At 73.9% G+C, this 55024-nt stretch carries 56 protein-coding genes (1 of these 56 cut by a window edge); 19 read left to right on the forward strand and 37 right to left on the reverse strand.

The annotated features are described in order from the left end of the window. The first annotated feature begins 44 nt into the window (after window positions 1–44). The 3 genes from ACLIBK_RS09195 to ACLIBK_RS09205 all read left to right on the forward strand — a co-directional run bounded on the left by ACLIBK_RS09195 (window position 45) and on the right by ACLIBK_RS09205 (window position 2201). Window positions 45–989 (forward strand): nucleoside hydrolase, encoded by a 945-nt coding sequence (locus ACLIBK_RS09195; protein ID WP_415386950.1) that lies wholly within the window; start codon window positions 45–47, stop codon window positions 987–989. A gap of 31 nt (window positions 990–1020) precedes the next feature. Then, window positions 1021–1908: a dihydrodipicolinate synthase family protein gene (locus ACLIBK_RS09200; RefSeq protein WP_415386951.1), complete on the forward strand. Its 888-nt coding sequence runs from the start codon at window positions 1021–1023 to the stop codon at window positions 1906–1908. A gap of 92 nt (window positions 1909–2000) precedes the next feature. Beyond that, window positions 2001–2201, forward strand: coding sequence for a hypothetical protein (locus tag ACLIBK_RS09205; RefSeq protein ID WP_415386952.1), 201 nt, complete (start codon window positions 2001–2003; stop codon window positions 2199–2201). 162 nt (window positions 2202–2363) lie between these two features. Here ACLIBK_RS09205 and ACLIBK_RS09210 read toward each other — a convergent pair whose 3' ends face one another. Genes ACLIBK_RS09210 through ACLIBK_RS09220 form a run of 3 tightly spaced genes read right to left on the reverse strand, consistent with a single transcriptional unit; the run spans window position 2364 to window position 5205 of the window. Then, window positions 2364–2561 carry a heavy-metal-associated domain-containing protein gene (locus ACLIBK_RS09210; protein WP_415386953.1) on the reverse strand — a complete coding sequence of 66 codons (198 nt, stop codon included), beginning with the start codon at window positions 2559–2561 and terminating at the stop codon, window positions 2364–2366. Further along, a complete protein-coding gene (locus ACLIBK_RS09215) occupies window positions 2558–2941 on the reverse strand; it encodes a MerR family transcriptional regulator (protein WP_415386954.1) in 384 nt (127 codons plus the stop codon). Before ACLIBK_RS09215 ends, ACLIBK_RS09210 begins: the two co-directional genes overlap by 4 nt. Then, the gene (locus ACLIBK_RS09220; RefSeq protein WP_415386955.1) at window positions 2938–5205 is read right to left on the reverse strand and encodes a heavy metal translocating P-type ATPase; all 2268 of its coding nucleotides are present in this window, start codon (window positions 5203–5205) and stop codon (window positions 2938–2940) included. Before ACLIBK_RS09220 ends, ACLIBK_RS09215 begins: the two co-directional genes overlap by 4 nt. A 195-nt stretch (window positions 5206–5400) precedes the next feature. Here ACLIBK_RS09220 and ACLIBK_RS09225 point away from each other — a divergent pair, with 195 nt between their 5' ends. From ACLIBK_RS09225 to ACLIBK_RS09240, 4 genes are all read left to right on the forward strand, one after another. Beyond that, the gene (locus ACLIBK_RS09225; protein ID WP_415386956.1) at window positions 5401–6141 is read left to right on the forward strand and encodes a hypothetical protein; all 741 of its coding nucleotides are present in this window, start codon (window positions 5401–5403) and stop codon (window positions 6139–6141) included. Between the two features lie 14 nt (window positions 6142–6155). Continuing rightward, window positions 6156–6863: a hypothetical protein gene (locus tag ACLIBK_RS09230; protein WP_415386957.1), complete on the forward strand. Its 708-nt coding sequence runs from the start codon at window positions 6156–6158 to the stop codon at window positions 6861–6863. Window positions 6864–7030: 167 nt separating this feature from the next. Continuing rightward, complete coding sequence (locus ACLIBK_RS09235) at window positions 7031–8101, forward strand: trypsin-like peptidase domain-containing protein (RefSeq protein ID WP_415386958.1); 1071 nt, start codon at window positions 7031–7033, stop codon at window positions 8099–8101. A 38-nt stretch (window positions 8102–8139) separates the two neighbouring features. Beyond that, complete coding sequence (locus ACLIBK_RS09240; protein WP_415386959.1) at window positions 8140–9108, forward strand: NAD(P)-dependent oxidoreductase; 969 nt, start codon at window positions 8140–8142, stop codon at window positions 9106–9108. A gap of 52 nt (window positions 9109–9160) precedes the next feature. Here ACLIBK_RS09240 and ACLIBK_RS09245 read toward each other — a convergent pair whose 3' ends face one another. Both ACLIBK_RS09245 and ACLIBK_RS09250 read right to left on the reverse strand, forming a co-directional pair. Beyond that, window positions 9161–9598, reverse strand: coding sequence for a DoxX family protein (locus ACLIBK_RS09245; protein WP_415386960.1), 438 nt, complete (start codon window positions 9596–9598; stop codon window positions 9161–9163). Window positions 9599–9765: 167 nt separating this feature from the next. After that, window positions 9766–10266, reverse strand: coding sequence for an MOSC domain-containing protein (locus ACLIBK_RS09250; protein ID WP_415386961.1), 501 nt, complete (start codon window positions 10264–10266; stop codon window positions 9766–9768). A gap of 108 nt (window positions 10267–10374) precedes the next feature. Here ACLIBK_RS09250 and trpS point away from each other — a divergent pair, with 108 nt between their 5' ends. From trpS to murJ, 3 genes are all read left to right on the forward strand, one after another. Continuing rightward, on the forward strand, window positions 10375–11376 hold the full coding sequence (gene trpS, locus ACLIBK_RS09255) for a tryptophan--tRNA ligase (protein ID WP_415386962.1): 1002 nt from the start codon (window positions 10375–10377) through the stop codon (window positions 11374–11376). Between the two features lie 40 nt (window positions 11377–11416). Beyond that, complete coding sequence (locus ACLIBK_RS09260; RefSeq protein ID WP_415386963.1) at window positions 11417–12406, forward strand: phosphodiester glycosidase family protein; 990 nt, start codon at window positions 11417–11419, stop codon at window positions 12404–12406. A gap of 83 nt (window positions 12407–12489) precedes the next feature. Further along, window positions 12490–14022 carry a murein biosynthesis integral membrane protein MurJ gene (gene murJ / locus ACLIBK_RS09265; protein WP_415386964.1) on the forward strand — a complete coding sequence of 511 codons (1533 nt, stop codon included), beginning with the start codon at window positions 12490–12492 and terminating at the stop codon, window positions 14020–14022. A gap of 362 nt (window positions 14023–14384) precedes the next feature. Here murJ and ACLIBK_RS09270 read toward each other — a convergent pair whose 3' ends face one another. Together ACLIBK_RS09270 and ribA are read right to left on the reverse strand one after the other, a co-directional pair. After that, window positions 14385–14888, reverse strand: coding sequence for a L,D-transpeptidase family protein (locus ACLIBK_RS09270; protein WP_415386965.1), 504 nt, complete (start codon window positions 14886–14888; stop codon window positions 14385–14387). Beyond that, a complete protein-coding gene (ribA, locus tag ACLIBK_RS09275; RefSeq protein ID WP_415386966.1) occupies window positions 14885–16039 on the reverse strand; it encodes a GTP cyclohydrolase II in 1155 nt (384 codons plus the stop codon). Before ribA ends, ACLIBK_RS09270 begins: the two co-directional genes overlap by 4 nt. Window positions 16040–16252: 213 nt before the next feature. Here ribA and ACLIBK_RS09280 point away from each other — a divergent pair, with 213 nt between their 5' ends. Further along, on the forward strand, window positions 16253–16969 hold the full coding sequence (locus ACLIBK_RS09280; RefSeq protein WP_415386967.1) for a response regulator transcription factor: 717 nt from the start codon (window positions 16253–16255) through the stop codon (window positions 16967–16969). 90 nt (window positions 16970–17059) lie between these two features. On the opposite strand, the gene ACLIBK_RS09285 is transcribed toward ACLIBK_RS09280, so the two are convergent. From ACLIBK_RS09285 to ACLIBK_RS09345, 13 genes are all read right to left on the reverse strand, one after another. Next, window positions 17060–17548 (reverse strand): RNA pyrophosphohydrolase, encoded by a 489-nt coding sequence (locus ACLIBK_RS09285; protein ID WP_415386968.1) that lies wholly within the window; start codon window positions 17546–17548, stop codon window positions 17060–17062. A 33-nt stretch (window positions 17549–17581) separates the two neighbouring features. After that, on the reverse strand, window positions 17582–18916 hold the full coding sequence (locus ACLIBK_RS09290; protein WP_415386969.1) for a divergent polysaccharide deacetylase family protein: 1335 nt from the start codon (window positions 18914–18916) through the stop codon (window positions 17582–17584). A gap of 22 nt (window positions 18917–18938) precedes the next feature. Next, window positions 18939–20369 (reverse strand): S41 family peptidase, encoded by a 1431-nt coding sequence (locus ACLIBK_RS09295; RefSeq protein WP_415386970.1) that lies wholly within the window; start codon window positions 20367–20369, stop codon window positions 18939–18941. Between the two features lie 53 nt (window positions 20370–20422). Further along, window positions 20423–21691, reverse strand: coding sequence for a murein hydrolase activator EnvC family protein (locus tag ACLIBK_RS09300; RefSeq protein ID WP_415386971.1), 1269 nt, complete (start codon window positions 21689–21691; stop codon window positions 20423–20425). Continuing rightward, window positions 21688–23259 (reverse strand): 2,3-bisphosphoglycerate-independent phosphoglycerate mutase, encoded by a 1572-nt coding sequence (gpmI, locus tag ACLIBK_RS09305; RefSeq protein WP_415386972.1) that lies wholly within the window; start codon window positions 23257–23259, stop codon window positions 21688–21690. Before gpmI ends, ACLIBK_RS09300 begins: the two co-directional genes overlap by 4 nt. Before the next feature lie 128 nt (window positions 23260–23387). Then, the gene (locus tag ACLIBK_RS09310; RefSeq protein ID WP_415386973.1) at window positions 23388–23813 is read right to left on the reverse strand and encodes a hypothetical protein; all 426 of its coding nucleotides are present in this window, start codon (window positions 23811–23813) and stop codon (window positions 23388–23390) included. 199 nt (window positions 23814–24012) lie between these two features. Then, entirely contained in the window at window positions 24013–24804 is a 792-nt protein-coding gene (ccmI, locus tag ACLIBK_RS09315) for a c-type cytochrome biogenesis protein CcmI (RefSeq protein ID WP_415386974.1), read from the reverse strand. Further along, on the reverse strand, window positions 24801–25349 hold the full coding sequence (locus ACLIBK_RS09320; protein ID WP_415386975.1) for a cytochrome c-type biogenesis protein: 549 nt from the start codon (window positions 25347–25349) through the stop codon (window positions 24801–24803). Before ACLIBK_RS09320 ends, ccmI begins: the two co-directional genes overlap by 4 nt. Before the next feature lie 106 nt (window positions 25350–25455). Then, window positions 25456–26016, reverse strand: coding sequence for a DsbE family thiol:disulfide interchange protein (locus ACLIBK_RS09325; RefSeq protein WP_415386976.1), 561 nt, complete (start codon window positions 26014–26016; stop codon window positions 25456–25458). After that, window positions 26013–27977 (reverse strand): heme lyase CcmF/NrfE family subunit, encoded by a 1965-nt coding sequence (locus ACLIBK_RS09330; protein WP_415386977.1) that lies wholly within the window; start codon window positions 27975–27977, stop codon window positions 26013–26015. Before ACLIBK_RS09330 ends, ACLIBK_RS09325 begins: the two co-directional genes overlap by 4 nt. Before the next feature lie 12 nt (window positions 27978–27989). After that, on the reverse strand, window positions 27990–28511 hold the full coding sequence (gene ccmE, locus ACLIBK_RS09335) for a cytochrome c maturation protein CcmE (protein WP_415387076.1): 522 nt from the start codon (window positions 28509–28511) through the stop codon (window positions 27990–27992). Between the two features lie 2 nt (window positions 28512–28513). Beyond that, window positions 28514–28732 carry a hypothetical protein gene (locus ACLIBK_RS09340; protein ID WP_415386978.1) on the reverse strand — a complete coding sequence of 73 codons (219 nt, stop codon included), beginning with the start codon at window positions 28730–28732 and terminating at the stop codon, window positions 28514–28516. Further along, on the reverse strand, window positions 28729–29529 hold the full coding sequence (locus ACLIBK_RS09345; protein ID WP_415387077.1) for a heme ABC transporter permease: 801 nt from the start codon (window positions 29527–29529) through the stop codon (window positions 28729–28731). Before ACLIBK_RS09345 ends, ACLIBK_RS09340 begins: the two co-directional genes overlap by 4 nt. 222 nt (window positions 29530–29751) lie before the next feature. On the opposite strand from ACLIBK_RS09345, the gene ACLIBK_RS09350 reads away from it, so the two are divergent. The 7 genes from ACLIBK_RS09350 (at window position 29752) to ACLIBK_RS09380 (ending at window position 34704) form a co-directional block, all read left to right on the forward strand. Continuing rightward, entirely contained in the window at window positions 29752–30045 is a 294-nt protein-coding gene (locus tag ACLIBK_RS09350; RefSeq protein WP_415386979.1) for a YciI family protein, read from the forward strand. Between the two features lie 11 nt (window positions 30046–30056). Continuing rightward, window positions 30057–30476, forward strand: a complete 420-nt coding sequence (locus ACLIBK_RS09355; protein ID WP_415386980.1) for an EVE domain-containing protein — start codon at window positions 30057–30059, stop codon at window positions 30474–30476. 122 nt (window positions 30477–30598) lie between these two features. Beyond that, complete coding sequence (locus ACLIBK_RS09360) at window positions 30599–30829, forward strand: Rieske (2Fe-2S) protein (protein ID WP_415386981.1); 231 nt, start codon at window positions 30599–30601, stop codon at window positions 30827–30829. A 143-nt stretch (window positions 30830–30972) separates the two neighbouring features. Continuing rightward, window positions 30973–31506 (forward strand): hypothetical protein, encoded by a 534-nt coding sequence (locus ACLIBK_RS09365; protein WP_415386982.1) that lies wholly within the window; start codon window positions 30973–30975, stop codon window positions 31504–31506. A gap of 136 nt (window positions 31507–31642) precedes the next feature. Next, on the forward strand, window positions 31643–31951 hold the full coding sequence (locus ACLIBK_RS09370; protein WP_415386983.1) for a hypothetical protein: 309 nt from the start codon (window positions 31643–31645) through the stop codon (window positions 31949–31951). 115 nt (window positions 31952–32066) lie between these two features. Further along, window positions 32067–34001: an acetate--CoA ligase gene (gene acs, locus ACLIBK_RS09375; RefSeq protein ID WP_415386984.1), complete on the forward strand. Its 1935-nt coding sequence runs from the start codon at window positions 32067–32069 to the stop codon at window positions 33999–34001. A 268-nt stretch (window positions 34002–34269) separates the two neighbouring features. Further along, window positions 34270–34704: a pyridoxamine 5'-phosphate oxidase family protein gene (locus tag ACLIBK_RS09380; RefSeq protein WP_415386985.1), complete on the forward strand. Its 435-nt coding sequence runs from the start codon at window positions 34270–34272 to the stop codon at window positions 34702–34704. A gap of 21 nt (window positions 34705–34725) precedes the next feature. Here the strand turns inward: ACLIBK_RS09380 and ACLIBK_RS09385 are convergent, their stop codons facing one another. From ACLIBK_RS09385 to ACLIBK_RS09405, 5 genes are all read right to left on the reverse strand, one after another. Further along, window positions 34726–35127 (reverse strand): DUF350 domain-containing protein, encoded by a 402-nt coding sequence (locus tag ACLIBK_RS09385; protein ID WP_415386986.1) that lies wholly within the window; start codon window positions 35125–35127, stop codon window positions 34726–34728. Further along, on the reverse strand, window positions 35124–36251 hold the full coding sequence (locus tag ACLIBK_RS09390) for a glutathionylspermidine synthase family protein (protein ID WP_415386987.1): 1128 nt from the start codon (window positions 36249–36251) through the stop codon (window positions 35124–35126). The genes ACLIBK_RS09385 and ACLIBK_RS09390 overlap by 4 nt, the downstream gene beginning before the upstream one ends. Window positions 36252–36259: 8 nt before the next feature. Continuing rightward, complete coding sequence (locus tag ACLIBK_RS09395; protein WP_415386988.1) at window positions 36260–36523, reverse strand: hypothetical protein; 264 nt, start codon at window positions 36521–36523, stop codon at window positions 36260–36262. A gap of 186 nt (window positions 36524–36709) precedes the next feature. Then, a complete protein-coding gene (locus ACLIBK_RS09400; RefSeq protein WP_415386989.1) occupies window positions 36710–37582 on the reverse strand; it encodes a DMT family transporter in 873 nt (290 codons plus the stop codon). Window positions 37583–38047: 465 nt separating this feature from the next. Continuing rightward, window positions 38048–38245: a succinate dehydrogenase assembly factor 4 gene (locus ACLIBK_RS09405; protein ID WP_415386990.1), complete on the reverse strand. Its 198-nt coding sequence runs from the start codon at window positions 38243–38245 to the stop codon at window positions 38048–38050. Window positions 38246–38287: 42 nt separating this feature from the next. On the opposite strand from ACLIBK_RS09405, the gene htpX reads away from it, so the two are divergent. Then, window positions 38288–39208: a zinc metalloprotease HtpX gene (gene htpX / locus ACLIBK_RS09410; protein ID WP_415386991.1), complete on the forward strand. Its 921-nt coding sequence runs from the start codon at window positions 38288–38290 to the stop codon at window positions 39206–39208. 369 nt (window positions 39209–39577) lie between these two features. On the opposite strand, the gene ACLIBK_RS09415 is transcribed toward htpX, so the two are convergent. The 12 genes from ACLIBK_RS09415 to ACLIBK_RS09470 all read right to left on the reverse strand — a co-directional run. Continuing rightward, window positions 39578–40549 carry a LysR family transcriptional regulator gene (locus ACLIBK_RS09415; RefSeq protein ID WP_415386992.1) on the reverse strand — a complete coding sequence of 324 codons (972 nt, stop codon included), beginning with the start codon at window positions 40547–40549 and terminating at the stop codon, window positions 39578–39580. A gap of 133 nt (window positions 40550–40682) precedes the next feature. After that, the gene (locus ACLIBK_RS09420; RefSeq protein ID WP_415386993.1) at window positions 40683–42254 is read right to left on the reverse strand and encodes an ABC transporter substrate-binding protein; all 1572 of its coding nucleotides are present in this window, start codon (window positions 42252–42254) and stop codon (window positions 40683–40685) included. A gap of 203 nt (window positions 42255–42457) precedes the next feature. Beyond that, window positions 42458–43882 carry a M20 family metallopeptidase gene (locus ACLIBK_RS09425; RefSeq protein WP_415386994.1) on the reverse strand — a complete coding sequence of 475 codons (1425 nt, stop codon included), beginning with the start codon at window positions 43880–43882 and terminating at the stop codon, window positions 42458–42460. Window positions 43883–43902: 20 nt separating this feature from the next. After that, on the reverse strand, window positions 43903–44781 hold the full coding sequence (rfbA, locus tag ACLIBK_RS09430; protein ID WP_415386995.1) for a glucose-1-phosphate thymidylyltransferase RfbA: 879 nt from the start codon (window positions 44779–44781) through the stop codon (window positions 43903–43905). Further along, a complete protein-coding gene (gene rfbD / locus ACLIBK_RS09435) occupies window positions 44778–45698 on the reverse strand; it encodes a dTDP-4-dehydrorhamnose reductase (protein WP_415386996.1) in 921 nt (306 codons plus the stop codon). Before rfbD ends, rfbA begins: the two co-directional genes overlap by 4 nt. Then, a complete protein-coding gene (gene rfbC / locus ACLIBK_RS09440) occupies window positions 45695–46312 on the reverse strand; it encodes a dTDP-4-dehydrorhamnose 3,5-epimerase (RefSeq protein WP_415386997.1) in 618 nt (205 codons plus the stop codon). Before rfbC ends, rfbD begins: the two co-directional genes overlap by 4 nt. Window positions 46313–46317: 5 nt before the next feature. Next, window positions 46318–47373: a dTDP-glucose 4,6-dehydratase gene (rfbB, locus tag ACLIBK_RS09445; RefSeq protein ID WP_415386998.1), complete on the reverse strand. Its 1056-nt coding sequence runs from the start codon at window positions 47371–47373 to the stop codon at window positions 46318–46320. A 116-nt stretch (window positions 47374–47489) separates the two neighbouring features. Then, the gene (locus ACLIBK_RS09450; protein WP_415386999.1) at window positions 47490–48605 is read right to left on the reverse strand and encodes a class I SAM-dependent methyltransferase; all 1116 of its coding nucleotides are present in this window, start codon (window positions 48603–48605) and stop codon (window positions 47490–47492) included. A gap of 100 nt (window positions 48606–48705) precedes the next feature. Then, window positions 48706–49833, reverse strand: coding sequence for an acyltransferase family protein (locus tag ACLIBK_RS09455; RefSeq protein WP_415387000.1), 1128 nt, complete (start codon window positions 49831–49833; stop codon window positions 48706–48708). Window positions 49834–50047: 214 nt separating this feature from the next. After that, window positions 50048–51637 carry a hypothetical protein gene (locus ACLIBK_RS09460; protein WP_415387001.1) on the reverse strand — a complete coding sequence of 530 codons (1590 nt, stop codon included), beginning with the start codon at window positions 51635–51637 and terminating at the stop codon, window positions 50048–50050. Beyond that, complete coding sequence (locus tag ACLIBK_RS09465) at window positions 51624–53210, reverse strand: glycosyltransferase family 4 protein (protein ID WP_415387002.1); 1587 nt, start codon at window positions 53208–53210, stop codon at window positions 51624–51626. Before ACLIBK_RS09465 ends, ACLIBK_RS09460 begins: the two co-directional genes overlap by 14 nt. Beyond that, window positions 53207–55024, reverse strand: the final stretch of a protein-coding gene (locus ACLIBK_RS09470; RefSeq protein WP_415387003.1) for a class I SAM-dependent methyltransferase. The gene runs 2601 nt beyond the window's last position; 1818 of the gene's 4419 nt are visible here — the last part of the coding sequence; the start codon falls outside the window, past its right edge; it ends in the stop codon at window positions 53207–53209. The genes ACLIBK_RS09465 and ACLIBK_RS09470 overlap by 4 nt, the downstream gene beginning before the upstream one ends.

Here is a 55024-nt window from a genome sequence, read left to right on the forward strand (position 1 = left end):
GCGCTGCGCCGCGCCCTGCCACATCCCGACGAGGACCCCACGCCATGACCACGCCGCTGCCCGTGCTGATCGACTGCGACCCCGGCGTGGACGACAGCATCGCCATCCTGCTGGCCCTGGCCTCGCCGGAGCTGGAGGTGCTGGGCATCACCACCGTGGCCGGCAACGTCCCCGCCGACCGCACGCTGGAGAATGGCCGCCGCGTCGTCGCCTGGGCCGGGCGCCCGGAGGTGCCGGTCTATCCCGGCTGCACCGCGCCGCTGCTGGGCCCGGTGGTGCGCGGCAAGTACAGCGGCGCCGGCGGCCTAGGCGGCACGCTGCTGCCGGAATCCGCGGCCCCCGCCGAGCGCGACCACGCGGTGGACGTCCTCACCCGCCACCTGGCGGCCGCGATCGCGGAAAGCCGCAAGATCACCGTTTGCGTGCTGGGGCCGATGACCAACCTCGCCGTGGCGCTGGCGCGCGACCCGTCGCTGGCGGCCGGCATCGCGCAGGTGGTGGCCATGGCCGGCGCCTTCAGCACCGGCGGGAACCGCACCCCCACCGCCGAGTTCAACGTCCTCGCCGACCCGCATGCGGCGGAGATCGTTCTGCGCTGCGGCGCGCCGATCGTGCTGGCGCCGCTGGACGTCACCTTCCAGGCCCTGGCCACGCCGGAGCGGGTGCAGGCCCTCAAGGCGCGTGACGGCCGGCTGACCCGCACGGCGGTGGAGCTGATCACCTTCTATGACCGCAACGACCCCGCCCGCTACGGCGAGCCCGGCGGCCCGCTGCACGACCCTTGCGTGATCGCTTGGCTGCTGCGCCCGAAGCTGTTCGGCACGCGCGAGGCTTACGTCACCGTCGGCCTGCAGCCCGGCCTGGGCTATGGCCAGACCATCGGCGATTTCTTCAAGCTGACGGGGGAGACGCCCAACGCCACGGTGCTGTGGAAGCTGAACGCACCGGGCTTCTTCGACCTGCTCTGGGACCGCATCGCCGCGTTGTGAGCGCGCCGCCCCCGACAAGGAGAACACCAGCATGAACGACGCGGGTTTCCACGGCGTCTTTCCCTACCTCGTCTCGCCCATCAGCCCCGCGGGCGAGGTGCTCGAGGCCGAGCTGCGCCGCCTCGTGGACCACCTGATCGCCAGCGGCGTGCACGGCCTCACCCCGCTCGGCAGCACCGGCGAGTTCGCCTATCTCGACGCCGCCCAGCGCCGCCGCATCGTGGAGGTCGTGGTGGACCAGGCGCGCGGCCGGGTGCCCGTGGTGGCCGGCGTCGCGGCCACCACCACGGCGGAAGCGGTGCGCCAGGCGCGCGAGGTCGCGGCGATCGGCGCCGACGGCGTGCTGGCCATCCTGGAAGCCTACTTCCCGCTGCCCGAGGCCGGGGTGGTCAGCTACTTCACCGCCGTGGCGGACGCGACCGACCTGCCGGTGGTGCTCTACACCAACCCGCAATTCCAGCGCTCCGACCTGTCGCTCGGCGCGCTGGACACGCTCTCGCGCCATCCCCGCATCGGCTACGTCAAGGACGCCTCCACCAACACCGGCCGGCTGCTGTCCATCCTGAACCGCACGGAAGGCCGGCTGCGGGTCTTCGCCGCCTCCGCCCATATCCCGGCGGCGGTGATGCTGATCGGCGGCGTCGGCTGGATGGCCGGCCCCGCCTGCGCCATCCCGCGCGAGAGCGTCCGCCTCTACGAACTGTGCCGCGCCGGCCGCTGGGAGGATGCCCTGGCCCTGCAGCGCGTGCTGTGGCGGCTGAACGAGCTCTTCGCGCAGTACTCGCTGGCCGCCTGCATCAAGGGCGCGCTGCAGCAGCAGGGCTTCGCCGTGGGCGACCCGCTGCCGCCCCAGGCCCCCCTGAGCGACGAGGGCCGCCGCGCCGTGGCCGCCGCCCTGGCCGCCCTGCCGGCGGTCTGACCCGTCCGGCCGGTTCGCGCAGGGCGGGGCTGGATCACCGCGGCAGCACGGACCACTCTGCGCCATCTTCGACGATGGGAGCCGGCCGCACCATGCGCCTCGTTCTTCTGGCAGCCGCGACGCTGCCGCTGCTGGCGGGTTGCCAGCGCGACGCGCCGATGGAGCGCACCGGCGCCGCCCTGGACCGCGCCGGCACCCGTACGGGCGAGGCAGTGGGCCGCGCCGCCAACAACACCGGCGCCGCCCTGGGACGGGCGGGCAACTGGGTGGACCGCAAGCTCAACCCGGAGTGAGGCGGCAGATGGAGTAAGCCGGGGGGAAGTATCCCCCCGGACCCCCTTCTATTATCGGGAGTTTTCGGAAGCGCCCGTGGCCACCCGTGCGCTTTCACAAACGAAAAAAGGAGGGGGCTCGGGGGAGTTCACTCCCCCGACCTTTCTGACAGCCCCGCCGCCTCAGCCTTCCACCACCTCGTAGCCCTCGGCCGTGATGGCCTGCGCCACCGCGTCGCGCGCCGCGCCGGTCTCGGCGCGCACGCGGCCGGTGGCGAGGTCCACCTCCACGCTGGCCTGCGGGTCCAGTTCCCGCACCGCCTCCGTCACCGCGCGGACGCAGTGGGCGCAGTCCATGCCGCGCACGGTCAGCTCGATCATCGGGCCAGTTCCTCCAGGATGGGGCAATCGGGGCGGCTGTCGCCGTGGCAGGCGCTCGCCAGGTGGCGCAGGCTGCCGGCGATGGTCTGCAGCGAGGCCGCCTTGGCTTCCAGCGCCGCGACGTGCTGCAAGGCGATGCTGCGGACCTCGGCGCTGGCACGGCCGCGGTCGCGCCACAGTTCCAGCAGCCGCTTCACCTCCGCCAGCGGGAAGGCCAGCTCCCGCGCGTGGCGGGTGAATCGCAGCGCGACCACGTCGGCCTCGGAATACACGCGGTAGCCGTTGGGCAGGCGGCGCGGCTGGATCAGCCCGCCTTCCTCGTAGCGGCGGATCGCCTTGGTGCTCAGGCCGCTCGCGGCGGCGGCTTCGCCGATGTTCATGCGGCCAGCTCCTTGGCGGGCGTCCAGCGTGACAGCCGCAGCGCATTGCCCAGCACGGCCAGCGAGGACAGCGCCATCGCACCCCCCGCCAGGGCCGGTGACAGGAAGCCCAGCGCCGCGGCGGGGATCGCCAAGGCGTTGAACGCGAAAGCCCAGCCCAGGTTCTGCGCGATCGCGCGCCAGGTCGCCCGCGCCACCGCCAGCGCCGCCGGCACCAGCCGCGGGTCGGGCCGCAGCAGCGCCATGTGCGCGGCGGCGAGGGCGGCATCCGTGCCGCAGCCCATGGCGATGCCGAGATCGGCGGCTGCCAGGGCGGGAGCGTCGTTCACCCCGTCGCCCACCATGGCCACCCGGCGCCCCGCGGCGTGCCAAGCCAGCAGCCGCGCCGCCTTGTCCTCGGGCAGCAGCTGCGCGGCCACTTCCGCGATGCCGAAATGCCGCGCCGCCGCTGCCGCCGCCGCGGCGTGGTCGCCGCTGAGCATCGCGACTTCCAGCCCCGCGGCCCGCAGCGCCGCCACCGCTTCGGCCGCACCGGGGCGGGGCGCGTCCTCGAAGGCCAGCAGCGCCAGCACGCGCCCATCCTCGATCAGCCAGGACTGGCTGCGCCCGGCCCGCGCTTCCGCCGCCGCAGCGTCGCGCAGGGCGTCCGGCACCGCGGCGCCGTCCAGCAGCCGGTCGCTGCCCAGGCGCAGGGCGCGCCCGTCGATGCGGCCGGACACGCCGCGGCCGGGCAGGGCGCGGAAATCCTCGGCGGGGGAAACGGGGCCGGGCGCGGCGTCCAGCACGGCGCGGGCGAAGGGGTGCTCGCTGCCGAATTGCAGCCGCGCGGCCATCCGCAGCGCCGTCGCGGGGTCCACCCCGGGGGCGGGGTGCAGCGCCGCCAGGGCGGGGCGGCCCAGGGTCAGGGTGCCGGTCTTGTCGAAGGCCACCAACGACACGCCGCGGGCGCGCTCGATCGCCTCGGCGTCGCGCAGCAGGATGCCGGCCCGCGCCGCGGCGCCGGTGCCGGCCACCAGCGCCGCCGGCGTCGCCAGCCCCAGCGCGCAGGGGCAGGCCACCACCAGCACGGCCACCGCGTTCAGCAGCGCCACGGATGGGTCGCCGCCGAACCACCACCAGCCCGCGAAAGTCGCCGCCGCGATCCCCAGCACCGCCGGCACGAACACCGCGCTGACCCGGTCGGCCAGGCGCTGCACGGGGGCGCGGCTGTTGCCCGCGCTTTCCACCAGCGCCGCGATGCGCGCGATCCGCGTGTCGCCGCCCACGGCGGAAACGCGCAGCACGACCCGGCCGTCCAGCACCACCGTGCCGGCGGCCACGGCGTCGCCGGGCCCGCGCGGCACGGGGCGGGATTCCCCGGTCAGGGCGGCCTCGTCCACCCCGGCCTCGCCGCCCTCCAGCACGCCGTCGGCGGGGATGCGGCCGCCGGGGCGCACCGCCACGCGGTCGCCGGGGCGCAGGGCGGCGCTGGGCACCTCCTCCTCCCGCCCGGCGGCGTCCAGGCGCAGCGCCATCTCCGGCCGCAGCCGCAGCAGCGCCGCCACCGCCGCGCCGGCGGCGCCGCGGGCGCGGTGCTCGGCGAAGCGGCCGAGGGTGACGAAGAACAGCACGGTCGCCGCGGCCTCGAAATACAGCGCGTGGTGCGAACCGTCGCGGAGCAGCAGGAACAGCGACAGCGCCCAGGCGGCACTGGTGCCCAGGGCCACCAGCAATTCCATGTTGCCCGTGCCGGCGCGAAGGGCGCCCCAGGCCTTGCGGTACACCGGCGCGCCGATGCCGAACTGCAGCAGGCTGGCCAGCACCAGCTGCACCCAGCCGCCCGGCATCAGATCCAGCCCCAGCGCCATCCCGGCCATGCCGAGCAGGAAGGGCGCCGCCAGCACCGCCGCCAGCGCCGGCCGCAGCCATTCCTGTGCGGTCCATCCCGGCGCCTCGGCCGCGGCCGGCGGCGGCGCGAGGCCGTAGCCCGCGCGCTCCACGGCCGACACCAGCGCCGGGCGTAGCGCCGCCGTCTCCACCCCGGGCGCGAGCCGCACCTCCGTGTGGCCGGTGACGAAATTGGCCTGGGCGGAAGCCACGCCCGGCACCGCCCGCAGCGCCTTTTCCACCCGCCGCACGCAGGACGCGCAGCTCATCCCCGTCACCGGCAGGTCGACCTGCGTGACCGTCCCGCCGCCGGCGGAGATGCCGGGATGCCCCGTCGCGCGGGGCGGCGTCGTGGCGGCCGGGGCCGGGCGGGGCAGGGCGGCGAGGTCGTCGGGCATAACGCTCCCCAGGTGGGGCTTCCCGCTGCGGGAAGGTCAAGGCCCGACACCGGTGCGCCGGCGCAATCTCCGCCGGAACCGCTCGACCTCCCTCGCCGGAGCGGGCATGAAGCCGCGCCCGGCCGCGTGCGGCCGGGTCCCGCCGGCCCTGCCGGGGCGGGGCCACCCCCTCGTGTCCGGGACCGGATCTTTACCATGGCCGCAGACCCCGCAGTCTTTCCCGCGACGCCGCGCCGGGACGGTTCGGGGTGGCGACGGGCCACCGTCGCCGCGCTGCTCGCTGCACTGCTCTCCGGGGCGGCCTGGGCACCGCCGGCCCTGGCGCAGCCCGTGCTGACCGGGGATGCGGGCTTCGTGTGGACGGCCAGCGGCGCCCAGCCGATCCCCTTCCTGTATCTCGGCGCCAAGCAGCTCCTGCTCTCCGCCGCGCCCTGGCTGTTCCTGCTGGCGGCACTGTTCCTGCGGCCCCGCCCGCGGGAGATCGGCCGCGCCCTGCTCCTGCTGCTGGGCGGGGCGCTGCTCGGCCTGCTGCTGGGCCAGCGCGTTCCCGGCCCGCTGTCGCCCGAACTGCCCAAGCTGCTGGCCGGCCTGGCCGTGGCCTGGATGGCGCTGGGCAATCTTGGCGCCTGGCGGCGCTGGTTCGGCCTCGCCGACGGCGTGCTGCCCGTGCTGGTGTTCGGCCTCGCCCAGGGGCTGTGGCTCACCGCCGTGCCGGAAGGCTTCGTGCCGGCGCCGCTGGGCCGCACCGCCAACCTGCTGGCGATGCAGCTCGGCGGGTTGCTGGGCCTGCTGCTCGCCACCGCTGTCACCGCGCTGCTGCTGGCGCACTGGCGCCGCGCCGGGCTGCGGCGGCACGGCTACCTCGCCAACCTCGTCCTGCTCACCCTCGGCTTCGTCCTGTCCGGCGACGGGCTGGTGGGCGCCCTGTTCTCCTGACGGAAGCCGTTTCCATGCCCGAACCCCGCCCCGAGGCGGCGCCCAGCGCGGCCCATCTGCGCGGCGCCACGCTGCTGTCACTGCTGGCGGCCCTGCTCCTCCTGCTGGCCGTCGTGCTGCCGGCCGAGCGCGGCCTGGACCCGCTGGGCACCGGCCGGCTGCTCGGGCTGACCGCCATGGGCGAGGAAAAGGCCGCGCTGGACGCCGCCGCCGCGCGCCACGCCGCCCGCCTGCCGGAGCTGGACCAGGTGACCGCCCGCCTCGCCGCGGTGGAAGCGCAGCTGCGCCGGCTGCAGCCGCTGGTGGACCTCGCCACCCCGCCGGCCGCCAACAGCCCCGCCGTGCTGTCGGACGGCAGCCAGCCCGCCGCCCAGCCGGCGCACGAGACGGTGCTGACCCTGGCCCCCGGCGGCCGCGCCCGGGTGCAGCTGGAAATGCGCCGCGGCGCCCGCGCCGACTACGTGTGGAACGCCGCCGGGGGCGCGGTGAACGTGGAGATGGAGGGCGAGCGCCTCGGCAGCACGCGCGGTGCCTTTCCCCGCGGCGCCACCCGCGCCCAGGCCGAGGCCGACGAGGGCCGGCTGATCGCCACCGCCGACGGCTACCAGGGCTGGTCCTGGCTGAACCGCTCGGGCGCGCCGGTCACCATCACCCTGCGCACCAGCGGCGAGTACCGCGGCATCCGCCTGCCCGACCGCGATGCGGAGAACGGCGCGGGCTGAGCGCGTCGCACCGCCCGCCGGCGAAGGCCCGGCCCCGCCGGAACCCCGCCCGCCGACGGGCCGGGGCGGCAGGCGGATTGCCGCCGGGCAGCCGGGCAGGGAGGCCGGCGGGCCGGCCGAAGGAACGGATTGACCGCCGCCGCGGCGGGCGCGACACCCTGCGACCCATGCGCCCCGCCCTGCTCCTCGCCGGCCTCCTGCTCGCCACCTCCGCCGCTGCCCAGGCCCCCGCGCCGCAGCCCGCCCCGGCCCCCGGCGCCCCAACCCCCGGCGCCGGGGCCCCCGCGGCAGGGGCGCCGTTCCGGGTGGTGAACCGCACCGGATCCGAGGCCCGGGAACTCTTCGCCGTGCGCTCCGGCCGCACCGATTGGGGGCGCAACTACCTCACCCAGCCGCTGGCGCCCGACGCCACCTACACCATGCGCGCCCGCGCCGAGGCGGGCTGCCGCTTCGATTTCCGCCTGGTGCTGGCCGACGGCCGCGAGGCGATCCGCCGCGACAACGAGATCTGCGCCGGCGACCGCACGGTGGCGCTGGACGCTTCCGTCGCCACCCGTCCCACCGCCCCCACGCCCACCCCGCCCGCGGCGCAGCCCACCCCCGGCGCCCGCGCTTCCACCGGCACCGGCTTCCTGGTGGCGGGCGAGCGCGTGCTGACCAACCGCCACGTGGTGGATGGCTGCGACCGGTTGCTGGTGCGCTCGCCGGAAGGGCGCAGCTTCGCCGCCGTGCCGCCGGCCCAGGTGGACGCGCGGCTCGACCTCGCCCTGCTGCGGGTGCCTGGGCTGACCGGCGCCGTGCTGCCCTTCCGCACCAACCCCGTCCGCCGCGGCGAGGGCGTGGTGGCCTACGGCTTCCCGCTGGCCGGTCTGCTCTCCTCTGACCCCAAGCTGACGCGGGGCGAGATCAACGGGCTCGCCGGGCTGCAGGACAACCAGGACCAGTTCCAGATCTCCGCCCCCGTGCAGCCCGGCAATTCCGGCGGGCCGCTGCTGGACATGCAGGGCAACGTGGTGGGCGTGGTGGTCAGCAAGCTCAATGCGTCGCGCGTGGCGCAGCGCACCGGCGACATCTCGCAGAACATCAACTTCGCGGTGAAGGGCGAGCGCGCCGCCGCCTTCCTGCGCGCCGCCGGCCTGCAGCCCGGCCAGGCCGAGAGCCGCGGCCCCGACCGCTCCACCGCCGATGTCGGCGAGATCGCCAACCGCGCGACCGTGTTCATCCGCTGCGAGCGCTGAGCCCGCACCGGCACGCCGTTCTCTTCCCACGAGGTTCCATGCCCAACGTCCTGATCATGCGCCCCATCCACGACGACGCGATCGCGCTGCTGCGCGCCGCACCGGGCGTGACGGTGGAGATCGTGCACAAGCTGACGCCCGAGGCGATGGACGACGCCCTGCCGCGCGCGGACGGCATCATCGTGCGCACCAACGTCGTGAACGGCGAGATGGCGGCCAAGGCGCCGGGGCTGAAGATCGTGGCGCGGCACGGCGTCGGCTACGACCTGATCGACGTCCCCGGCCTGACCGCGCGCGGCGTGGCCGTGACCATCACGCCCGAGGCCAATGCCGGCTCGGTGGCCGAGCACGCGCTGATGCTGATGCTGGCCTGCAACCGCCGCACCATCGACTACGACAAGCGCGTGCGCAGCATGGGCTGGGGCGTGACGCCGGAACTGCCGACGCGCGACGTCGCCGGTCAGACCGTGCTGATCCTGGGCTTCGGCCGCATCGGCACCCGCGTCGCGCGCCTTTGCGCCGCCTTCGGGATGCGCGTGCTGGTGCGCGACCCCTTCATCCCCGTGGGCACCATCCGCGGCGCCGGCTACGAGGCGGTGACGGACCTGCCGGCGGCGCTGGCCGAGGCCGACATCGTGACGCTGCACCTGCCCTCCTCCGGCCCCAACCGCGGGTTGGTGGGGACGGAGTTCCTGGCGGCGATGAAGCGCGGCGCGGTGCTGATCAACACCGCCCGCGGCGCCCTGGTGCAGGAGGAGCCGCTGGCCGAGGCGCTGCGCTCCGGCCAGGTCGGCATGGCCGGGCTGGACGTGGTGCTGGTGGAGCCGATGGTGGCCGACAACCCGCTGCTGGGCGCGCCCAATATCATCTTCGCGCCGCACATCGCCGCTTCCACCAACGAGGGCACCCGCCGCATGGCGATGTCCGCCGCGCAGAGCGTGCTGGACTGCTTCAACGGCGTCCTGCCCGAAGACGTGGTGGTGAACCCGGAAGTGCTGCGCCGCTGAGCGCCGCGCGGCCGGGCGGCGCTGCGCCGCACGGCCCGCGAGGCCGCACCGCTCAGGCGGTTCGCGGCGTCGCGGGGCCGCGGCGCGCGGCCAGCCAGCCGTCCAGCGACCAGCGGCCGCCGCCGGTGACGCAGAGCAGCAGGCAGCCGCCGATGATGGCGATGTTCTTGTAGAAGTTGTTGGCCTGCCCGATCCGCGCCGCGTCCGGATAGGTCCAGAAGCGGTGGTTGATCGCCGTGGCGACCACGGTGAACAGCGCCAGCAGCACCGCGATGGTCGCCGTGCGCCAGCCGAGCAGCAGCAGCAGCCCGCCGCCGAGCTCGATCAGCACCGCCAGCACCGGGAAGGCTTCGGGAAAGGGCATGCCGCGCCCGGCCATCGCCGCGGCGAACTCGGTTTGCGTGAAGATCTTGCCGAAGCCCGACCAGACGAACAGCAGGGCCAGCATCAGGCGGGCCACCAGCAGGATGGTGTTTCGGGACTCGTGCATGGTTTCCCCCGGTCCGATTCGCGGGCGTTCCGCTGCCGCGCCGGCAGCAGCCTGCCCGCAAGGGCGGCTAGCCGGCAATCGCGGCCCGCGGTGCCGGCCGGGCGCGGACCCGTGCCGTGCGGCGCGGGCAGCGGGACCTCGCCGCGCCGCCCGGCGCGACGCCCCGGTCAGGCCTCGTCCAGCCGGACCACCGCGTCGCCCAGCCGCACCGTGCCGGCCCGCAGCACGCGCGCGGTGATGCCGCCATGGCCGCGCACGGCGTTGTAGCCGCCGGGGCCCAGGTTCTCCTCCATGCGGGAACAGGGCTGGCACTCGCCGGTGCTTTCCAGCACGGCGTCCCCGAGGCCGAAGCGCCGGCCCTTCAGCGCCAGCAGGTTGATCCCCGACACCATGAGGTTGCGGCGCAGCGCCTCCGGCGTCACCGCGTCCAGCCCCAGGCTGGCGGCGATGGCGGGCAGGTGCTCCTCCCGCAGCAGCGTGACCTGCCGCAGCCGTTCGCCGCTGCCGCGGTAGCGGTCCCCCACCAGCCCGTGTTCCGGGTCCAGCTCGGCCGCCTGCACCACCCGCATCGCCTCGCGCCGTCCCGGCCGCAGCCCGATCCAGCGCACCACCCCCGGGCGCATCGGGGCGGCGAAGAGGCGGGCGAGGGATGAGTTCGGGTGGAGCATGGTTTCCCTTTCGCATCCCGGTGGACCGCGGGGCAGGGGCTGGCTTGACGCCCCACCTCCCAGGGGGGAAGACCCACCCCCTCCCAACAGCTCCGGTCTCCACCCCCGATGCAGCGCGTCTTCTCCGGTATCCAGCCCTCCGGCGTCCCCACCCTCGGCAACTACCTCGGCGCGATCCGCAACTGGGTGCCGATGCAGCACGGCGACGCCTCGCTGTTCTGCGTGGTGGACCAGCACGCCATCACCGTGTGGCAGGACCCCAAGGAACTGGCGCGGCAAACGCGCGAGATGGCGGCGGCGCTGATCGCCTGCGGCCTGGACCCGGAGCGCTGCATCCTCTTCGTGCAGAGCCACGTGCACGCCCATGTCCGCCTGGCCTGGATCTTCAACTGCGTGGCGCGGATGGGCTGGCTGAACCGCATGACGCAGTTCAAGGACAAGGCCGGCAAGGACCGCGAGAACGTGTCCACCGGGTTGTTCGTCTACCCCAACCTGATGGCTGCCGACATCCTGGCCTATCACGCCGATGCCGTGCCGGTGGGCGACGACCAGCGCCAGCACCTGGAACTGGCCAACGACATCGCCCAGAAGTTCAACCACGACTACGGCGAGGAGTTCTTCCCCACCGTGCAGCCGCTGATCCAGGGCGTCGCCGCGCGCGTGATGTCCCTGCGCGACGGCAGCAGGAAGATGTCGAAATCCGACCCTTCCGACCAGTCGCGCATCAACCTGACGGACGATGCCGACACGGTGGCGCTGAAGATCCGCCGCGCCAAGACCGACCCGGAGCCGCTGCCCTCCGAAACCCGCGGCCTGGAAGCCCGGCCCGAGGCGCGCAACCTCGTGGGCATCCTGGCGGCCATCACCGACACCACCGCCGACGCGGTGCTGGCCGAGCACGGCGGCAAGGGCTTCGGCGCCTTCAAGGAAGTGCTGGCCGAGGCGCTGACGGCCAAGCTTTCGCCCATCGCGGGCGAGATGCGGCGGCTGCTGGACGACCCGGCGGCGGTGGACGCCGCCCTGCGCCGCGGCGCCGAGAAGGCGGCGGCCATCGCCGACCCGATCGTGCGCCGCACGGAGGAGCTGGTGGGCTTCCTGCCCGCCCGCTGAGGGTGATGCCGCCGGGCCGCGCGCTCCACGGGCCGGGGACATGAGCGGATCGGGCGCCCGGCGACGCGCGCGGCGGCACCCGCTGCTCGTCGCCGCGGCGGCCGGCCTCCTCGCCTGCGCGGTCCTGGGCGCGGGTTTCTACGCCTATGCCGGCTCGTACGGGTTCAACGTGCTGCTTCGCCGCGGCGGCACCACCTGGGAAACCGTGACGGCCGGCAGTCCGGGCCTGTCGCCCGCCATGCGCCTGGCGCTGCAACGCCCCGTCCCGGCGGCCGAGCCCGGGCCGGTCGCGTGGCGCGAACTCGCCCCGGGCTTCGACGCCGCCGAACTGCCCGTGCTCGTCGCCGGCACGGAGGTGGACCGCATCCTGCTGGCGCGCGTGGACCCCGCGCGCTTCCGCTTCGCCGTGCGCAACGCCGCTGCCGGTAACAAGGGGCTGGACGACTGGGTGGCCGAACCGGGCACGGTCCTGGTCGTCAACGGCAGCTACTACGCGCGCGACGGCACCCCGGACACCCCGCTCCTGAGCGCCGGCCGCCAGCTCGGCCCGGCGGAATACGACGCGCAGCACGGTGCCTTCGTCGCGACCGAGGCCGGCGCCGGCCTCCGCGACCTCGCGACGGAGAGTTGGCAGGCGGCCTTCGCCGGCGCGCGCGACGCCATGGTGTCGTATCCCCTGCTGCTCGCGGCCGACGGGGCGAGCCGCGCGAGGGCCGACGCCCGCTGGCTGGCCAACCGCAGCTTCGTCGGCCAGGACCGCGCCGGCCGGATCATCCTCGGCACCACCACCGACGCCTTCTTCTCGCTCGACCGGCTGGGTCCCTTCCTGCGCGACGCCCCGCTCGACCTCGCCACCGCGCTCAACCTCGACGGCGGTCCGGTGGCCTGCCAGGGCATCGCGCTGGGCGGCTACCGCCGGCACTTCTGCGGACGGTGGGAAACCCAGACCTCGGGCGACGACGTCCGGCTGCTGGGCTGGCGCTTCGGCAGCTGGGCGCTCCCGATCGTGCTCGCGGTGGTGCCGAGATAACATCGCGGCCGCGGCTATTCCGCCCGCGCCCGGGGGGCGGTAAGCAGCCCCCCACTCCCACAGGACCCGGCAACCCACCACAGATGCTCCGAGGTATCCTCACCGTCGGCGGCTGGACCATGGCGAGCCGGTTGCTGGGACTGGCGCGCGAGATGCTGATCGCCGCCATCCTCGGCGCCGGGCCGCTGGCTGACGCCTTCTTCATCGCGCTCAAGCTGCCCAACCTGTTCCGCCGCCTGTTCGGCGAGGGCGCCTTCAACGCCGCCTTCGTGCCCACCTTCGCCGCCACCCTGGCCAAGGAGGGCCACGCGGTCGCCCACCAGCTGGCCGAGCGCATGGCCGCGCTGATGACGCTGTGGCTCTCCATGCTGGTGCTGCTGGGCGTGCTGTTCATGCCGCAGGTCATGCTGGTGCTGGCCCCGGGCTTCACCGACGAGCCGGAAAAATTCGCCATGGCCGTCGAGCTGACGCGGATCACCTTTCCCTACCTCGTGCTGATCTGCCTCACCGCCCTGGTGTCGGGCGTGCTGAACGGGCTGGACCGCTTCGCCGCCGCCGCCTCGGCGCCGGTGTTCTTCAACATCTTCTCCGTCGCCGCCCTGCTGGTGCTGACGCCCTTCACCCCCACCCCCGCGCATGCCCTGGCCTGGGGCGTCACCGCCTCCGGCGTGGTGCAGCTGGGCATCGTGATGTGGGCCGCGGCGCGGGCGGGGATGCCGATGCGGCTGCTGCGCTTCCCCAAGATCACCCCGGCCGTGCGCGGCGTGCTGCGCCGCATGGTGCCGGGGCTGGTGGGCGCGGGGGTGACGCAGCTGAACCTGGCGGTGGACGTGATCATCGCCTCGCTGCTGCCGGCGGGCTCGGTGTCCTTCCTGTACTACGCCGACCGCGTGGCGCAGCTGCCGCTGGGGGTGATCGGCGCCGCCGTGGGCACCGCGCTGCTGCCGCTGCTGGCGCGGCAGTTCGCCGCCGGCAAGCCGCTCTCGGCCCATCGGACGCTGAACCGGGCGGTGGAGTTCTCCCTGGCCCTCGCCCTGCCAGCGGCGGTGGCGCAATGGGTGGTGGCCGATGCCATGGTGGACGCACTCTTCGTGCGCGGCGCCTTCGGCCCGACCGAGGCGGCGCTGACCTCCGCCGCCCTGGCCGCCTATGCACTGGGCCTGCCGGCCTTCGTGCTGGTGAAGGCCTTCGCCCCCGGCTTCTTTGCCCGCGGCGACACCGCCACCCCCGTGAAGATCGGGCTGCTGATCGTGGTGCTGAACCTCGGGCTGAACCTGTGGCTGACGCAGGTCTTCGCCCATGTCGGCATCGCCCTGGCCACGGGCATCGCCGCCTGGCTGAACACCGCCATCCTGGCCTTCCTGCTGTGGCGCCGCCGCGCTTGGTACCCCGACCGCCGGCTGCGCCGCGTGCTGCCCCGCCAGCTGGCGGCGGCCGCCCTGATGGGCGCCGTGCTCTGGGGGTTGCAACTGGTTCCCGTGGTGGCCATCCCCGGCGCCCGGCTGATCCGCCTGGGCCTGCTGGTCGGCGCCGGGCTGGCCGTCTACTTCGGCGCGGCGCACTGGCTGGGGGCGCTGAACCTGCGCGAATTGCGGGCACTACGCCGCCGTAACTGAGCCGGCGGTCACGCGGGGTATGATGGTCTGGGCTTCGGCTTCGGGCGAACGCTCTCGGGAGGGGGAGAAGGAATTCTCCCCCTCCCGAACCCTCCCCTTCATCTTTTTTCGGGGTGCTGCCGCGGGCTGGGTTGCGACGCGGGGCGCGCCGGAGGGCACGGCCCTCCGGCGCGGGCGGTGTCAGCCGGTGCTGCGCAGATTCAAATTATCCAAGACGTGAAGCGCCCGACGTTTCTATCCCGACTCGGCAGCTCCCGAAAAAAGATGAAGGGGAGGGTTCGGGAGGGAGAATTCCTTCTCCCTCCCGGGGCCAACGAGAGCCACACCTGCCGCCGAAGAACCCGACCCAGCCGAGGGGTGTGTCAGCCCGCGCGCACTTCCAGCCCGCTCAGCCCAGCGCGCAGCACCTGCAGCAGGTCCGGCAGCATCAGGGCGACGCAGCCCGCGGTGGGGGCGTAGTCCGGCCGGGCGACGTGCAGGAAGATGGCGCTGCCGCGGCCGCGCACCACGGGCGCGTCGTTCCAGCCCAGCACCCCCACCACGTCGTAGAGCCCGTCGGTACGCCACAGCTCCTCGTGCCGGCCGGGGTAGGGCAGGGACACGGGGCGGTTGTAGGCGGGGTCGGCGGGGTCGTCGCACCAGCCATCGGCCGGGCCGATCGGCTCCAGCGGCACGGCGCAGGGCGGCGGCGCCAGCCGGTCGGCCCGGAACAGCACCCGGCGCAGCGGCAGCGGCCCGAAGGGGGTGGCGCCGTCGCCCTCCGCCTTTTCCGCCCGCACCCCGCCACGGCCGAGGGCACAGCGATACACCTCCCGCCCCAGCATCAGGTGGCCGGTGGCGCCGGCCGGAACCACGGTGCCGATCATCCCAGCAGGTGCCCGAAGCGCAGCGCCTTGGTACTGAGATAGCCGTCATTCACCCCGTTGGCCGCGAAGCGATGCGGCTCCCGCGCCGTGACGGTGATGCCGCAGGCGGCCAGGGCGGACACCTTGTCGGGGTTGTTGGTCAGCAGCCGCACCTGCGGGATGGCCAGCGCCCGCAGCATCTCCGCCGCCACCAGGAAGTTCCGCTCGTCGGCGCCGTAGCCCAGCGCCCGGTTGGCATCCAGCGTGTCCAGCCCGGTATCCTGCAGCGCGTAGGCCCGCAGCTTGTTCACCAGCCCGATGCCGCGCCCTTCCTGCGCCAAGTACAGCAGCACCCCCGTGCCCTCGGTCGCCATGCGGGCCAGGGCGCCGCGCAGCTGCGGGCCGCAGTCGCAGCGCAGGCTGCCCAGCAGGTCGCCGGTGAAGCATTCCGAATGCACCCGGCACAGCGGCGCCTTGCCGGAGGCCGCCAGCGCTTCCGGCTCCCCCACCAGGATCGCGAGGTGCTCGATGCCGCCATCCGCCGCTCGGAAGGCGACGATGCGGGCATCCGGCGCGTCCTCCAGCGGCACACGGGCCTCGGCCACCCGGGCCAGGGTGGCGGCGGCCGTGGCGGGATAGGCGAGGATGTCTGCCACCGGAACCTCCAGCACGCCGGGCGGGGCCTGCCGCGCCGGGGCGGCCACCAGGGCCGGCAGCAGCCGCGCCAGCTTGGCCAGGGCGATCGCCGCTTCCGCCAGGGGCGGCGCGGCCACCCGTGGCGCGGGGTCGGGCAGCAGCCGCTCGATCGTGGGATCGGCCAGGGCGCGCAGCGCGGCGGGGTCCAGCAGGGCGGGGGAGGCACGCAGCGCCACGGCTTCAGCGTCGGGGAGGGCGCTGGGAAAGGGGCTGGCCGCGGCGCGCGAGGGCGCCAGCAGGATCACCGCCGGTCCCGCCGCGGCGGCCGAGAGCTCCGCCAGTCCCCGCGCGGACACGGTTTCCGCCGCCGCCAACAGCAGCCCCGCGCCCGCCTGGCCGCGCAGCAGCACGGGCGTGCCCCGGCGCAGCTCGCCCAGGGCGCGATGCACCCCGCGCAAGGCCAGGGCCGCCGCGCCGGGCACCGGCAGGCCGGCCTCCGTGGAAGGGCGGATCGCCCCGTCGGCCATGCCGTTCATCGTGACAGCGTCCCCATAATTCTTGTCGCTCGCAGAAGCGTGAGAAATGTGGCCCCGCGACGGCGAAAGCCACCCTCCCTATGTTGGTGATCACGGGCTCGCGAACCAAATTCTGTCGCGAAGCTTGCGGATGGCGGCCCGAACCGCCAGAATCATAGGAATTTCCATACGGATCTCGGGAACTTCCTGGGTTCCCAATCGCTAGAGGATGGCATGTCCGGTCCCAGGCCAATCCTGATCGTCGATGACGACGCGGCGCTGCGCGCGACGCTCGCGGAACAGTTGTCGCTTGAAGGTGAGTTTTCGTCCCAGGAAGCCGAATCGGCCGAGGAGGGGAGCCGTCTCCTCCTGGAGGCCGGTGCGCGCTACGACGCGGTGCTGCTGGATATCGGCCTGCCCGATGGCGACGGCCGCGACCTTTGCGCCCGCCTGCGGCGGGAGGGGCTGCGCATCCCCGTGATCATGTTGACGGGCGTGGACGGCGAGGCCGACGTGGTGCGCGGCCTGGATGCCGGGGCCAACGACTACATCGCCAAGCCCTTTCGCATCAACGAGTTGCTGGCTCGCCTGCGCGCCCAGCTGCGCGTCTTCGACAACAGCGAGGACGCGGTGTTTATCGTCGGGCCCTACACCTTCCGCCCGGCCTCCAAGGTGCTGCAGGACCCGGTCAAGAACCGGCGCATCCGGCTGACCGAGAAGGAATGCTCCATCCTGAAGTTCCTGTACCGGGCCAGCGGGCGGCCGGTGGGGCGGCAGGTGCTGCTGAACGAGGTCTGGGGCTACAACGCCGCGGTGACCACACACACGCTGGAAACCCATATCTACCGTCTCCGCCAGAAGATCGAGCAGGACCCGGCCAATGCCTCCCTGCTGCTGACCGAGGGTGGCGGCTACCGGCTGGACCCCACGGCGGGCCGCGTCGCGGCCTGAGGTCCGGATTTTTGGGGATGAGCGCCGGCTCCTCCCCGAAACTTTTCCCAGGATGCCATCGGTCCTTTCATTGGCGTCACGGTGTCGCCGTCAGGCCGGCTCCGCGAAACGTGCGAAATCCCGGCTCAATCGTTCGTAGATTTCCCGCTTGAACGGTACGGCCAGGGCCGGGAGTTCGCCCAGCGGCACCCAGCGCCAGGCATCGAACTCCGGGTGCGGGTCGGCATCCAGCCGGATTTCGGAGTCTTCCCCCAGGAACCGGAGCGCGAACCAGCGCTGCTTCTGCCCGCGCCAGCGCCCACCCCACACCACCCCGATCAGGTGGTCCGGCAGGTCGTAGGTCAGCCAGGCATCGTGCTCGGCCAGGATTTCCACCCGATCCGTGCCGATCTCCTCCAGCACCTCGCGCAGCACGGCGGCGCGCGCGTCTTCGCCCTCGTCCAGCCCGCCCTGCGGCAGCTGCCAGGCCCCGCCCGCGGCTTCCCCCCGCGGCTGGTCGGCGCGCCGGGCTACCAGCACCAGCCCATCGGCATTGAACACCACGGCGCCGACATTGGGCCGGTAGGGCAGGTCACTCATGCCGCATGATCTCCTGGCGCAGGTCCCGGCGCCCTAGGGGCGCCCTTCGAGGCGGGCCTCGCCGCGCCCATCCGGCCGCGCGTCGCCGCGGCCCTCGGACCGTGCTTCCCCGCGCCCCTCCGGGCGGGCATCCCCGCGCCCTTCCGGGCGACGGATCAGCGCCGTGACGGGGGCCAGCACGAGGCCGCGCGTTTCCAGCGCCGCCGCCCAGGCGGCGACGCGGTCCACCAGCACCGGCGACACGTCGCCCGCCAGGCCCAGGGCGGAGCCGCGCTCGATGGCCAACCGCTCCAGCTCCGCCAGCCGCCGCTCGATCTCGCCGCGGGTCGCGGGCTCGTCCAGCACCAGGTCGGCGTTGCGGCCCCAGGCGCGGTTGGGCGTGCCCGGCGGCAGCCCCGGACGCGGGTCGAGGTAGAGCAGCCCGCGATCCCGCAGCACGTCCTGCACCTCGCCCAGCATGGCCGGGATCTGGGCGAAGCGTTCGCCGCGCATCGGCCCCAGCGCCCCCACCGCCCCCACGTAGCCCTGCAGCCGCGACAGCACCCAGCCGAGCCGGTCGGCATTCTCCGCCGGCGTCCGCGTGGTCAGCAGCGCCTGTTCCCCGGGGTCGTTCATCGGAAAGCCCGCGGGCTCCAGCGGCAGGGCGATCAGCAACTCCATGCCGCGGGCGCGGGCGCGCTCGGCCAGCGGCTCGGGGCGCAGGGCGTAGGGGGAGAAGGCCAGGGCGGTGGCGGCCGGCAGGCGCCGGATCGCTTCCTCGCTCAGCGCCGCGTTCAGCCCCAGCCCGCCCACCACCAGCCCGATCCGCGGGCGCGTGTCGTCGCGCGCGAAGGCGCGGGCATAGGCGCGGATGGAAGTGCGACCATCCGTCCCCACCCGCGGCAGCGTGCCGTAGCGCGTGGCGTCGAGCAGGGCGGGATCGGGCGGCGGGATCGGCCCGGCCACCACGCCGGGCGGGCGCGGGGCGGGCAGGGGCGGCGGTAGCGGCGCGGCGGGCAGGGGGGCGGGGGGCGCCGCGACGGCCGATGCCGCGGCGGTTTCGGCGGGCACCGGGGGCGGTGCCGCCGGTGCGGGCAGGGCGGCGACGGGTTCCGGCGCCGGCACAGCCGGGGGCAGCGTGTTGGGCGGTTCCTCCGCCGCAGCGGACGCTGCCGCCAGCGACGCGTCTTCCCGCACGGGCGGGCCGAGATAGGCCAGCGTTCCCGCCCCGGCGCCCAGGATCAGCAGCACCGCCAGCCAGAACCAGCCCAGCCGCCGCCAGCCGGGATGCCGCCGCGGCGCGGCGCCGTCCGGTTCGCCGGGGGGCGTGGCGTCGTCCGCCGCGCCCCCGTCCGGGTGCGGCCCCGGCTGCGCCGACCGGGCGCCCACCCTCGCGGTTTCTGCGCCGCGACTACTGGCGGCTGGCGCGACGCTGGGGCTGCTGCGGCTGGGCCGCTAGGCCCCGCACCAGCACCAGCCCCTGCTGCAGCTGGAAGTCGGTTTCCGGCTTGGTGAGGTCGAAGGCCGGCTGGTCCTCCGGCGGCAGGCGCTGGATGCGCTCGCTCAGCCCGGCGGGCAGGTTCAGCGGCGGCAGCGCCACCGCCGGCCGGTTCTGCGCGCCCGCCCCGGCGCCCGTGCCGGGGGCGCTGCTGCCCGTCCCGGCGCCGTCGTTGCGCAGCGCCCGGCGCAGGTCGGCCTCGCGGTCGCGCCCGGCGGTGTCCTGGCGCTGCGCCAGCACCTCCACGTCCGGCTCGATGCCAGTGGCCTGGATGGAGCGGCCCGAGGGCGTGTAGTAGCGCGCCGTGGTCAGCCGGATGGCGCCGTTGCCCGGCAGCGGCATCACCGTCTGCACGGAGCCCTTGCCGAAGGACTTCACCCCCAGCACCACGGCGCGGCGATGGTCCTGCAGCGCGCCCGCCACGATCTCGGAGGCCGAGGCGGAGCCGCCGTTGATCAGCACCACCACCGGCAGGTTCTGCGCGATGTCGCCGGCGCGGGCGTTCCAGCGCTGCGCGTCCTCCGCCCGCCGGGCGCGGGTGGACACGATCTCACCCTGCTCCAGGAAGTCGTCGGACACCTGGATCGCCTGGTCCAGCAACCCGCCGGGGTTGTTTCGCAGATCCAGGATCACGCCCTTCAGCCCGCCCGTGGCCTGGGAACGCAGCTGCGTCATGGCCCGCCGCAGGCCGGTTTCGGTCTGCTCGTTGAAGGAGGTCATGCGGATATAGGCGATGTCGTTGCCTTCCAGCCGGGCGCGCACGACCTGGGGCCGGATCACCTCGCGGGTCAGGCTGACCTCGATCGGGGTTGGCGTGCCTTCGCGCCGGATGGTCAGGCGGATGGAGGAGCCGCGCTCGCCGCGCATCTGCTCCACCGCTTCCTGCAGGGTCATGCCCTGCACGGAGGTGCCGTTCAGGTTGGTGATGAGGTCGCCGGGCTTGATGCCCGCCCGCGCCGCGGGGGTGTCGTCGATCGGCGAGATCACCTTGACGTAGCCGGCCTCCTGGCTGACCTCGATGCCCAGGCCGCCGAACTCGCCGCGCGTCTGCACCTGCATGTCGCGGAAGGATCGCGCGTTCATGTAGGAGGAATGCGGGTCCAGCCCCTGCAGCATGCCGTTGATCGCGTTCTCGATCACGTCGCGGTCGTTGACCGGCTCGACATACTCGGCCCGCACCCGCTCGAACACGTCGCCGAACAGGTTCAGCAGCCGGTAGGTTTCCGCCCGTCCCCCGTCCTGGGCCAGGGCCGACATCACGGGCGATGTCAGCAGGGGGCCGCAAACCGCCCCCGCCGCGAAGGCAGCCGCCACGCCTGCCACTGTCCGGACCTTGTGCCGCATGCGCCGCACGCTCCTCGACCCAAAAGGGGATTGCCGCATCCGCGTTACCCCAGTTACCCCGCCAGGGCCAACCAGGGACGCGGATTCACCGCCCGCCCGCCGCGCCGCAGCTCGACGTACAAGGAAGCCCGCCCGGACCCGGGCGTGCCGAGCAGGCCGACCGCTTCCCCCGCCGCGAGGCGCTGCCCCACCGCGGTGTCCAGGCGATCGAGCCCGGCCAGCACGATATGATATCCGCCGCCGCAATCCACGATCAACAGCCGGCCATAGGAACGAAATGTATCAGCGAAGGCGACCCGGCCGGCGCAGGGGCTGACCACCCGGGCGCCGGGGGGCGCGGACCAGGTCTGGCCCTGGGCGCCGCCCTCGCCGAACTCGGTGCTGACGCGCCCGGCCACGGGGGACGCCCGGCCGCGCCCGGCGGCCAGGGGGGCGCCGCCGCCGGGGGCCGCGGCCAGTTGTTCCTCGCGCTCCGGCCGCGTCCGGGGCTGCTCCTCCCGGCCACGGGCCGCCTGTTCCTCGCGCGCGGCGCGTTCCGCCCGGGCGCGCTCTTCCCGGGCCTCGCGGGCGGCTTCCTCGCGCTCCTCGCGGGCGCGGCGGGCGGCCTCGGCGCGGGCTTCGCGTTCCAGCTGCGCCAGTGCCTGCCGCAGATCGGTGGCGCGCGACACCGCGGCGGTGGCCCGGCGGGCGGCCGCGGCTTCCGCCGCCGCGGCCCCGGCACGGGCGGCGCGTGCCTCGGCCAGCCCGGCTTCCACTGCGGCCGCGGCGTTGCGGGCCACGGCCCGGGCGGCGCCCAGGGCTTCGCGCTCCCCCCGGGCACGCTCGGCGGCGGCGGCGGCGGCCTCGGAGGAGGCGCGAAAGGCGGCGGCTTCCTCCGCCAGGTGCCGGCCCAGGCCGCGCAGCACCAGGGCGCCGCGCAGCGCGTCCTCCGGCGGCACGGGCAGGGCCAGCAGGGTTTCCGCCGGCCAGGCCGACAGGCGCCGCATCGCCGGCAGCAGCGGCACCAGCGCCGCGGCGCGGGCGGCCAGCGCGGCCTGGGCCGCCTCGTCCTCGGCCTGGGCGGCGTCCATGCGCGCCTGCGCCTCGTCGAGTGCCACCTCCGCCGCCACGGCGCGGCGCCCGGCCTCGGCCCGCTGCACGGCCAGCCGGGATTCGCGCGCCCCGGCCTCGCGCGTGGCGCGGGACGCGGCCTGGGCGGCGGCGCGGGCCTCGAAGGCGCCGCGCTCGGCCGCCCGCAGGTCGTTGGCGGATGGCGCCTGCGCCTGCACGCCCACTGGCGCCAGCGCCAGCAGCAGCCCCGCGGCCGCGCGCCCCGGTCTCACCCGGTGGGCTGGCCGGGCAGGCGGAGCAGGCTGCGCCCGGTCATCGCCGCCGGCTGCGGCACGCCCAGCAGCGCCAGCAGCGTGGGTGCCAGGTCGGCCAGCCGCCCTTCCGCCAGGGTCGCGCCCGGCGGGCCGCCCAGCAGCACCACGGGCACCGGGTTGGTGGTGTGGGCGGTGTGCGGGCCGCCGGTGACGGGGTCGCGCATCAGCTCGGCATTGCCGTGGTCGGCGGTGACCAGCAGGGCGCCGCCGGTGTCGCGGATGGCGGCGGCGAGGAGGGCCAAGCCGCGATCGGCCGCCTCGCAGGCCTTGATGGCGGCGGCCAGGCTGCCGGTGTGGCCGACCATGTCGGCATTGGCGAAGTTCAGAACGATCAGGTCGTATTGCTGACCCCGGATCGCCGCCTCGGCCTTGGCGGCCAGTTCCGGCTCCGACATCTCGGGCTGCAGGTCGTAGGTGGCGACCTTGGGGGAGGGCACCATCACCCGCTCCTCGCCGGGGAAGGGCACCTCCACGCCGCCGTTCAGGAAGTAGGTGACGTGCGGGTACTTCTCCGTTTCGGCCATGCGCAGCTGGGTCAGGCCGGCGGCCGACACCACGCTTCCCAGGATGTCGTGCAGGCTTTCCGGGGGGAACAGCGTCGCCAGGAAGGCGTCGAGATGGGTGGAATACTGCGTCATGCCCGCCGCCCCCACCAGCGCCGGCACCCGGGGGGCCGCGCCCGGCAAGGCCCCGGTGGCCTGGCGGGAAAAGCCCGCGAAGTCCGGGTCCAGGATGGCCTCCATGATTTCCCGCACCCGGTCGGCGCGGAAGTTGAAGCACAGCAGCCCGTCGCCATCCCGCATCCCGGTATAGCCGCCCACCACGGCGGGGGGGAGGAACTCGTCCGTCACGTCGCGGGCATGCGCCGCGGCCACCGCACCGGCGGCGCTGGCGGCGTGCGCGCCCTCGCCCAGCACCATGGCGCGCCAGGCTTGGCTCACCCGGTCCCAGCGGTTGTCGCGGTCCATGGCGAAGTAGCGCCCGGCGATCGTGGCCACCGCCGCGCCGCGCGGCAGCTGCGCCTCGAAGCTGGACAGGTATCCCGGCGCCGCGCGCGGCGGCGTGTCTCGCCCGTCGGTCCACAGGTGGATGGCCACCGGCACGCCGGTTTCGGCGAAGAACTGCGCGAGCGCCAGGCCGTGGTCCTGGTGGCTGTGCACCCCGCCGGGCGACAGCAGCCCGCACAGGTGCAGCGTGCCGCCCGAGTTGCGCAGCCGGCTGACCAGGTTCCGCACCGCCGGCAGCCGGGCGATGGAGCCGTCCCGCACCGCCGCGGTGATGCGCGGCAGGTCCTGCATCACCACCCGGCCGGCGCCGATGTTGAGGTGTCCGACCTCGGAATTGCCCATCTGCCCGTCCGGCAGGCCGACATCCCCGCCGGAGGTATGGAGGAAGTTGTGCGGCTGCGTGGCCCAGAGCGTATCGAAGCAGGGCGTATCGGCCTGCCGCACGGCGTTGTCGGCCACCTCCTCCCGCCAGCCCCAGCCGTCGAGGATCACCAGCATGACGGGCTTGGGGTGGGGCATGAAGGGGCGCCTCGGTGTCGGGGATGGAAACGGGCGATGGGCTTAGCGCCGCCGTGCCCATCCCGCCAGCATCGCCGTGCTCCGCGGGCGCGGTGTGCCGGCGGCCGAAACCGCGCGGGCCCGGCGGTTCAGTGCGCCGCCAGGCGCCCCGGCCCGGCGCGGAATTCCTGCAGGACGCGGCGCAGGGCTTCCGCCGGCTCGGCCACCTCCGGCCGGCGGGCCAGCCAATGGTCCAGCCGCGCCCGGAACTCCGGCGCCCCGCTTTCCGGCGGGTCCAGCAGCCGCTCCACCGTGTCGACCTGCGGCTCCAGCATCGCCGGTGTCGGCACCGCGCCCTTGGCGCCCATCTCGTCCAGCGCCGCCATGGTCTGGCTCAGCGGCCGCAGCCAGGCGAAGCGCGGGTCCTGCATCACCGCGGCGAGCAGGGCATAGGGGTTGCCGGTCAGCCCGGCCTCCGCCGCTTCGGCGTTCAGCAGCACCCGGTGTAGCACGCCTAGCGCCTGCGACAGGCGGCGGTGCGGACGGTCGGGCGGGGTGGCGGGGGTGGTCGGCATCCCTGGTTTCTTCCCTGCGCGGCGGTTTCCGCGGCGGTTTGGGGCGCCGCCCCGCCCCATGCAAGCCCGGAAGGGACGGGCCGGGCCGCCGGGGCAGGCCGTGCGGCCGGGTTTCCAGGGCCGGCCGGCCAGGGCCAGCTGCCCAGGGCAGGGCGTTTCAGGGTATGGCGTCCAGGGCCGGCGGCCCACGGCCAGCCGCTCAGGGCAGGGCGCGGAGCTGCTGTTCCACGGCGGCGCGCCAGGGCGCATCGGGCGTGCTGTCGGCCAGCAGCGCCCGCCAGGCGGCGCGGCCATTCTCCACCTGCCCGGCGCGAATGGCGGCCAGCCCCGCGAGGTAGCGCAGCCGGGGCTGGGCGGGGTCGGCCTCCAGCGCGCGCGCCAGCAGCGCCGCGGCCGAGGCGTTCTCGCCGCGCTCCAGCTCCAGCTCCGCCGTGTCGGCGGCCAGGGCCGGCTCGAAGCGCTGCGCCAGCGCCCGCTTCCAGGCCTCGGCCGCTTCCGCGAGGCGGCCGCGCTGCCGCTCGGCATTGCCCAGCAGCAGCCAGCCCTGCCGCGCCGTGGGCGTGGCGGGGTCGAGGGATTCCACCCGCGCCCGCAGCTGCGCCAGCAGCGCCTCTTCCCGCGCCGCGGCCGCCATGCGCTCGGCGAAGGGGGCGTCGGGCAGGCCGGGCGAGCCCTTCCACAGGTACAGGCCCAGCGCCCCGGCCGGCACCAGCAGCAGCACCAGCAGCAGCGCCGCGAGGCCGCCGGCCTGCCGCGGCGCTGCGTCGGGACCGGCCGCCAGCACCCGGCGCTGCACTTCCAGCAGCGCCGCGGCATGCGTTTCGGGCTCCAGGCGGCCTTCCGCCAGCTGCCCGTCCAGCTCGGCCCGCTGGGCGCGGTACAGCGCCAGGTCGGCTTCGCGCCGGCCGCGCAGCCGCACCGGGCGCGCCAGCGTCACCGCCAGCGGCAGCAGGCAGAACAGCACCAGCGCCAGGAGGAACAGCCAGTTCATCGCGCCGCGCCGCCCGGGGTCCCGTCGCCGGGGCCGTCCAGCGCGGCCAGGGTCGCCCGCTCGGCCTCCGTCAGGGCCGGCAGCTCCGCCGGGCGGCGCCGGCGCAGCAGCAGCACCGTGCCCCCGGCCAGCAGCAGCACCAGCACGGGGGTGGCCCAGAGCAGGGCGGTGGCGGCGTTGAAGGGCGGCCGCAGCAGCACGAAATCGCCGTAGCGGGCATGCACGAAGTCGCGCACCTCCGTGTCGGAGCGGCCGGCGGCGATCTGCTCGCGCACGATGCCGCGCAGCTGCTTCGCGAGGTCGGCGTCGCTGTCCTCGATGGACTGGTTCTGGCAGACCATGCAGCGCAGGTCGCGGCCGATCCCCCGGGCGCGTTCTTCCTGGGCGGGGTCGGGCAGCAGCTCGTCCGGGCTGCTCACCGCCAGCGCCGGGCCGGCTGCCAGCAGGGCGAGCAGGGCGCCGAAGGCGAGGTTGCGAAGGCCGGGGGAGTGAACTCCCCCGGACCCCCTCCTTTTTTCGGGAGTCTGAGGAGCGCCCGCGACCACCGGTGCACCCGAAAACTCACGAAAATAGAAGGGGGTCCGGGGGGATACTTCCCCCCGGCTGCCTTTCTCCAGCAGGTCCCGCCACCTCACCGCAACCACGCCCCGCTCAAGCGGCGTAGCGGCGCAGCAGCGGCTGCAGGTCGCGCGTCACCACCTCGGGCGTCACCGGCCCGGCCCAGCGCCAGCGGATCACGCCGCGCCCGTCGAGGAGGTAGGTTTCCGGCACGCCGTAGACGCCCCACTCGATCCCCACCCGTCCGGTGGCGTCCGCCCCCAGCCGGGCATAGGGGTTGCCGCGCCGCGCCAGGAAGCCCGCCGCGTCGGCCGGCTTGTCCTTGTAGTTGATGCCCAGCACCGGCACGCCGTCGCGGGCGAGCGCCATCAGCTGCGGATGCTCGATGGTGCAGGGTACGCACCAGGAGGCCCAGAAATTCACCAGCACCGGCCGCCCTGGGGCGCGCAGCTGCTCGATCGGCAGGGGCGGGATGTCCAGCCCGGCCACCTCCGTCAGCGGCAGGGTCGGCACCGGCTGCCCCAGCAGCGCCGAGGGCACGCCGGTCGGGTCGTAGGACCCGTCCCGCAGCCCCCGCAGCATGCCGTAGAAGCCGGCCCCGGCGGCGGCCGTCAGCCCCAGCGGCAGCAGCAGCAAGGCACGGCGGCGGCTCATGCCGGCACCGTGCCCGGCGCCCGCTTGCTCGCCGGCGCCGCCACCCGCGCCCGTCGGTCGGACAAGGACAGCGCCCCGCCCAGCGCCATCACGATCGCCCCCAGCCAGATCCAGGGTGCCAGGGGGTTGTGGTGGATGCGGAACACGGCGCGGTTCATCCCCTCCTCGCCCAGCACGACGTAGAGGTCGGCCAGCCCGGTGGTGTGGATCGCGGCCTCGGAGGTCGTGGTGCGGGCGAGGGGGAAGAAGCGCCGCTCCGGATGCATCGCCGTCACCGGCTGCCCGCCCCGAGTCACCTCCACCGTGGCGCGCCGGGCGGTCCAGTTCGGGCCGACCACGTCGCGCACCTCCGTCAGCTTCCACTCGTAGCCCGCCAGCGTGGTGGAGCCGCCCGGCTGCAGCGCCACCAGCCGGTCGGTGGCCAGCCCCATCCCCGCCAGCCCCAGCAGCGTCACCCCCAGCCCGGCATGCGCCACGGCGCCGCCCCAGGCGGAGCGCGGCAGCGCCCAGGCCCGGCCCAGCGCCGCGCGCGGCCGGCTCCAGAGCGCGATCCGCCCGGCGATGTCCGTGATCGCGCCACCGATCAGCCAAGTCGCGGCGGCGAAGCCCAGCGCCGGCCCGATCCGCGCCCCGGCGATGGTCAGGCACAGCAGGAAGCCGCCCAGCGCCAGCAAGGCCGCCCACCACAGGCGCTGGATCACCGGCCACAGCCGGGCGCGCTTCCAGGACAGCAGCGGCCCGGCTGCGGTGGCAGCCACCAGCGGCACGAAGAGCGGCAGGATGGCGGAATTGAAGAAGGGCGGCCCCACCGAGATCTTCGCTTTCAGCACGAGGTCGGCGAACATCGGGTACAGCGTGCCCACCAGCACCACCGCGGCGATGGAGCAGAGCAGCAGGTTGTTCAGCACCAGCGCGCCCTCGCGCGACAGCGGCGCGAAGCGCCCCGCCGGCGCCATGGCCGGCGCCCGCCAGGCAAACAGCGCCAGCGCGCCGCCGAGATAGAAGACCAGCAGCCCCAGGATGAAGATCCCGCGCTCCGGGTCATTGGCGAAGGCGTGCACGGAATTCAGCACGCCCGAGCGCACCAGGAAGGTGCCCAGCAAGGACATGCCGAAGGCCAGGATGGCCAGCAGCACGGCCCAGATCTTCAGCGCCTCGCGCTTTTCCACCACCACGGCGGAATGCAGCAGCGCCGTGCCGGCCAGCCACGGCATCAGCGAGGCATTCTCCACCGGGTCCCAGAACCAGTAGCCGCCCCAGCCCAGCTCGTAGTAGGCCCACCAGGAACCCAGGGCGATGCCGACGCTCAGGAAGCTCCAGGCCGCCAGCGCCCAGGGGCGCACCCAGCGGCCCCAGGCGGCGTCCACCCGGCCCTCGATCAGCGCAGCCACGGCGAAGGCGAAGGTCACGGCGAAGCCGACATAGCCGGCGTAGAGCAGCGGCGGGTGGAAGGCGAGGCCGGGGTCCTGCAGCACCGGGTTCAGCCCCTGGCCGTCCATCGGCGGCGGCCAGATCCGGCCGAAGGGGTTGGAGGTGGCCAGGATGAACAGCAGGAAGCCCAGGCTGATCGCCCCCAGCACCCCCAGCACCCGCGCCCGCAGCGTCGCCGGCAGGTCACCGCCGAAACTCGCCACCGCGCCGGAACACAGGCCGAGGATCAGCACCCAGAGCACCATGGAACCCTCGTGGTTCCCCCAGGCGCCGGCCAGCTTGTAGAGCATCGGCTTGGCGGAATGGCTGTTGGCCACCACCGCCATCACCGAGGTGTCGTTGGCCGCGAAGCACCACAGCAGCGCCGCGAAGGCCGCCGCCACCGCCAGCAGCCCCGACAGGGCCAGGGCCGGGGCGGCGGCGATCAGCCGGGCTTCGCTGCGATGCGCGCCCAGCAGCGGCAGCACGGTTTGCGCGAGGGCGAGGACGCAGGCCAGCGCCAGGGCGAAATGGCCGAGTTCGGCGATCATGGGAAGGAAACCTCAGCCGCCCGACGGCGGCGTGGCGGAGGCCTGGGGGGACAGGGTGTTCCAGGATGCCGGGGGAGGTGGTGCCCCGGTCTCGGGCTGCCAATGGCCGGACCGCTTCAGCGCGTCGGCGACCTCGGGCGGCATGTAGCTCTCGTCGTGCTTGGCCAGCACCTCGGAGGCGCGAAACACGCCGTCGGGGCCCAGCTTGCCCAGCGTCACCACGCCCTGGCCCTCGCGGAACAGGTCCGGCAGCACGCCCACGAAGGTCACCGGCACGGCGTGCGGCCCGTCGGTGACGCGGAAGCGCGCTTCCGGCCGGCCATCGGGGGCGTTGTCGCGCACCACGCTGCCGTTCTCCACCAGGCCGCCCAGGCGGAAGGCGCGCTCGGGACCGGGGGACTGCGCCACCACGTCGCTGGGCGAGCGGAAGAACACGAGGTTGTCGCTGAAGGCCGTCAGCGTCAGCGCCGCGGCCGAGCCCAGACCCAGGGCGCAGAGGCCCAGCACCCACATCCGGCGCCGCTTGCGGGACAGGCTCATGCGCCGCGCTCCGCCGGGCCGGTCCAGCCGGGCGACGCGTCCCGCACCGGGGCCCCGGCCGCGGCGCTGCGCCCCGCCGGCGCGTTCAGCGCTTCCAGCCGGGCCAGCCGCTTCCCGGCGCTGCGCTGCCGCCAGATCGCCTCGAGCGACAGCGCGCCCAGCAGCAGCGCGCCCGCGGCCCAGGCGAGGGATACGTGCACCCAGTGCAGGGTCATCGGGCTTCTCCGTCCAGGCGCCGGGCGCGGGACAGGGACAGCGTGCGCAGCCGCCGTTCCAGGATGGCGGCGCGGGTGCGGGTCAGCACGATCGCCGCGAAGAGCAGGGTGAAGCCCAGCGCGTTCACCAGCAGGGGATAGAGCAGGTCCACGTGCAGCCCCGGCGCCCCCAGCCGCGCCACCGAGGCCGGTTGGTGCAGCGTGTTCCACCAGTCCACCGAGAACTTCACCACCGGCAGGTTCACCGCCCCGGCCAGCGCCAGGATGGCCCCCATGCGGGCGCCGCGCTCCTCGTCCTCGAAGGCGCGCACCAGGAAGACGTGGCCGACCCAGAAGAAGAACAGCACCAGCACGGAGGTCAGCCGGGCGTCCCACACCCACCAAGTGCCCCACATCGGCCGCCCCCAGAGCGAGCCGGTCAGCAGGCACAGCCCGGTCACCGCCGCGCCCACCGGCGACAATTCCCGCGCCACCAGGTCCGCCAGCGGATGCCGCCACACCAGCGCGAAGACCGAGGCCACGGCGAGCGAGGCGTAGCCGCTCATCGCCAGCCAGGCCATCGGCACGTGGATGTACATGATCCGCACCGTTTCGCCCTGCTGCCAGTCCGGCGGCGACCAGACCAGCGCCCAGACGGTGCCCAGCGCCACGGTCAGGACCGCGGCAATCCACAGGGCCGGCGCCAGCCGGTCGGTCAGCCGCAGGAAGCGGCCGGGATTGGCGAAGCGGTGCCAGCTCGGGCGGCCCGAAGGGGCCTGCGCCGGGCGGCCCTGCGCGGTGCGATCCGACTGGCCCAGCGCCACGCCCGCCGCCACCCCATCCCGCGTCCGCAGCGCGGCCGCGCCGGCCGCCCCCGCCGGCAGCCGGGCCGCGGAACCGTCGGGGGACTCGTCGGGAAGCAGGGAACCGGCCGGGCTGGGAAAGGCGCTCACGCCCCATCTCTTAGGCCCGACCCGCCGCGGATTGAAGCGCCCGCGTATCCGGGGTTCAGTGCGCATCGATTCGTGAAAGGCGGAAACATGCTGTTCGTCATCCAGTGCGAGGACAAGCCGGACTCCCACGACCTCCGGCGCGACGTCCGCCCCACCCACCTGGAATGGCTGGAAGAACGCCTGGAGGACCTCGTGCTGGTCGGCCCGGCCATGGACGACGAGGGCCGCTCGATCGGCAGCCTTCTGGTGGTGAACAAGCCTGACCTGGAAGCCGCCCGCGCCTTTGCCGCCGCCGATCCCTACAACAAGGCCGGGCTCTTCGCCCGCACCTCCGTGCGGCCCTTCCGCACCGTGTACCAGGACGGCAAGAAGGTCGGCTGAGCGCTGCCGCCTTGAACCACTGGCTGGTGAAGAGCGAGCCGGACGCCTTTTCCTGGACGCAGCAGGTGGCGGCCGGGGTGGAGCCCTGGACGGGGGTGCGCAACGCCATGGCGGCGGGCTTCCTGCGCGCCATGGCGCTGGGCGACCGCGCCTTCTTCTACCATTCCAACATCGGCCGGGAGATCGTCGGCGTGGTGGAGGTGGCCCGCACCGCCTACCCCGACCCCACCGACGAGACCGGCCGCTGGGCCTGCGTAGACATGCGCGCCCTGGGCCCGGTGCCGCGCCCCGTGACCCTGGCCGCCATCAAGGCCGACCCCCGCTTCGCGCAGCTGGCGCTGGTGCGGATGTCCCGCCTGTCCGTGATGCCGGTTTCCGCCGAGCACTGGGCGATCCTGGCCGCCATGGCCGGCTGGGAAGATCCGGGCTGAGCAACCCGCCACCCACCCGGGCGCTGTGCCGGCTGGAAGAGATCCCAGACGGCGGCGCCCGCGGCTTCCCCCCGGCGCCCGGCGGCTTCACCGGCCTTTTCGCCCTCCGGCGCGGGGCGGAGGTGCTGGTCTATGTCAACAGCTGCCCGCATCTCGGCCTGCCGCTGGAACCCCTGCCGGACCGCTTCCTGGACCGTTCCGGCACCGCGGTGGTGTGCTCCACCCACGGGGCCCGCTTCCGCGTCGCGGACGGGTTCTGCGTGTCCGGCCCCTGTACCGGGGATTCACTGGAACGCGTGCCGGCGGAGCTGCGCGACGGGGTGATCCTGGTGCCCGAAACGGCCGGGCTGTAACGGCGCGGCACACCCGCCACGAAGCCGCCACGCCGGCCGCGCCACCGCCGCGATCGCCCGCGAGATACCTTCGCGCCGCCGAACCGGCGCCGTGCGGGCAGGGGCAAGCTGCTCCCCGTGGTCATCAGCCACAGGAGCCCAAGATGCACACCAGCTTTCGGTCCGTCCTGCTGCTTTCCGCCACCCTGCTCGGCACCGCCGGCGCAGCCCTTGCCCAGGGCGGCGTCGCCGCGGGTGCCACCGCCGGCGGCACCGGAACCGGCGCGACGCTCACCCCGCCCGCCGCCGCCGTCCCCGCGCTGCCGCACGCCGCCACGACGGCGCGGCCTGCCGCGGAGGCCACCACCGCCACCCCGGCCCAGCGTCCCGGCCTCGCCCGCTCCGGCGCGACGGAAACCGCTCCGGCGCCGCGGGCCGAGAACGCCCGGCCCGCCCAGCCCGGCCTCCCGGCAGCCGGTGCGGTGCAGCCCGGCGCCTCGGCCGGCGGCACCGCGCAACTCGGCACCGTCCAGCCCGGCAGCACGGCGTCTGCGCCGCGTAGCAGCGGGGCGACCGCCGGCGGCCGCGCCACGGCCGGCACCGCCCCGGCGGTGACACCCGACCGCGCCACGCTCCCGCAGCAGGGCGCGGCCGTGGTGCCGGCGGTTCCCGCCAAGCCCGCGACCCGCGTGAACTGACCCGGCTTCCCCGGTGGCGCCGTTTCGCCATCGGGGAACACGCTTCGCGGAACTGCCGCGGAACTGCCGCATTCCCACCCGTTCTTTGCCCGGCTTCCGGCGTTACGTCGCCAGCAAGCTGATTCGGAGGAGAGCCTTGCGAAAGTTACTCGTGATCATGGCCTTCGCGGCGCTGCTGGGAGCAGCCCCCGCACTGGCCCCCAGCGCCGAGGCCGCCGCGCCGGGGCTGGGCAGCGTGCCCGCCGCCGCGCCGGCGCCCGTGGCCGACGGGCTGCTGCAGCAGGTCCAGTATTACGGCCCGCCGCGCGGCTATTACCGCGGCCCGCCGCCGCGCCGCTGGCGTGGTCCGCCGCCGCGCTACTACCGGGGCCCGCCGCCGCGGTATTATCGCGGCCCGCCGCCGCGCTACTATCGCGGTCCGCCGCCGCGCCGCTACTACCGCTAGGCGCGAAGCGGCCGCAGGGCGGGTCCCCAACGGGGGCCCGCCGCTACGCTTGACGGCAGCAGTTCCGCGCGTTCCCCTTCGGCCCCAACGAGGCCGCCCCTGGGGAGAGAACGCGATGCCGGATGACAGCCTGATCGCGGTGAAGCCGGAGATCGCGGCCACCACCCGCGTGGACGCGGCACGACGCAACGCCATGGCCGAGGAGGCCGCCCGCGACCCGGAAAGCTTCTGGCGCGGCGAGATGCACCGCGTGGCCTGGATGCGCGAGCCGACGCGCATCAAGAACACCTCCTTCACCGGCGACGTGTCGATCCGCTGGTTCGAGGATGGCGAGCTCAACGCCTCCGTGTCCTGCCTCGACCGTCACCTCGACACGCGCGGCGACCAGGTCGCGCTGATCTGGGAAGGCGACGACCCCAACATCGATAGCACCGTCACCTATCGCCAGCTGCACGAGCGCGTGTGCCGCCTGGCCAACGCCATGCGCAGCCTCGGCGTCGGCAAGGGCGACCGCGTCACGATCTACCTGCCGATGATCGTGGAAGCGGCGGTGGCCATGCTGGCCTGCGCCCGCATCGGCGCCGTGCATTCCGTGGTGTTCGGCGGCTTCTCGGCCGAGAGCTTGGCCAGCCGCATCCAGGACTGCGAGAGCACGCTGCTGATCACCGCCGACGAGGGACGCCGCGGCGGCCGCAAGGTGCCGCTGAAAACCAACGCCGACGAGGCGCTGCGCTCCTGCCCGACACTGCGAAACGTGATCGTGGCGCGCAACACCGGCGGCACCGTGCCGATGCAGGACGGCCGCGACCTCTGGTGGGACGCGCTCTGCGACGCCGCCAGCCCGGATTGTCCGCCGGAGCCGATGAACGCGGAGGACCCGCTCTTCATCCTCTACACCTCCGGCTCCACCGGGAAGCCCAAGGGCGTGCTGCACACCACCGGCGGCTACATGGTCTGGGCCAGCTTCACCCACGAGCTGGTCTTCGACTACCGCCCCGGCGAGGTCTACTGGTGTACCGCCGATGTCGGCTGGGTCACCGGCCACACCTATATCGTCTACGGACCGCTGGCGAACGGCGCGACCTCTCTGATGTTCGAGGGCGTGCCCTCCTGGCCCGACAACGGCCGCTTCTGGCAGGTCATCGACAAGCACCAGGTTAACATCTTCTACACAGCCCCCACCGCCATCCGCGCGCTGATGCGCGACGGCGAGGCACCGGTGCGCAAGCATTCCCGCAAGTCGCTGCGCGTGCTGGGCAGCGTCGGCGAACCGATCAATCCCGAAGCCTGGCTCTGGTACTACCGCGTCGTCGGCGAGGAGCGCTGCCCGGTGGTGGACACCTGGTGGCAGACGGAAACCGGCGGCATCATGATCTCGCCCCTACCGGGCGCGGTGGACCAGAAGCCCGGCTCCGCCACCCTGCCGCTGCCCGGCGTGCAGCCGGCCCTGGTGGACAACGAGGGCAAGCGGCTGGACGGCGCCACCGAGGGCAACCTGGTGATCACCGACAGCTGGCCCGGCCAGATGCGCACGGTGTTCCGCGACCACCAGCGTTTCATCCAGACCTACTTCTCCTCCTTCCCCGGCACCTATTTCAGCGGCGACGGCGCGCGCCGTGACGAGGACGGCTACTGGTGGATCACCGGCCGGGTGGACGACGTGATCAACGTCTCCGGCCACCGCATGGGCACCGCCGAGATCGAGAGCGCCCTGGTCTCCCACCCCAAAGTGGCGGAAGCCGCGGTGGTCGGCATGCCGCACGACATCAAGGGCCAGGGCATCTACGCCTATGTCACCCTGATCGCCGGCGAGGAGCCCAACGAGCCGCTGCGCAAGGAGCTGGTGACCTGGGTGCGCAAGGAGATCGGCCCCTTCGCCGCGCCGGACGCGATCCAGTGGGCGCCGGGCCTGCCCAAGACGCGATCCGGCAAGATCATGCGCCGCATCCTGCGCAAGATCGCCGCCAACGAGGTGGACGGTTTGGGCGACACCTCCACCCTGGCCGACCCCACCGTGGTGGAGGAGCTGATCGAGAACCGGGTGGGCTGAGGCGGGGCGCCGATACCGTCGAGCCTTGGTTCCGGGTAGCTGGGGCCAGCAAGCCGGGGGGAAGTATCCCCCCGGACCCCCTTCTATTTTCGGGAGTTGGGGGTGCCTCAAAGGGCGCCCCCAAACTCCCGAAAGAAGGAGGGGGCCTGGGGGAGTTCACTCCCCCGGCCTTCGCCGCCCTCGCCAGGACCTCAGCCCCGCAGCCCGGCGCCACCCGAACCCGCGCCGCCGGCCGGCGTTGCATCCGGACGAACCCCGGAGACCGCCCGTGACCCAGCTGACTCTGTCCGACCTGTCGCAGCGCATGGCGCAGATCGACTTCGCCATGCTCTCGACCCGCGCCGAGAACGGCAACATCGCCGCCCGGCCGATGAGCAACAACGGCCAGGTCGCCTACGACGGCGACTCCTACTTCTTCGCGCTGGACACCACCCACACCGTCGGCGAGATCGAGCGCGACCCCAAGGTCGGCCTCACCTTCGCCGGCAACAAAGGCGCCTCGGGCCAGCCGCCGATCTTCATCGCGGTGGAAGGCACGGCCGAGCTGAGCCGCGACAAGGCGCGCTTCCAGGACCACTGGGACGCCGATCTCGACAACTGGTTCGAGCAGGGCGTCGACACGCCCGGCCTGGTGATGATCAAGGTCCACGCCACCCGCATCCATTACTGGGCCGGCAAGGACGAGGGCGAGCTGACGCCCTGAGTGAGGGCGCTCCCGGCCGGCTCAGCTCGTCAGGCAGGCGGCGTTGAGCAGGCCGGTGGCGATCGAGAGCGAAGCCTGCAGCACCGCGCCGGCACTTTCCCGCCGCTCCTCCATCGCCGCGCGCCAGTCCGGCACCAGCCGCGTCGTCGCCAGGAAGGCGGCGAGCTGCGCCAGCAGGGCCACCACGCTCCACACCACCGCGTCCAGCAGGTTGGCGGAGTTGGAGATGGCAGAGCCGATCGGCAGGGCGAAGCCCAGCACCGCCCCGCCCAGCTTGATCGCGGCCCCCGTGTTGCCGCCGCGGATCAGCGTGATCTCGGCGTGCGGGGTGATGCGCGCGTAGATCGCGATCGCCGCCCCCAGCAGCGCCAGCGCCGCGACGAAATGCGCCAGGAAGCCTGGCAGGGCGGCGAGGCTGGTCATGCTGCGGAAATCTCCCCTGCGGGCGTGAAGGCGTGCGGCACGAAGCGGCTGCTGTCGCGCGTCAGCGGCGTGTCATCCTCGCGGATGCCCAACCCGCAAGGGCGGCCGGCTACCAGCCAGCTGCCCAGCACGGGAAAGCGGCCGCCGAATTCCGGCAGCTCCGCCCAGCCCTGCCAGACCCGCGGCTGCTCGCCATAGGGGCCGGGGGTTTCCGTGCCGTCCGGCAGGCGCAGGTTGGCACCTTCGCGGCCCCAGAAGGGCTTGCCGATTTCCCGCCCGCCGCTGCGGCCGGGTCCCAGGAAGGCCGGCAGCAGGTTGGGGTGGCCGGGAAACATCTCCCACAACAGCGCCAGGAAGCCCTTGCTGGCCGGGATCATGCGCCAGGCCGGCTCGATCCAGCGGGTGCCGCCGGGCAGGAGGCCGCCGAACTCCTCGCGTATCAGCCAGTCCCAGGGGTACAGCTTGAAGCCCGCCTCCACCGGCCGCTCGCCGAGGTCGCGGAAGCCCCGGCCATTCCAGCCGATCTCGTCCATGAACAGGAAGGGCACCTCCAGCCCCGCCTGCGCCGCGGTGTCGCGCAGGTAGTCCACCGTGCCGCGATCCTCGTCGGAATCGCGGGCGCAGCAGAAATGCACGCGGCCCGGCAGCCGCATCGCCGGCCAGGCGGCCAGCAGCGCCTCGTGGATGGCGTTGAACTGGTCCATCTCCGGCCAGGTGCAGCGCAGCCATTCCCACTGCACCACCGCCGCCTCGAACAGCGCGGTGGGGGTGTCGGCATTGTATTCCAGCAGCAGCGGCGGGCCGCTGCCGTCCCAGCGCAGGTCCATGCGGCCGTACAGGCTGGGCTCGCCCTTCCGCCACGATGCGGCGGCCAGCGCCCAGGCGGCCTCGCCCAGCCCCAGCACCTCGCGCCGGTTCCAGCGCACGGCGTGGTCCACCGCGGCGCGGCACAGGCTCTCCAGCTCCGCCGTGACGTCGTCCAGCACGTCCACCTCGGCGGCGGTGAAGTGATAGGCGGCGCTCTCGTCCCAGTAGGGCTCGCCGGCGATCTCGGCGAAGCTGAAGCCCAGGGCCCGGGCGCGCTCGCGCCGGTCGGGTCGCGGCTCCTGCGGGATGCGCCACATCGCGCGGCTCAGCCGCCGCCGGAGAAGTGGCTGGCGGTGCTGCCGAAGCCGCCGCGCCGGCTGCTCCAGGACGACCAGCCATAGCCATGCGCGCCGGAACCCGAGGAGGACGAGGCCGAGCCGGAGGAACTGCCCTCGCAGACCTGGGCGGCATCCTTGGACCCGGCCGCGCGGGCGCGCTCGCAGGCCTCGCGGCGATCATCGCAGCCCCCGGCCAGCAGAAGCACCCCGCCGCCGAGCAGCACCAGCCGCAGTTCCGTCGCTCGCCGCATCGCGGGAAGCTTAGGAAAGAACAATCGGCGTGGCGAGCCCATCCGTGCGATTCCCGAACGATCCGGCCGCTGCGCCACCGGAACTGCTCGTCCACAGGGTGCCCTGCCGGCGCGGCCCTTTCACCCCGACCAGCGGCGGCCTGCTGCCGCAGCCTTCCTTTCGGCCGCTCCTCGGCGGAAGCCCGCCTATCTCCGCCATCGCGGCAGCAGCGCCAGCCCCACGCCGCCGCAGGCCAGGGTGGCCCCCACCACCTGCAGCGCCGTCAGCCGCTCGCCCAGGCCCAGCACCCCGCCGGCGATGGCGAAAGGTGGGATCAGCAGCAGCAGCGGCGTGACCCGCGGCACAGGATGCCGCCGCACCAGCCGCAGCCAGATCTGCCAGGTGATCACCCCGCCCACCAGCGCCACCCAGAACACGGCGATCCAGGCGGTCAGCGAGGCCTGCGCTACCGCCTGCGCCTGGTCGCGCTCCGCCACCAGGGACAGCAGCACCGCGGGCACCAGGGCGATCGGCGCCTGCCAGCCGTTCAGCGTGGCCGAGGGCACGGCCGGCAACCGGCGCACCGACACGTTGCCCGCCGCCAGGCACAGCGCCGAGGCCGCGATCAGCCCGGCCCCCAGCAGGAACGGCCCGCTGCCCCCGGCCGGCAACGCCGCCCCGGCGGCCGAGAGCAGCACCACCCCCGCGAAGGCCAGGGCCGTCCCGGCCAGGGCGCGCCGGCTCGGCGCCTCGCCCAGGGTGGCCCAGCCCAGCAGCAGCGCGAAGGGCACGTTGAGCTGGTACACCACCCCCGCCACCGCCGCGGGCACCAGCAGCAGCCCGAGATACAGCAGGCTGGAATGCACCGCCCCCGAGAGCACGCCCACCGCCGCCACGGTTTTCCACTGCCCACCGCGCGGCACCGGCACGAAGGGCAGCAGCACCGCCCCCACGATCACCCAGCGGATCGCCAGCATCAGGAAGGGTGGCAGTTCCGCCAGGGACAGCCGCACCGGCACGACCTGCGACCCCCAGACCGCCATCACGATGGTTCCGAGGAGGAGATCGCGAGGCGGCATGCAGGGCAGCATGCCTGCCCCATCCGGGAGCGTCGAGGCGCGGAAGCCCGCGCTACCCACCCCCTGCGGCATGCCGGCCGCGCGTGCCGCGCCGGTTGCGCCCTGTTCGCGAAGCGGCAGCATGGCTCACCCCGGCCACCGCAGCGGGGCAGCAAGGGCCCGGCCCCGGGACATCTCCGCCCCGCTACGCGACTCGGCGTCCGACTCGATCGTCAGGAGAACGATTCGCCGAACGCAGCGCGAACGAGTCGCACCGTGAATAGCCTGCGATCAATCACTTGCCCCGAGTCGCGCGAACAGAGCACGCCGGCGTGAAGCCTGCCAGCACCACAAGCCCTCGTGGCGACTCGGCGTTCCGAGCCACCAGCGCGTTCGCAAGCGTTCCCTGTAACCGAATCGGAGGCTCCCGCGTTGCGCCCAGCTCGCCGGGACGACTCGGCGGGCAGCGCGACGCCGAACCGGGCCTCAGAAGTCGCTGACGCGGCCCTTGCGTTCCCAATCGCCGTAGCGCGTCGGCTCCGGGCCGGACGGCCCGCCCACCTCGCCCGGCACCGGCTTGGGCAGGGGCGGGTTGGCGGAACGCGACGCGGCGTCCGGGGGAGCCTGGTTTTCGGGAACCGGCGTGGCGGTCGGGGCAGGGGGGGAGGAGGTCTTTTCCGTCATGCCTCCCCATCTGGGGTGCGGCAGCGACAGGAGGAACCGCTCATGGCCGGCACATTGCGCACCACAGTCCTGCTCGCCGGGCTAACGGCGCTGTTCGCCGGGGTCGGCTTCGTGCTGGGCGGCCGCGGCGGCATGCTGGTGGCGCTGCTGGTAGCGGCGGCCACCAACCTCTGGGCCTGGTGGAATAGCGGCGCCGCCGTGTTGCGCATGCACGACGCCCGGCCCCTCGGCCCGGCCGAGGCGCCGGAGCTGTTCCGCCTCGTGCAGCAGCTGGCCGACCGCGCCGGCCTGCCGATGCCCGCGCTCTATCTGCTGCACGAAGCCCAGCCCAACGCCTTCGCCACCGGCCGCGACCCGCAGCACGCCGCGGTGGCCGTCACCGCCGGCCTGCTGGACCAGCTGACGCCCGAGGAGGTGGCCGGCGTCGTGGCGCACGAGCTGGCGCATATCCGCAACCGCGACACGCTGATCATGACGGTGACGGCCTGCCTGGGCGGCGCCATCGGCATGCTGGCGCAGTTCGGCATGGTGTTCGGCGGCTCCCGCGACGGCCGCGGCAACCCGGTCGCCACGCTGCTGGCCGTGCTGGTGGCCCCTTTCGCGGCGATGCTGGTGCAGATGTCCATCAGCCGTTCGCGCGAATACGAGGCCGACCGCGTTGGCGCCGCCATCGCCGGCGGCCCGCAAGGGCTGGCCAGTGCCCTGCTGCGCCTGGAAGACGCGCGCCACGCCCTGCCCAACGCCGCCGCCGAGGCCAACCCGGCCACGGCGCACCTGTTCATCACCAACCCCCTGTCTCGGGGCGGCATGGACAACCTCTTCTCCACCCACCCCAGCACCGCCAACCGGGTGCGCGCGCTGCTCGGCACCGACAGCCCCGCGCCCGTCCCACCGTCGCGCCGCCCCTCCGGCCCCTGGTCCCGCAGCACCCCACCCCCGGCCCGCCGCGGACCCTGGGGTTAGGCACCGGTCCGCCCAGGATCTGCGGTCCCGGTGGCTGCGGTTGGTCTTTGGTGTTCGGGCGTTGGCCAGGGGCGCTGCCCCTGGACCCCAGGGCAAAGGCGAAGCCTTTGTCCCGAGCCGGGGAGTTTAAACTCCCCGGACCCCGCGTTGAGTGCCTCCGGCGGGGGCGGGTTGGCACGCGCTGTCTCCGATGACCGCCGGTGGCCATTCCGCCCCCGCCGGAGGCACTCATGAGGTCCAGGAGCCTAAGCTCCTGGCGGGGTGTCCAGAGGGGCAGAGCCCCTCTGGCCCAGGCATGAACGCCCAAGCACCACCCGCGGCCACTGGACCCGGACTCCCACGCCGACCAGCACCGGCATCCCCGTGGGCTCAGTCGGCCGCGGCCTGGTCCGGGGCGGTGGTCACGGGGTCCTCGGGGGTGCCGGGGGCCTGGCCGATGGTGCGGGCGACGCTCAGCAGGGTGCGGCGCAGCCAGGCATGGCCGCTATCGGCTTCCAGGCGGCGGTGGAACAGCAGCGACAGGCGGGTGTGCGCGACCTCGATCGGCATCGGGCGCAGCGTCAGGCCATGCGCCGCGGCCAGCGTGCGGGCGAGGCGGGCGGAAAGGGTCATCACCATCTCCGTCCGCTTCAGGATCTCCGGCACCGCCGACAGGTGCGCCACCACGGCGCCGAGGCGGCGGGGATAGCCGGCCTCGCGCAGCGGCACGTCCAGCGCGCCCTCGCGCGAGCCGTTGGGCGAATGCAGCAGGTGCGGAAAGGCCACGAAGCGCTCGGCCGTCAGCTCGCCCTCGCAGAGCGGGTGGTCGTGCCGCAGCAGCACCAGGAAGCCCTCGGGCAGCAGCCGCAGCCGGGTGTAGAGGCTGGTCAGCTCCGGCAGCACGCCCACCGCCAGCTGCGCCTGGGCGGATTCCAGCAGCGCCTCCACGTTGGTGCGGTCGGCGTGGCGGATCGCCAGTTGGCAGCCCGGGGCCTCGCGCGCCATGCGCTCCAGCAGTGGCGGGGCCAGGATGGCCTCGGCGTACTCGCTCATCGCGATGGGAAACACGCGCTCGGCCGTGGCGGGCACGAAGGGCAGCTGCGCCGACAGAGTTTCGCGCAGCTGGTCCAGCATCTGCCCCACCGGCTGCACCAGCGACAGCGCCAGCACCGTGGGCTCCACGCCGCCGGGGGCGCGCAGGAACAGCTCGTCCCCCAGCGCCGCGCGCAACCGGTTCAGCGCGCTCGACACCGCCGGCTGCGACAGGCCCAGCCGGGCCGCGGCGCGGGTGACGTGCCGCTCGCGCGCCACCGCGTCGAAGACGCGCAGCAGATTGAGGTCGAAGGCGGACAGGTCCGTCACGGCCGGCCCCCGCCGCGGCGCGCCACGGCGCCGCGGGGAAGGGCGCCCGATCCGGCCGGGCACGCGGGCCAGCGGGGCGGACGGCGTGCCGGAGCGCGCAAGGTCGGCACGGCCGGGCGGCAGCGCGCCGCTTCTAGCGGCTCACGCCCATGGCCAGCGTGGCATCGTCGGAACGCGGCAGGTAAGTCAGCGGCCGCCGCGTCGCCCAGCTGTTCTTGTACAGGAACAGCGGGATGATCGCGACGTCCTCGGTCGTGTCGCGCACGGCGTCGCGGATCAGCCGCTCGCGCGCCGCGTCGTCGATGGTGGACAGGGCGCGGTTGATGCGCTCGTCCAGCGCCGGGTTGGAATAGCGCGTGTCGTTGCTGGCGCCGCGCCGCCGCGCCGCGTCATAGGTGTGCACGACATTGAGCAGCAGGTTGCCCGCCTCGCCCGAGGTGGAGCCCCAGCTTTCCTGCACCATCGAGAATTCCTGCCGCGACGCGCGCGCCAAGTAGGTGGCGAAAGGCTGCGCCTCCACCGTGGTGTTCACCCCCACCCGCGTCCACATCTGCGCCACCGCCTGCGCCACCTGCGCGTCGGCGACGTAGCGGTCGTTGGACGCGTTCAGCACCATGCGGAAGCCGCGCGGATAGCCGGCTTCCGTCAGCAGCTGCCGCGCCTGGTTCAGGTCCTGCGCCGGCGGCGCGACATCCGGGTTGAAGCCGAAGGCGCCGCGCGGCATCCACTGCCCCGTGGGCTCGGCCATGCCCTGCAGCACGCGCTCGGCTAGTGCCTCGCGGTTCACCGCCAGCGACAGGGCGCGGCGCACGCGCACGTCCAGCAGCGGGTTGCGCGGCAGCGGCTTGCCGTCCTCGCCGGTGATGAAGGGCGTCTCGCCGGTGCGGGAAAAGTCCGGCGACATGTAGATCAGCCGCGTGCCCTGCCGCTCTGCGATGGCGATGTTGGCTTCGCCGCGCAGCCGCGGCAGGTCGCTGGGCGAGGGCGAGGCGATCATGTCCACGTCGCCCGACAGCAGCGCCGCGGTGCGCGCCGCGGCGTTGGTCAGCATCCGGAACACCACGCGGTCCCATTCCTGCTTCGCACCCCACCACGCGTCGTTGCGCGTCACCTCGACCTGCGAGCCGGGCGTATAGCTGCCGAAACGGTACGGTCCGGTGCCGATCGCCGCCTTGCCGGAATTGAAGTCGGCGGTGCTGGCGCCCTCGGCGACGCGGCGGGACACGATCGCCACCGCGGTCAGGTCGCGCGGCAGGTTCGGCGTCGGCTCGCTGGTGTGCAGGCGCAGGGTCAGCGGGTCCACCACCTCCACCCGCTGCAGGTTGCGCAGTGCGCCGCCGAAGCTCGCGGGACTGTTGGGCACGCTCGGGGCGCGGGCGAAGGAGAACACCACGTCATCCGCGGTGAAGGGCTGCCCGTCGTGCCAAGTGACGCCCGGCCGCAGCTTGAACTCCCACTCGTTGTCCGACAGCGCCCGCCATTCCGTGGCCAGCCCCGGCTCCGGCGCGCCCTCGGGGCTGCGCAGGGTCAGCATGTCGAAGATGTGCCGGGTGAAGGCGTTGTTGGGCGTGGCGTTGGCGAAATGCGGGTCCACCGAGGTCACCGGCGCGGCCAGCCCGATCCGCAGGTCCGCCGCCCCGGCAGGACCGGCACCCAGGACGGCCATCGTCAGCAGGGCGGTGGAGAGAAGCGCGCGTCGTCGCATGGGAAACCTCGTCGGGGTGCCTTGCCGGCGGCAGGCCGCGGCCCAGCCTGACAGAACGGTGGCGGGAAGAAAGCCGGGGGAAGGTATTCCCCCGGACCCCCATCTATTTTCGGGAGTCTACGGGTGCCTTTCAGGGCACCCGCAAACTCCCGAAAAAAGGAGGGGGCTCGGGGGAGTTCACTCCCCCGACCTTCCCTGCCACCTCAGCCGTGATGCGCCATCCCCAGCGGCGGCTGCACCTCCGGCGGGATCGGCTGCACGAAGGGCGTTTCCGCCAGCCGCGCCCGGTGGTCGGCCTTGGCCCGTGCCACCAGCTCCGGGTCCAGCAGCGCGTCCACCGCGGTGCCGGCCATCACCTTGGCCACGTGCTCCAGCCCCTTGTGCGCCGCGGGCGTCTTGCCCTGCGCCACCAGCTGCCAGGAATGCCCGGGCGTCCCCAGCGCGTAGGTGGTGCCGCGCGCCTGCACCGTGGGCACCACCCAGCTGACCGTGCCGACATCGGTGGAGCCGAAGCTCTTGGGTTCCGGCGCCTCCAGCGGCACGATGCGCTCGCACAGCGCCTCGCCGGGAATGGGCGCGATGCCGGCGCGGCGATAGGCGGCGGCGATCTCCTCCGGCGTCAGCGTCGCCTGGATGGCGCGGGCGAATGCCTTGTCCGCCTCGTCGAAGCGCGGCGGGCCGAGCCGGTCGAAATTGTCCTGCATCGCCCGTTCCAGCGGCGCGTTGCCCACCAGGTTGGCGTCGGCGCTCAGCACGCGGTGCTCCACGCGCGTCTCGGTCATCAGCGCCGCGCCCTCGGACACCTTGACCACCCGTGCCAGCAGCGCCTGCATCTCCGGCAGCGTCTTCGCCCGCACGAGGTAGCGCACCCGCGCCCGGGCCTGCACCACGTTGGGCGCAATGCCGCCGGCATCCTGCAGGGCGTAGTGGATGCGCGCGCCGTCGGCCATGTGCTCGCGCAGGTAGTTCACGCCGACGCTCATCAGCTCCACGGCGTCCAGCGCGGAACGGCCGAGCTGAGGCGAGCCGGCAGCGTGGGAAGCGCGGCCGGTGAAGCTGAAGTCCACCTCCATGCAGGCCAGCGAGATCGCCTTGTTGACGCCCGAGAAGGAGGCGGGGTGCCAGCAGATGGCGATGTCCACGTCGTCGAACACGCCGCCGCGCACCATGAAGCCCTTGGCGGACCCGCCCTCCTCGGCCGGGCAGCCGTAGTAGCGTACGCGGCCCTTGATGCCCTGCGCGGCCAGCCAGTCCTTCACCGCTGCCGCCGCCAGCATCGACGCCGAGCCGAGCAGGTTGTGCCCGCAGCCATGGCCGTTGCCGCCGGACTCGATCGGCCGGTGTTCCGCCACGCCCGCTTCCTGGCTCAGGCCCGGCAACGCGTCGTACTCGCCCAGGATGGCGATCACCGGCCCGTCCTCGCCCGCCTCGCCCATCACCGCCGTGGGAATGCCGGCCAGGCCGGTCCGCACCCGGAAGCCCTCGCGCTGCAGCATCTCCCGATGCGCGGCGGCGGAACGGTGCTCGTCGTAGTTCAGCTCGGGCGTGTCCCAGACCCGGTCGCTGAGGGCGGCGAAATCGTCGCGCTTGTTCTCGACCAGCCGCCAGATGGCTTCGGTGTTCTGCATCGGGGTGAACTCCTGCCGGCTCAGTCCAGCCGGGCGATCAGGGCTTCCAGATAGGTGCCGTAGCCGGAATTGCGCAGCGGCTTCGCCAGCACGCGCAACTGGTCGGCGTCGATCAGCCCCTTGCGGAAGGCCACTTCCTCGGGGGCCGCGATCTTCTCGCCGGTGCGCTTCTCGATGGCGCGCACGAACTCGCCGGCTTCCAGCAGGCTGTCATGCGTGCCGGTGTCCAGCCAGGCATAGCCGCGGCCCAGCCGCACCACCCGCAGCGCGTCCTCATCGAGGTAGCCGCGGTTGACGTCGGTGATCTCCAGCTCGCCGCGCGGGGAGGGCGCCAGCGCCGCCGCCCGCCGCGGCGCCCGGCCGTCGTAGAAATACATCCCCGTCACCGCCCATTCCGAGCGCGGCTGCGACGGCTTCTCCTCCAGGCTCAGCGCGCGGCCGTCGGCGCCGAACTCCACCACGCCGTAGCGGTGCGGGTCCGAAACGCGATAGGCGAACACGGTGGCGTTGCCGCCCTCCGCCGCGGCGCGGCCCTCGGCCAGCCGCTGCTCCAGCTCGGCGCCGTGAAACAGGTTGTCGCCCAGCACCAGGGCGGAGGGGCCGCCGTCGAGGAACTCCTCCGCCAGCACCAGCGCGTGGGCGATGCCGCGCGGCCGGTCCTGCTCGGCATAGGTGATCCGCAGCCCCCAGCCGGATCCGTCGCCCAGCAGCCGGCGGAACAGCGGCAGGTCGTGCGGCGTGGAGATCACCAGGATTTCCCGGATCCCCGCTAGCATCAGCACCGTCAGCGGGTAATACACCATCGGCTTGTCGTAGACGGGCATCAACTGCTTCGACACGGCGAGCGTCGCCGGATGCAGCCGCGTCCCGGCACCGCCGGCCAGCAGGATACCTTTCACGTCGTTTCTCCCTGGGCACCGCCCGTCGGCGGCATGAGCAGCGCGTCCAGGCAGCGGTCCAGCGACACCCGCCAGTCCGCCGGCCGGATACCGTGCACCCGCCCGATGCGCCCGCAATCCAGCCGCCCATCCGCCGGCCGACGCGCCCGGGTGGGGAACTCCGCCGTGGTGATCGCGGTCACGCGGGGGTTGCGGCCGTGCCCTCGCGCGGTGGCGCCGGCCACGATGGCGGTGGCGAAACCGTGCCAGGTGGCGTGCGGCGCGCCGGTCAGGTGGAACACCCCGAAAGCCTCGTCGCCCGCCGGCGCCGCCAGCAGGCGCGGCAGCATCGCCGCCACCGCCTCGGCCAGGTCGTCGGCGAAGGTAGGGGCGCCGCGCTGATCGGCCACCACGCGCAGCTCGTCCCGCTCGGCGGCCAAGCGCAGCATGGTCTTCACGAAGTTGCCGCCATCCGGCGAGCAGACCCAGGCCGTGCGCAGGATGGCGCTGCGCGGCTGCGCCGCCAGCGCCGCGCGCTCGCCCGCCAGCTTGGTGACGCCGTAGACGCCCAGCGGGTTGGTGGCCGCATCCTCGGCGTAGGGCGCGCCGCCCAGCCCGTCGAACACGTAATCCGTGGAGAAGTGCACCATCGGCGCGCCGGTCGCGGCGGCCGCCGCGGCCAGCGCACCCACCCCGAGATTGTTCACCGCATCCGCCAGGTCCGGCTGCTCCTCGGCCCGGTCCACGGCGGTATAGGCGGCGGCGTTGACCACCAGCGCCGGCCGGTGCTCGCGCAGCGCGGCCGCGATCGTGTCGGGGCGCGTCAGGTCCAGCTCCGGCGGCTCCAGCGCCACGACCGCGTGGCCGTCGCGCGGCAGGCGGCGGAGGAGGGCGCGGGCCACCTGGCCCTCGCGCCCCACCACCAGGACCCGCGTCACGGGAACACCTCGCCCAGCGCGCTCAGGGGCGGCAAGCGGGCATCCTTGTCCGACAGCACCACGGCAGCGGCGGCGATCGGCCAGGGCACCGCCAGATCCGGGTCGTTCCAGGCCACGCCGGCGTCGCAGTCCGGCGCGTAGAAGCGGCTGGTCTTGTAAGCGACCTCGCAATCCGGCTCCAAGGTCAGGAAGCCGTGCGCGAAGCCCTCGGGCACGTAGAGCATGGTGCCATCGGCCGCCGACAGCTCCACCGCCACGTGCCGCCCGTAGCTGGCCGAGGACCGCCTGAGGTCCACCGCCACGTCCAGGATGCGGCCGCGCAGGCAGCGCACCAGCTTGGCCTGGCTTTCCGGCGGCTTCTGGAAGTGCAGCCCGCGCAGCGTGCCGGCGGGGGCGGAATGCGACTGGTTGTCCTGCACGAAGTCGTCGGCCAGCCCGACCCCGGCGAAGTCGCGCCGGCTCCAGGTTTCGGAAAAGGAGCCGCGGTTGTCGCTGAAGCGGCGCACCGCCACCAGCACCGGGCCGGGCAGGGCGCCCTCCGCCATCAGCGGCGCGGCGGCGACATTGCCGTGGCGACGGGCGCCGGGCAGGGCGGCGACTTCGGCGTGGTTCATCGCGCTCAGCCCGCCGTGCCCAGGCGCTGGCCGGCGTAGCGCCGTTCCTGGATCGGCCGCCACCAATCCTCGTGGTCGAGGTACCAGCGCAGCGTTTCCTCCAGCCCCGCCTCGAAGGAGCGGCCGGCGCGCCAGCCCAGCGCCGCCTCGGCCCCGGACGGGTCCATGGCGTAGCGCCGGTCATGGCCGGGGCGGTCGCGCACGAACTCGATCAGCCGCTCGCGCGGGCCGGCCGGGTCCGGCCGCAGCCGGTCCAGGATCGCGCAGATCGTCCGCACCACCTGCAGGTTCGTCCGCTCGCCGCGTGCGCCCAGGCAGTAGGTTTCCCCCGGCCTGCCGCGTTCCACCGCCAGGACCAGGGCTTCCGCGTGATCCTCCACGTGGATCCAGTCGCGGATGTTGCCGCCATCGCCGTAGACCGGCAGCGGCTTGCCGCCCAGCGCGTTCAGCGCCACCAGCGGGATCAGCTTTTCCGGGAACTGCCACGGCCCGTAATTGTTGGTGGTGTTGGAAACGAAGGCCGGCAGCCCGTAGGTGTGCTGCCAGGCCCGCACCAGGTGGTCCGAGGCCGCCTTGGACGCCGCGTAGGGCGAACGCGGGTCGTAGCGCGTGCCGGCGTGGAAGGGCGGATCGCCCGGTTCCAGCGCGCCGAACACCTCGTCGGTGGAGATGTGGTGGAAGCGGAAAGCGTCGCGCCCGGCGGCGTCCAGCCCGGCCCAGTGTTCCCGCGCCGCTTCCAGCATGGACAGCGTCCCCGACACGTTGGTGCTGACGAACTCCGCCGGCCCGTCGATGGAGCGGTCCACGTGGCTCTCGGCCGCCAGGTGCATCACCGCTTCCGGCCGGAACGTCGCGAAAGCCTCGCGCACCGCCCGCCCGTCGCGGATATCGGCCTCCAGCAGCCGGTGCCGCGGGTCGGCCAGCGCCTCGCCCAGCGCTTCCGGGCTGGCGGCATAGGTGCGCGCGTCCAGCGTCAGCACCGCGTGCCCGGTGGCGCCGATCAGGCGGCGAACCACGGCCGATCCGATGAAGCCCAGGCCGCCGGTGACGAGAATGCGCATGGGCCGCTGATAATGCCTCCCCAGGGGCCTGAACAGCACCGTCGCGCTTCGGCGTGCCGGCCGCGGCCCGGGGAGGCAGCGCCTCCCGGCCCCGGCCCGAACACCCCGGGGCGCCCTCAGCCCCGCAGGGCGCGCAGCAACCCGCGCAGCCCCGTCAGGGCGGCGGTCCCGGACGCGGCCGGCCCGGCCTCCGCCGCCGGGGCCGGTGCGGCCGCGGGCGACGGCGCCGCCAGGCCGGGCCAGTCGGAATAGGCGATCCGCGCCGCCTGGGCGTCGGTCAGCGGCGCCAGCGGCACCTCGCGGCGGCGGGCCACCACGCTGGTGTGGTAGTGCGGGATCACGCCGCTGCGGGTCAGCAGCTGCTCGATCAGCACGATCAGCTGCGCCACCGTCTGGTCCTTGGGGTCGGCGAAGTCGAAGTTCGGCAGGATGCCCGTGAAGAAGGGCCGCATGATCGTGCCGCCGTAATCCGCCCGGTCCAGCACCTCGAACCACTGGTAGGTCAGCGGCAGGATGCGCGACGCGTGCACGCCTTCGGACGGGTCGTGCCCCAGCATCCATTCCAGCGACGGCCGCGGCACCATCTCGCGCGTGTGTTTGGCCAGCACGTCCCAGCGGTACTGCGGCGCCAGGCAGGCGTTGATCTCGTCCATGATGGCGATCACCTCGGGGTGGTAGAGGTGATGGTCGGGCCCGACATACTCGTCGTAGACCAGCAGGCCGCCGGGCCGCAGCACCCGGTGCATCAGCGCGTACATCTCGTCGATGCGGTCGAAGTGGTGGATCGCCGCCTGCACGAACACCGCGTCGAAGGCCCCGTCCGGCAGGTTCTCCTCCAGCACGTCGGCCGAGCGCATCTCGATCCGGTCGGACAGCCCGGATTCCGCGAAGCGGATGCGCGCCTTCTCCACCGCCGAGCCCGACATTTCGTAGGCGGTGATGTGCTGCGCGTAGTTGTGGCGCAGCAGGTGCTCCTCCACGAAGGCCATGCCGGAACCGATGGCCAGCATCCGCGCCGGCGGCGGCGTCAGGAACTGCCGGCCCACGCGGTCGAGGTTGTAGCCCTCCAGCGCCCCGGTCTGCGGCCGGGCGATGGCGCGCTCGTACAGGAACTTGTGCTGCGTGTAGTCGATGGGATCGCCTTCCACCACGGGCTGCGAGCCGACATGCTCGCCGCCCTCGTAGCGCTGATCCCAGATGCTGGTGGCATCCACCGCCGGCTTGTCGGTCATATCGGGGCTCCAGAAGATCGGGTGCCGGCCCCGCGGGTCGCGCGGGCCGCGGCGCATGCGGTGCGAAACGGCGCCTGCGGCCGCGCCGGGCCGCGCGGCGTCAGGACGGGATGGACACGTTCTCCCCGGCGGCCATCGCGGGCCCGGGCGGGCGGCCCGGCCCCGTCCGGCCCGCCGCGGCGTCCGCCCGCCGCCGGCCCGGCCAGCGCAGCAGCCCCTCGGGCTTGAGGCGCAGCGCCGGCTTTTCCACCAGGTGCCAGGACAGGAAGGCCAGCGGCAGGGTCAGCAGCACGCAGAGCGGGATGGCGTAGGGGTTTCCCGGCCACAGGTGCAGCACCAGCTGCTGCATCGGGAAGGCATACAGGTACAGCCCGTAGCTGAGGTCGCCGAAGCGCGCCGCGCGGCGCAGCACCGGCATGGACATCCGCCCGAAGCAGATCACCATGTAGGGCAGGGTGAACCATTCCAGCGGCACGTTCCACCAGGAGAACCAGCTCGCGAAGCTCCAGTTCAGCGTGAAGCACAGCAGCGCGACATCCGCCCGGTACAGTTCGCGCCCCGGCCGCTCCAGCAGGCGGAACAGGGCGCCGGCGAAGAAGAAGGGGAACTGCACCAGCACGTATTTCAGGTCGGCGTTGTAGAAGACGATGCCTTCGCCGGTGTAGCCCTCGAACAGCCACAGCCCCAGGCTGCCCAGCAGCACCGCGCCGATCGCCAGCCCCCAGAAGCGCGGCCGCGGCGGCAGCAGCGCGAAGAGCGGCACCGTCAGGTAGCACAGCGCTTCCGGCAGTAGGCTCCAGAGCGAGCCGTTGACGACGCCGCTGTAGTGCAGCTCCTCGAACACCCGCGGCAGGTACAGGCGCTGGTACAGCGCGATGTTGGCCAGGTACTTGTAGGTGTTGCCGTTGGTGAAGTAGCGCTCCGGCGACAGCACCGTCACCAGCGGCCCCAGCACCAGGGCGGTCAGCACCACGCAGGCCGCCAGCCCGGGCAGCAGCCGCAGCACGCGCTTGGCCAGAAAGGTCGGCAGATCCGGCGTGCGGTACCAGCTGGCGGTCACCAAGTAGCCGCTGATGGCGAAGAAGATGTCCAGCCCGATGCGCGCGAAGGGCACGCCCCACAAGCCGGGGCCGATGCCGCCGGTGATGTTGAAGCCGTGGCCGTAGATCACCATCAGGGCGGCATAGACGCGCAGCGCATCGAAGTTGTTGTGGCGCGTGTCGTTCATCGCGCGGCGCGTCCCCCCGCGGGCGGGCCGCCCGGCGCCCCTCGGGCTATATCGCCGGCGCCCGCAGGTGGCAACGCCGCCCGCCCCGGCAACTTGCGCGCTACCTGCCGCGCCGCCGCCGGCACTGCCCGCCAAGCCGTCCCGCCGGCCGTCCCGCCGCCCGGCCTGGACCCCGTCCGCCGGGCCGCCCCGGGCCGCCGCGGCCGGGCACGCCTCATTGCACGGGGATCGGCACCCGCGGCGGCTTGGCGCGCTCGATCCAGCGCGGCCAGCCCCAGCGCAGCGAGGCCACCCAGCGCGTTTGCGGCGCGGCCGGGTCGAAGCCGGGCGGCGCCTGGTCCGGCAGCCATTCCAGCGGCCCCACCAGCGGCCGCCGCAGCGCCACCACCCGCACCCCGCCGGGATACACGAGGGCGCGAACATCGCCGTTGTTGTACAGCGTTCCCCAGCGGTCGCGCAGCGCCAGCACGCCGAAATAGGTCCCTAGGAAGGGCGGCAGCGGCCCGGCGAAGTCCACCGCCTTGGCCGGCTGCTCGACCCCCGCCGCCTTGGGCTCGAAGCGCAGGCAGAGCACCGCGGCCGACACCACCAGGGCCCCCGCCACCGCCAGCCGGAGGCGGTTCGGGCCGCGCAGGAGGTCGCGCCCCAGCAGCGCCGCCAGCAGCGCGTAGCCGGGAATGGCCCAGACCCAGTAATGCACGTTGAGGAAGCGCCATAGACCGGTCGGCAGCAGGTCCACGTAGGACACGTAGAACACGGCGTGCACGGCCAGCGTCGCGGCCAGCATCCGGTCGCGCGGCCCGCGCAGCAGGGCCACCAGCGCCCCCGGCAGGGCCAGCGCCATCCAGGGCGAGCGCTGCACAAGCCCCTCGCCGTCGGCGAACCAGGAATACGGGTCCAGCAGCACCACGAAGGCTTTCCAGCCGAGGTCGTGCAGCGAGAAGCCGATCCCGGCCGAGATCCGCATGTAGTTGGACGGCTGCGGCCCGTAGATCAGCAGGTACAGCACGCCCACCGGCAGGGCGACGATCAGCCCGCCCAGCGCCAGCCAGGGAAAGCTCCGCCAGCGCCGGGCCCGCAACTCCGTCCAGGCGATCGTGAGTAGTATCGGCAGCAGCAGCACCGCCTCGCCGGGGCGGCAGGCCAGGATGCCGGCCGTCAGCAGCCCCACCACCACCGGCCGTCGCACCCCGTCCAGCCAGGCGGCGCCCAGCGCCAGCAGCAGCCACATCGCCCCGCCGATCGGCGTGGTGTTCCAGGGCACCACCCATTGCCGGAACAGCGTCGCGTCGGTGGCCGCGGCGAACAGGAACAGCGGCACCGACAGCGCCACCGGCAGCCCCAGCCGGCGGGCCAGCGCCACGAAGCCGCCGAAGGCGGCCAGCAGCGAGAGCAGGTTCACCGCCGCGAAGGGATCGCTCGCCCCCAGCAGCCAGAACGGCACCCCCAGCAGCGAGTAGCCGAGGAAGTAATGGTGCTCGGAAGGGCGCAGGTCGCCGCTCGCCAGCGCCGCGGTGCTGCGCAGCGTCTGCGCCTGGTCGAACCAGCCCCACCAGCCCGCCGGCTGGTCGGCCCGGCTGCCGGGCAGAGCGGGATCGGCGGCATAGGCCAGCACGAAGAGCAGGCAGAGCACGGCCGCCCCCAGCAGCGCCAGCGCCCGGCCGTCCCGCAGCCAGAAGCCGATCCAGGGGTGGACGCCCCCGCGGCCCCCGGACCGGGAGCCGGCGCCATCTCCGGCGTCGCGGCGGAACTGCGGCAGCCCGCCGGCGGGGGTGGCCCGCGGCTGCGGGCTAGGCACCGCCACGGCTGGCCTCGAAGGACGTCACCAGGCGGTTCTCGGCGACCTTGCGGATCGCCTCCTCCCAGCGCGGCATCAGGCTCTCGGGGCGGTACAGGGCGGCCTGCCGCAGGCCGCGGTCGCGCAGCGCCGCCAGATGACCGTCCTCGCGCGGCAACTCCACCAGCCGGGCCAGGGAGCGCGCCAGGGCTTCCTCGTCGTAGCCGTCGAAGTATTCCGCGGCGTCGCCGTAGACCCAGCGGTGCACGGGGATGTCGGAAGCGAGCACGGGCGTGCCGCAGGCCATGGCCTCGGCGCCGGAATAATCGAAGCCTTCCGCCCGGCTCGGCGCCACCACGAGGTGCGCCATGGAATATAGCGTGCGCAGCTCCGCCTGCGGCACGCCGGCCAGGTGATAGGCGCCTTCCCGGACCAGCGCCTTGAGCTCCGTCAGCTCCGCTTCCGACCGCCAGCCGGGATTGGCCACCACCAGCAGCTGCATGGGCTGCGCGGTCATCTGCTTCGCAATCTCGAAGCCGCGGAACAGCTTCAGGTAGTTCTTGCGCGGCTCCAGCGTGGACACCGCCATGATCAGCCGCGGCAGCTGCGCCGGCTCCGGCCCGGGGCGGCGGCTGCTCGCGGTGACCGAGCTGGCGCGGCGGCGCAGGATGGTGCGCAGCTCGTGCTGCGGCCGCACGTCGGGGCGGTATTCCGGGGCCAGCACCACGGGAATGGTGTGCACGCGCTTCTCAGCGCCGGGGAAGATGCGCAGCAGGTCGCCGCGCACCGGCTCGGAATCGCAGAAGAAGGTCGCGCCGTCTTCCATGTTCCGCTGCAGCATGCGGCCGTGGCTCAGCGCGTGCGGCCAGGGCTCGCCCACCGTGTGCGGGCTGAGCAGCGGCAGGGCGTCGTAGTAGCGAATGATCGCGGCCGTGCCGGGCGACACGCGATAGGGCGACACGGTGGCGGCGAAGAACACGTCCCAGCCCTGGGTGTCCACCTGGCGCTGGAACACCCGCGGCAGCAGGCTCAGCGAGCGGGCGTATTCGTGGCCCAGCTCGGTGGCGAAGTACTCCGCCTTCTGCACCAGCGGTCGCTCGTGCGGCGCCAGGGTGCGGTCGAACAGCTTGACCCAGAGAAAGTCCTCGAAGGTCTCGGGGTCGATCTTCAGGTCCAGCCGCTCGCGCCGGAAGATTTCCGTCAGCGCCAGGTAGGGGCGGAAGATGCGGCGCTTGATCGCGTTGGGCAGGCTAGCGAAGCCGGGCAGCCAGTGCGTCCGCTTGGTGTCCTGGCTGATCAGCACCTGGGTCTGCGCCAGCACCCGCTCGTAAGGCGTGCGCATCTTGGGCCGGCGCGAGGAATAATGGATGCCCGAGGCCAGCCCGCCGAAGCGGCGCAGCCGGAAGCCCGAGAACATCGCGAACAGCAGCCGCGCTTCCTGCGGGATGCCCGCGAACCCCTCGTAGCAGGGGCGCAGGTCCATCAGCAGCGACGGCGCCAGCGAGGCAGGCCCCGACGCGGACGGAACCGGCGCGGACGCAACCGGCGAGGCGGGCGCCAGCGGGGAAAGGGGCGGCGCCACCGGATCACTGTCCCTCACGCCAGGGTTCCCGTCTTCTCGGCCTCGATCACCGGCGTGCCGGCATCGTGCAGCCGCACCGTCCAGCCCTGGCCGCCCAGGGTGGCGGCGACCTCCTCGGGGGCCGCGGGGGCGGGGTGGATCCAGCGGCCGCCGGGGCGCAGCACCTGCCCCTCGGTGCCCGGCCCCGTGGTGACCAGCAGGTCCAGCTCCGTCCCTTCGCGCAGCGGCAGCCCGGCCTCCTCCAGCACGGCGGCCAGCGGCCCCTCCGGCACGCGCAGCCGCATCCCGGTCAGGAAGGGCAGGGCGTCGCGCAGGCTGGTCACGGCCAGCGGCCGCCAGGGGCGGATGACGGCTTCCGCCAGGGACCGCTCCGGCTCGCCGGCGCCGCAGCGCTCGCAGCGCGGCGGCGGCGTCGCGGCCCGGGTGCGGCGGCCGCAGCAGGGGCACAGGTCGCGCCCCAGCACGGCCATCAGCACCCGCCGCGCCGCGTCCTCGTCGAAGCGCCGCCGCAGCAGCGCCGCGCCGCCATTGGCCAGCCGGGCGCACAGGGCGGGGTCGCGCAGCAGCGCCACGGCCTGCGCCGCCAGCGCCGCCGCGCCGTCGCCCACCAGCGCCTCGACGCCGTCGCGCAGGCCCAGCCCCTCGTTGCCGATCGGCGTGGTCACCACCGGCACGCCGGCTTCCAGCGCCGCGATGATCTTGCCCTTCACCCCGGCGCCGTAGCGCAGCGGGCTGACGGAGGCGCGCGCGCGGGCATAGATCGGGTCGAGGTCGGCCACCCAGCCCGGCACCTCCACGCGCTCGCCGGCCAGGGCCAGCACCTCCGGCGGCGGCTTGCTGCCCACCAGCAGCAGCCGCGCCTCCGGCACCGCGTGCCAGACGATCGGCATGATCTCGCGCGCCAGCCACAGCGCGGCATCGACGTTGGGCGGATGCGCGTAGCCGCCCACGAAGACCAGCGCGTCGCGCCCCGCGAAGGCGGCCGCTTCGGCGCGCTGCACGGGGGCGGTGGGCACGGAATACAGCGGCACGTCGCGCGCCTGCGCTTCCGGGGCGAGCTGGCGGATCACCGGCACCTCGTCCGCGCTGGGGGTGATCACCAGCCGGGCGCGGCGGAAGATGTCGCGCTCGATGCGGCGCAGGCGGCGGGACTCGCCCAGGCTCCAGCTGTTGCCGTCCAGCGCGTGGCGGCGCTCCTCGCGCAGGAAGTGCAGGTCGTGGGTGAAGTAGATCATCCGCCCCGGCGCGTGGCGCTCGATGGCGGGCAGCAGCGGTTCCGCCACGTCCGGCCGCGCCGCCCAGACGTGGTCGAGGTAGCGGCCGTTCTCGGCCAGCCAGGCCGCGCGGTCCACCGGGCCGTAGAGCACCTCGATCCCCATCTGCTGCAGCGCGGCTGTGTAGGGCTCGGGCCGGTCCTGGTCGTGCGGCATGAAGGTCACGCGCATCCCGGCCTCGCGCAAAAGGCGCAGCCAGTGCAGCGTGGACACCGAACCGGCATGCTTGTCCGGCTCCGGCACGCGGTCGTCGATGAACAGGATGCGCCCGCCCGGGGCGGGGCGCTCGCGCCACACGAAGGGGGCGGTGTCCGGCGCCGGCTGCGCCGCCACCGCCGCGTCCCACTTCTCGCAGAACTGCGCGTGGTTGCGCATCGACTGCCGGTCCCGCTCCGCCGCGCCGTAGGAGGAGGCGTCGAAATGCGTCACCCGGCTGGCCGGCTGGTACAGCACGCGCCAGCCGCGGTCGCGCAGCGCGAAGGCGAGGTCGAATTCCTCGTAATAGGCGGGGGCGTAGCGGTCGTCGAAGCCGCCCACCTCCTCCCAGGCCGCCGTGCG

Source organism: Roseomonas sp. BN140053 (assembly GCF_047690175.1).
GTDB lineage: Bacteria > Pseudomonadota > Alphaproteobacteria > Acetobacterales > Acetobacteraceae > Roseomonas.

Bases quoted from the DNA above. Each gene is read 5' to 3' on its own strand.
- ACLIBK_RS09385 (WP_415386986.1), bottom strand. From the start codon at position 35,127: ATGACCAGCCTCGCCGCCCTGCCAGGCTTCCTGGCGCATTTCGTCGCG.
- ACLIBK_RS09250 (WP_415386961.1), bottom strand. From the start codon at position 10,266: ATGCTCCACCCGAACTCATCCCTCGCCCGCCTCTTCGCCGCCCCGATG.
- ACLIBK_RS09200 (WP_415386951.1), top strand. From the start codon at position 1,021: ATGAACGACGCGGGTTTCCACGGCGTCTTTCCCTACCTCGTCTCGCCC.
- gpmI (WP_415386972.1), bottom strand. From the start codon at position 23,259: ATGCCCCACCCCAAGCCCGTCATGCTGGTGATCCTCGACGGCTGGGGC.
- ACLIBK_RS09310 (WP_415386973.1), bottom strand. From the start codon at position 23,813: ATGCCGACCACCCCCGCCACCCCGCCCGACCGTCCGCACCGCCGCCTG.
- ribA (WP_415386966.1), bottom strand. From the start codon at position 16,039: ATGAACGGCATGGCCGACGGGGCGATCCGCCCTTCCACGGAGGCCGGC.
- ACLIBK_RS09405 (WP_415386990.1), bottom strand. From the start codon at position 38,245: ATGACGGAAAAGACCTCCTCCCCCCCTGCCCCGACCGCCACGCCGGTT.
- ACLIBK_RS09285 (WP_415386968.1), bottom strand. From the start codon at position 17,548: ATGAGTGACCTGCCCTACCGGCCCAATGTCGGCGCCGTGGTGTTCAAT.
- acs (WP_415386984.1), top strand. From the start codon at position 32,067: ATGCCGGATGACAGCCTGATCGCGGTGAAGCCGGAGATCGCGGCCACC.
- ACLIBK_RS09225 (WP_415386956.1), top strand. From the start codon at position 5,401: ATGGCCGCAGACCCCGCAGTCTTTCCCGCGACGCCGCGCCGGGACGGT.
- ACLIBK_RS09450 (WP_415386999.1), bottom strand. From the start codon at position 48,605: ATGACCGACAAGCCGGCGGTGGATGCCACCAGCATCTGGGATCAGCGC.
- ACLIBK_RS09280 (WP_415386967.1), top strand. From the start codon at position 16,253: ATGTCCGGTCCCAGGCCAATCCTGATCGTCGATGACGACGCGGCGCTG.
- trpS (WP_415386962.1), top strand. From the start codon at position 10,375: ATGCAGCGCGTCTTCTCCGGTATCCAGCCCTCCGGCGTCCCCACCCTC.
- ACLIBK_RS09215 (WP_415386954.1), bottom strand. From the start codon at position 2,941: ATGAACATCGGCGAAGCCGCCGCCGCGAGCGGCCTGAGCACCAAGGCG.
- htpX (WP_415386991.1), top strand. From the start codon at position 38,288: ATGGCCGGCACATTGCGCACCACAGTCCTGCTCGCCGGGCTAACGGCG.
- ACLIBK_RS09240 (WP_415386959.1), top strand. From the start codon at position 8,140: ATGCCCAACGTCCTGATCATGCGCCCCATCCACGACGACGCGATCGCG.
- murJ (WP_415386964.1), top strand. From the start codon at position 12,490: ATGCTCCGAGGTATCCTCACCGTCGGCGGCTGGACCATGGCGAGCCGG.
- ACLIBK_RS09395 (WP_415386988.1), bottom strand. From the start codon at position 36,523: ATGCGGCGAGCGACGGAACTGCGGCTGGTGCTGCTCGGCGGCGGGGTG.
- ACLIBK_RS09235 (WP_415386958.1), top strand. From the start codon at position 7,031: ATGCGCCCCGCCCTGCTCCTCGCCGGCCTCCTGCTCGCCACCTCCGCC.
- ACLIBK_RS09220 (WP_415386955.1), bottom strand. From the start codon at position 5,205: ATGCCCGACGACCTCGCCGCCCTGCCCCGCCCGGCCCCGGCCGCCACG.
- ACLIBK_RS09210 (WP_415386953.1), bottom strand. From the start codon at position 2,561: ATGATCGAGCTGACCGTGCGCGGCATGGACTGCGCCCACTGCGTCCGC.
- ACLIBK_RS09270 (WP_415386965.1), bottom strand. From the start codon at position 14,888: ATGATCGGCACCGTGGTTCCGGCCGGCGCCACCGGCCACCTGATGCTG.
- ACLIBK_RS09425 (WP_415386994.1), bottom strand. From the start codon at position 43,882: ATGCAGAACACCGAAGCCATCTGGCGGCTGGTCGAGAACAAGCGCGAC.
- ACLIBK_RS09195 (WP_415386950.1), top strand. From the start codon at position 45: ATGACCACGCCGCTGCCCGTGCTGATCGACTGCGACCCCGGCGTGGAC.
- ccmI (WP_415386974.1), bottom strand. From the start codon at position 24,804: ATGAACTGGCTGTTCCTCCTGGCGCTGGTGCTGTTCTGCCTGCTGCCG.
- ACLIBK_RS09325 (WP_415386976.1), bottom strand. From the start codon at position 26,016: ATGAGCCGCCGCCGTGCCTTGCTGCTGCTGCCGCTGGGGCTGACGGCC.
- rfbC (WP_415386997.1), bottom strand. From the start codon at position 46,312: ATGAACCACGCCGAAGTCGCCGCCCTGCCCGGCGCCCGTCGCCACGGC.
- ACLIBK_RS09420 (WP_415386993.1), bottom strand. From the start codon at position 42,254: ATGCGACGACGCGCGCTTCTCTCCACCGCCCTGCTGACGATGGCCGTC.
- ACLIBK_RS09400 (WP_415386989.1), bottom strand. From the start codon at position 37,582: ATGCCGCCTCGCGATCTCCTCCTCGGAACCATCGTGATGGCGGTCTGG.
- ACLIBK_RS09330 (WP_415386977.1), bottom strand. From the start codon at position 27,977: ATGATCGCCGAACTCGGCCATTTCGCCCTGGCGCTGGCCTGCGTCCTC.
- ACLIBK_RS09260 (WP_415386963.1), top strand. From the start codon at position 11,417: ATGAGCGGATCGGGCGCCCGGCGACGCGCGCGGCGGCACCCGCTGCTC.
- ACLIBK_RS09390 (WP_415386987.1), bottom strand. From the start codon at position 36,251: ATGTGGCGCATCCCGCAGGAGCCGCGACCCGACCGGCGCGAGCGCGCC.
- ACLIBK_RS09340 (WP_415386978.1), bottom strand. From the start codon at position 28,732: ATGACCCTGCACTGGGTGCACGTATCCCTCGCCTGGGCCGCGGGCGCG.
- ACLIBK_RS09245 (WP_415386960.1), bottom strand. From the start codon at position 9,598: ATGCACGAGTCCCGAAACACCATCCTGCTGGTGGCCCGCCTGATGCTG.
- ACLIBK_RS09205 (WP_415386952.1), top strand. From the start codon at position 2,001: ATGCGCCTCGTTCTTCTGGCAGCCGCGACGCTGCCGCTGCTGGCGGGT.
- ACLIBK_RS09350 (WP_415386979.1), top strand. From the start codon at position 29,752: ATGCTGTTCGTCATCCAGTGCGAGGACAAGCCGGACTCCCACGACCTC.
- ACLIBK_RS09230 (WP_415386957.1), top strand. From the start codon at position 6,156: ATGCCCGAACCCCGCCCCGAGGCGGCGCCCAGCGCGGCCCATCTGCGC.
- ACLIBK_RS09295 (WP_415386970.1), bottom strand. From the start codon at position 20,369: ATGCGGCACAAGGTCCGGACAGTGGCAGGCGTGGCGGCTGCCTTCGCG.
- rfbB (WP_415386998.1), bottom strand. From the start codon at position 47,373: ATGCGCATTCTCGTCACCGGCGGCCTGGGCTTCATCGGATCGGCCGTG.
- ACLIBK_RS09455 (WP_415387000.1), bottom strand. From the start codon at position 49,833: ATGAACGACACGCGCCACAACAACTTCGATGCGCTGCGCGTCTATGCC.
- ACLIBK_RS09365 (WP_415386982.1), top strand. From the start codon at position 30,973: ATGCACACCAGCTTTCGGTCCGTCCTGCTGCTTTCCGCCACCCTGCTC.